The sequence below is a fragment of the Duncaniella freteri genome (genome assembly GCF_004766125.1).
Classification (GTDB): Bacteria; Bacteroidota; Bacteroidia; order Bacteroidales; family Muribaculaceae; genus Duncaniella; species Duncaniella freteri.
In genome coordinates this window covers 2,125,970-2,183,640 of sequence record NZ_SJSA01000001.1, presented here as the reverse complement: position 1 = coordinate 2,183,640, position 57,671 = coordinate 2,125,970, and the positions used below count along the sequence as shown (strand labels likewise).

At 48.6% G+C, this 57,671-nt stretch carries 41 protein-coding genes, 1 tRNA gene and 3 pseudogenes (2 of these 45 running past the window's edge); 20 read left to right on the top strand and 25 right to left on the bottom strand.

Features of this window, described 5'->3' with window-relative positions; all coding sequences use genetic code 11:
* Positions 1-287, top strand: the 3' end of a protein-coding gene (locus EZ315_RS09455; protein WP_135471832.1) for a C40 family peptidase. Its footprint begins 352 nt before the window's first position; 287 of the gene's 639 nt are visible here — the last part of the coding sequence; its start codon lies beyond the left edge, outside the window; its stop codon occupies positions 285-287.
* Between the two features lie 180 nt (positions 288-467).
* A complete protein-coding gene (locus EZ315_RS09450; RefSeq protein WP_135471831.1) occupies positions 468-2,453 on the top strand; it encodes an LTA synthase family protein in 1,986 nt (661 codons plus the stop codon).
* Here the strand turns inward: EZ315_RS09450 and EZ315_RS09445 are convergent.
* A complete protein-coding gene (locus EZ315_RS09445; protein WP_135471830.1) occupies positions 2,432-3,364 on the bottom strand; it encodes a DMT family transporter in 933 nt (310 codons plus the stop codon). The genes EZ315_RS09450 and EZ315_RS09445 overlap by 22 nt on opposite strands.
* A gap of 56 nt (positions 3,365-3,420) precedes the next feature.
* Between EZ315_RS09445 and pgeF the strand changes: the two genes are divergently transcribed.
* Complete coding sequence (pgeF, locus tag EZ315_RS09440) at positions 3,421-4,188, top strand: peptidoglycan editing factor PgeF (RefSeq protein WP_135471829.1); 768 nt, start codon at positions 3,421-3,423, stop codon at positions 4,186-4,188.
* 402 nt (positions 4,189-4,590) lie between these two features.
* The gene (gene dnaA, locus EZ315_RS09435) at positions 4,591-5,982 is read left to right on the top strand and encodes a chromosomal replication initiator protein DnaA (protein WP_135471828.1); all 1,392 of its coding nucleotides are present in this window, start codon (positions 4,591-4,593) and stop codon (positions 5,980-5,982) included.
* 38 nt (positions 5,983-6,020) lie between these two features.
* Here the strand turns inward: dnaA and EZ315_RS09430 are convergent, their stop codons facing one another.
* Entirely contained in the window at positions 6,021-6,497 is a 477-nt protein-coding gene (locus EZ315_RS09430) for a type I restriction enzyme HsdR N-terminal domain-containing protein (protein ID WP_135471827.1), read from the bottom strand.
* A 137-nt stretch (positions 6,498-6,634) separates the two neighbouring features.
* Here EZ315_RS09430 and holA point away from each other — a divergent pair, with 137 nt between their 5' ends.
* From holA to EZ315_RS09410, 4 genes are all read left to right on the top strand, one after another.
* A complete protein-coding gene (holA, locus tag EZ315_RS09425; RefSeq protein WP_135471826.1) occupies positions 6,635-7,693 on the top strand; it encodes a DNA polymerase III subunit delta in 1,059 nt (352 codons plus the stop codon).
* Between the two features lie 78 nt (positions 7,694-7,771).
* Positions 7,772-8,251: a Fur family transcriptional regulator gene (locus EZ315_RS09420; protein ID WP_135471825.1), complete on the top strand. Its 480-nt coding sequence runs from the start codon at positions 7,772-7,774 to the stop codon at positions 8,249-8,251.
* A gap of 8 nt (positions 8,252-8,259) precedes the next feature.
* Positions 8,260-9,534, top strand: a complete 1,275-nt coding sequence (locus EZ315_RS09415) for an adenylosuccinate synthase (protein WP_135471824.1) — start codon at positions 8,260-8,262, stop codon at positions 9,532-9,534.
* A gap of 200 nt (positions 9,535-9,734) precedes the next feature.
* A complete protein-coding gene (locus tag EZ315_RS09410) occupies positions 9,735-10,979 on the top strand; it encodes a DUF1015 domain-containing protein (RefSeq protein WP_135471823.1) in 1,245 nt (414 codons plus the stop codon).
* A 352-nt stretch (positions 10,980-11,331) separates the two neighbouring features.
* On the opposite strand, the gene EZ315_RS09400 is transcribed toward EZ315_RS09410, so the two are convergent.
* Positions 11,332-12,282 (bottom strand): gliding motility protein GldB-related protein, encoded by a 951-nt coding sequence (locus EZ315_RS09400; RefSeq protein WP_135471822.1) that lies wholly within the window; start codon positions 12,280-12,282, stop codon positions 11,332-11,334.
* A 160-nt stretch (positions 12,283-12,442) separates the two neighbouring features.
* Here EZ315_RS09400 and EZ315_RS09395 point away from each other — a divergent pair, with 160 nt between their 5' ends.
* From EZ315_RS09395 to EZ315_RS09385, 3 genes are all read left to right on the top strand, one after another.
* A complete protein-coding gene (locus EZ315_RS09395; RefSeq protein WP_135471821.1) occupies positions 12,443-13,573 on the top strand; it encodes an N-acetylmuramoyl-L-alanine amidase family protein in 1,131 nt (376 codons plus the stop codon).
* Positions 13,574-13,618: 45 nt separating this feature from the next.
* Positions 13,619-14,533: an MlaD family protein gene (locus EZ315_RS09390; protein WP_135471820.1), complete on the top strand. Its 915-nt coding sequence runs from the start codon at positions 13,619-13,621 to the stop codon at positions 14,531-14,533.
* 138 nt (positions 14,534-14,671) lie between these two features.
* Entirely contained in the window at positions 14,672-17,464 is a 2,793-nt protein-coding gene (locus EZ315_RS09385; RefSeq protein ID WP_135471819.1) for a TonB-dependent receptor, read from the top strand.
* A gap of 87 nt (positions 17,465-17,551) precedes the next feature.
* On the opposite strand, the gene EZ315_RS09380 is transcribed toward EZ315_RS09385, so the two are convergent.
* The 7 genes from EZ315_RS09380 to EZ315_RS09350 form a co-directional block, all read right to left on the bottom strand.
* Positions 17,552-18,073 carry a methylated-DNA--[protein]-cysteine S-methyltransferase gene (locus EZ315_RS09380; protein WP_135471818.1) on the bottom strand — a complete coding sequence of 174 codons (522 nt, stop codon included), beginning with the start codon at positions 18,071-18,073 and terminating at the stop codon, positions 17,552-17,554.
* A complete protein-coding gene (gene mutS / locus EZ315_RS09375) occupies positions 18,070-20,688 on the bottom strand; it encodes a DNA mismatch repair protein MutS (RefSeq protein ID WP_135471817.1) in 2,619 nt (872 codons plus the stop codon). The genes EZ315_RS09380 and mutS overlap by 4 nt, the downstream gene beginning before the upstream one ends.
* Before the next feature lie 729 nt (positions 20,689-21,417).
* A complete protein-coding gene (locus tag EZ315_RS09370; protein ID WP_135471816.1) occupies positions 21,418-23,211 on the bottom strand; it encodes an ABC-F family ATP-binding cassette domain-containing protein in 1,794 nt (597 codons plus the stop codon).
* Positions 23,212-23,239: 28 nt separating this feature from the next.
* Positions 23,240-24,508: a GTP-binding protein gene (locus EZ315_RS09365; protein ID WP_370463747.1), complete on the bottom strand. Its 1,269-nt coding sequence runs from the start codon at positions 24,506-24,508 to the stop codon at positions 23,240-23,242.
* Positions 24,509-24,555: 47 nt separating this feature from the next.
* Positions 24,556-24,909, bottom strand: coding sequence for a dihydroneopterin aldolase (gene folB / locus EZ315_RS09360; protein WP_135471814.1), 354 nt, complete (start codon positions 24,907-24,909; stop codon positions 24,556-24,558).
* 18 nt (positions 24,910-24,927) lie between these two features.
* Positions 24,928-26,127: a glycosyltransferase gene (locus EZ315_RS09355; RefSeq protein WP_135471813.1), complete on the bottom strand. Its 1,200-nt coding sequence runs from the start codon at positions 26,125-26,127 to the stop codon at positions 24,928-24,930.
* A gap of 196 nt (positions 26,128-26,323) precedes the next feature.
* Complete coding sequence (locus EZ315_RS09350; RefSeq protein ID WP_135471812.1) at positions 26,324-27,874, bottom strand: Do family serine endopeptidase; 1,551 nt, start codon at positions 27,872-27,874, stop codon at positions 26,324-26,326.
* 197 nt (positions 27,875-28,071) lie between these two features.
* On the opposite strand from EZ315_RS09350, the gene EZ315_RS09345 reads away from it, so the two are divergent.
* Together EZ315_RS09345 and EZ315_RS09340 are read left to right on the top strand one after the other, a co-directional pair.
* Positions 28,072-29,001, top strand: a complete 930-nt coding sequence (locus tag EZ315_RS09345; RefSeq protein WP_170957504.1) for a C40 family peptidase — start codon at positions 28,072-28,074, stop codon at positions 28,999-29,001.
* A gap of 2 nt (positions 29,002-29,003) precedes the next feature.
* Positions 29,004-30,290: a M16 family metallopeptidase gene (locus EZ315_RS09340; protein WP_135471810.1), complete on the top strand. Its 1,287-nt coding sequence runs from the start codon at positions 29,004-29,006 to the stop codon at positions 30,288-30,290.
* 26 nt (positions 30,291-30,316) lie between these two features.
* Here EZ315_RS09340 and EZ315_RS09335 read toward each other — a convergent pair whose 3' ends face one another.
* A complete protein-coding gene (locus EZ315_RS09335) occupies positions 30,317-31,792 on the bottom strand; it encodes a tetratricopeptide repeat protein (RefSeq protein ID WP_135471809.1) in 1,476 nt (491 codons plus the stop codon).
* A gap of 211 nt (positions 31,793-32,003) precedes the next feature.
* Here EZ315_RS09335 and EZ315_RS09330 point away from each other — a divergent pair, with 211 nt between their 5' ends.
* The 4 genes from EZ315_RS09330 (at position 32,004) to istB (ending at position 36,002) form a co-directional block, all read left to right on the top strand.
* Positions 32,004-32,615, top strand: coding sequence for a TetR/AcrR family transcriptional regulator (locus tag EZ315_RS09330; RefSeq protein WP_135471808.1), 612 nt, complete (start codon positions 32,004-32,006; stop codon positions 32,613-32,615).
* 244 nt (positions 32,616-32,859) lie between these two features.
* Entirely contained in the window at positions 32,860-33,447 is a 588-nt protein-coding gene (locus EZ315_RS09325; protein WP_135471807.1) for a YdgH/BhsA/McbA family protein, read from the top strand.
* 245 nt (positions 33,448-33,692) lie between these two features.
* Entirely contained in the window at positions 33,693-35,246 is a 1,554-nt protein-coding gene (gene istA, locus EZ315_RS09320; protein ID WP_135471434.1) for an IS21 family transposase, read from the top strand.
* Positions 35,247-35,279: 33 nt separating this feature from the next.
* A complete protein-coding gene (istB, locus tag EZ315_RS09315; protein ID WP_135471433.1) occupies positions 35,280-36,002 on the top strand; it encodes an IS21-like element helper ATPase IstB in 723 nt (240 codons plus the stop codon).
* A gap of 274 nt (positions 36,003-36,276) precedes the next feature.
* On the opposite strand, the gene EZ315_RS09310 is transcribed toward istB, so the two are convergent.
* The 11 genes and pseudogenes from EZ315_RS09310 to EZ315_RS09260 all read right to left on the bottom strand — a co-directional run bounded on the left by EZ315_RS09310 (position 36,277) and on the right by EZ315_RS09260 (position 49,432).
* Complete coding sequence (locus tag EZ315_RS09310; protein WP_135471806.1) at positions 36,277-37,380, bottom strand: ROK family protein; 1,104 nt, start codon at positions 37,378-37,380, stop codon at positions 36,277-36,279.
* Positions 37,381-37,411: 31 nt separating this feature from the next.
* Complete coding sequence (locus tag EZ315_RS09305; protein ID WP_135471805.1) at positions 37,412-38,389, bottom strand: type I phosphomannose isomerase catalytic subunit; 978 nt, start codon at positions 38,387-38,389, stop codon at positions 37,412-37,414.
* Between the two features lie 145 nt (positions 38,390-38,534).
* Positions 38,535-39,662 (bottom strand): annotated as a pseudogene (locus EZ315_RS09300) (PIG-L family deacetylase); the annotation flags it as partial.
* Between the two features lie 60 nt (positions 39,663-39,722).
* Positions 39,723-40,508 (bottom strand): glucosamine-6-phosphate deaminase, encoded by a 786-nt coding sequence (nagB, locus tag EZ315_RS09295; protein WP_135471803.1) that lies wholly within the window; start codon positions 40,506-40,508, stop codon positions 39,723-39,725.
* A gap of 13 nt (positions 40,509-40,521) precedes the next feature.
* On the bottom strand, positions 40,522-42,750 hold the full coding sequence (locus EZ315_RS09290; protein ID WP_135471802.1) for a GH92 family glycosyl hydrolase: 2,229 nt from the start codon (positions 42,748-42,750) through the stop codon (positions 40,522-40,524).
* Positions 42,744-43,703: a glycoside hydrolase family 130 protein gene (locus tag EZ315_RS09285; RefSeq protein WP_135471801.1), complete on the bottom strand. Its 960-nt coding sequence runs from the start codon at positions 43,701-43,703 to the stop codon at positions 42,744-42,746. Before EZ315_RS09285 ends, EZ315_RS09290 begins: the two co-directional genes overlap by 7 nt.
* Positions 43,704-44,554: 851 nt before the next feature.
* A pseudogene (locus EZ315_RS16665) lies at positions 44,555-45,649 on the bottom strand (GH92 family glycosyl hydrolase); the annotation flags it as partial.
* A gap of 5 nt (positions 45,650-45,654) precedes the next feature.
* Positions 45,655-47,946: a GH92 family glycosyl hydrolase gene (locus EZ315_RS09275; RefSeq protein WP_135471799.1), complete on the bottom strand. Its 2,292-nt coding sequence runs from the start codon at positions 47,944-47,946 to the stop codon at positions 45,655-45,657.
* Between the two features lie 22 nt (positions 47,947-47,968).
* Positions 47,969-48,307 (bottom strand): annotated as a pseudogene (locus EZ315_RS09270) (glycoside hydrolase domain-containing protein); the annotation flags it as partial.
* Between the two features lie 134 nt (positions 48,308-48,441).
* A complete protein-coding gene (locus EZ315_RS09265) occupies positions 48,442-48,798 on the bottom strand; it encodes a FecR domain-containing protein (RefSeq protein WP_135471797.1) in 357 nt (118 codons plus the stop codon).
* A gap of 40 nt (positions 48,799-48,838) precedes the next feature.
* Positions 48,839-49,432: a FecR domain-containing protein gene (locus EZ315_RS09260; RefSeq protein ID WP_135471796.1), complete on the bottom strand. Its 594-nt coding sequence runs from the start codon at positions 49,430-49,432 to the stop codon at positions 48,839-48,841.
* A 390-nt stretch (positions 49,433-49,822) separates the two neighbouring features.
* On the opposite strand from EZ315_RS09260, the gene EZ315_RS09255 reads away from it, so the two are divergent.
* The 3 genes from EZ315_RS09255 (at position 49,823) to EZ315_RS09245 (ending at position 53,744) form a co-directional block, all read left to right on the top strand.
* Complete coding sequence (locus EZ315_RS09255; protein ID WP_135471795.1) at positions 49,823-51,349, top strand: catalase; 1,527 nt, start codon at positions 49,823-49,825, stop codon at positions 51,347-51,349.
* 583 nt (positions 51,350-51,932) lie between these two features.
* Positions 51,933-52,005 (top strand) — tRNA-Lys (locus EZ315_RS09250).
* Positions 52,006-52,505: 500 nt separating this feature from the next.
* A complete protein-coding gene (locus EZ315_RS09245) occupies positions 52,506-53,744 on the top strand; it encodes a site-specific integrase (RefSeq protein ID WP_135471794.1) in 1,239 nt (412 codons plus the stop codon).
* A gap of 59 nt (positions 53,745-53,803) precedes the next feature.
* Here the strand turns inward: EZ315_RS09245 and EZ315_RS09240 are convergent, their stop codons facing one another.
* The 3 genes from EZ315_RS09240 to EZ315_RS09230 form a co-directional block, all read right to left on the bottom strand.
* Complete coding sequence (locus EZ315_RS09240) at positions 53,804-54,094, bottom strand: helix-turn-helix domain-containing protein (protein WP_135471793.1); 291 nt, start codon at positions 54,092-54,094, stop codon at positions 53,804-53,806.
* 414 nt (positions 54,095-54,508) lie between these two features.
* Positions 54,509-56,467, bottom strand: coding sequence for a DNA topoisomerase (locus tag EZ315_RS09235; protein WP_170957502.1), 1,959 nt, complete (start codon positions 56,465-56,467; stop codon positions 54,509-54,511).
* A gap of 193 nt (positions 56,468-56,660) precedes the next feature.
* Positions 56,661-57,671, bottom strand: partial view of a DUF4099 domain-containing protein gene (locus tag EZ315_RS09230; RefSeq protein WP_170957501.1) — the 3' portion only. 438 nt of this gene lie beyond the right edge of the window; 1,011 of the gene's 1,449 nt are visible here — the last part of the coding sequence; the start codon falls outside the window, past its right edge; the stop codon is at positions 56,661-56,663.

Below are 57,671 nucleotides of genomic sequence, written 5' to 3'. Positions count from 1 at the left end.
TCGGTTTCAACCTTAACCGTGATTCCCGCAGCCAATATCTCCAAGGCGAGCATATTGACAAGGGCGAAATCAAACCCGGCGACCTGCTCTTCTTTTCAAGCCGTTCAAGCGGCAAAGGCCGTGTGGGACATGTCGCCATGGTGGTCGATGTCAACAACGACGGGTCATGCAGATTCATACATGCCTCATCATCAAAACGCGGAGTGGTGTATCAGAACTTCCCTGACAACGGATATTACTCACGCCATTTCATCGGAGCAAAAAGAATTATCGGAACTTCAATATAACCAAAAATTTCAGGAATAATCAGGAACAGTTTTAAGACAACATTTAGATCGAGAGAGTTTTGAGCGGTCCCCATCACATGGGACCGCTTTTCATATACATAGAGAACATTATCCGGTCCTAAATTTCAATACACAACACCAATTTTGTAACTTTGCACAATCTTACCACACTGACTGAATATGACTATAAACCAACCCGCGCGTACAGCATCAGGCATCATCTTCAATATCGCAATGGCATATGTGGCTTACAGCGTGTGCCGCCTCGCCTTCCTGCTTGAGAACTGGGATCTGTACTCAGTATCCATGACACTGGAATCATCCATGAAAATATTCCGTGGAGGAATATGGTTTGACACGTCAGCGATATGCTACACCAATATCCTGTACATAGTCCTTGCCATGCTTCCGTTCTCGACCACACAAAGGAAATGGTACAGAAACCTGACACGGATGGCGTACATAATCCCGAATGCCATATGCATACTGCTGAACCTCGGCGACAGCGTGTACTACCCATTCGGACACCACAGGATCACAACCCGCACTTTCAATGAGTTTGGCAACGAGGACAACCTCGGTAGAATCTTCGGCATAGAAATCATCAACCACTGGTATCTCGCCGTTCTCGCCATAGTACTGATATGGGCAATGTGCAGATTCTACCGTCCGTCAACAATGCATTTCACACGCCACACATGGAAGAAATGGATAGCTGACATAGTGGCAATAAGCGTTGTGGTCGTAGTCGCAATATGGGGAATGAGAGGAGCGACATTCTTCACCTCCACACGCCCTATAGCCGTGAGCAATGCCCACCAGTTCGCCAAACGTCCCTCAGAAGCCAACATAGTCCTCAACACACCTTTCTCACTCATCAGGACAATAGGCAAACGCCCGCCGTTGATTCCGGAATATTTCACATCAGCCAAGGATCTTGACGACGTGTACACCCCTCTGCACCGCGCCGCTGCTGACAGCGTGACACAAAAAAAGAAGAATGTGGTCATACTCATCATAGAAAGCTTCGCCACAGAATTTATCGGTTCGCTCAACAACAACCGCGCCCTCGATGATAGCACCTACCGAGGATACACCCCATGGATGGACTCATTCATACCCAAGGCCCTCACATTCGAACACACATTCGCCAACACAGGTGTATCGATCGATGCCATGCCGGCAATCCTGTCCTCAATCCCTAAGATGGGGCACGGATTCTTCCTCTCACCCTACTCACTCAACCACATAACGAGCTTTGCCACCGAACTCAAGAACTGGGACTACCACACAGCATTCTTCCATGGCGGCACAAACGACTCAATGGGATTCCAGGCATTTGCCCGAGGAGCCGGATTCGAAGAATATTACGGAATGGACGAATACTGCCTTGACAGCCGTTTCAACGGCAAAGACGATTTCGATGGGACATGGGCAATATGGGATGAGGAATTCCTACAGTACTACGCCCTTAAGATGAGCGAGATGCCGCAACCATTCGTGACAGGCGTATTCACAGCATCCTCCCATCATCCGTTCGCAATCCCGGAAAAATACAACGACCGTTTCCTTGACGAAGGGATACATCAGCTGCACAAATGCATACGGTACACCGATTACTCCCTCGGGAGATTCTTCGAGACAGCAAGCAAACAGCCATGGTACACCAACACAATCTTCGTACTCACAGCCGACCATTCAAGCAGCAAGACAACCCATCAGGAATACAAGACAGATGCCGGTGACAACCATGTGCCCATAGTCATATTCGACCCATCAGGAGAGATGCCTCGCGGAATGCACTCAGGGATGATGCAGCAGCTCGACATACTGCCAACAGTGCTCGGCTGGCTGGGATACGACCGTGATTACATAGCCTTCGGCAACGACGTGCTCACCACCCGGCCTGAAGAACGATGGTCATTCAACTACAACCTCGTCCCACAGATGTACATAGGAGATTATTTCCTTCAGACCGATGCTGACTGCAACATCACCGGACTATACGACTATGTAAACGACATAATGATGACCACCGACCTAAAGGACAAGCTGCCAGCCAAAGCCTCCGAAATGCAACTCAAAATGAAAGGACTGATGCAAAGCTATTACGAGCGCATGGATGCTGACAGCGTGAAGGTCCGTCAGGCAGGCTTACCGGAATGAGCGCGCACCACATCATGCGGTGCCGCCTTGCTTATAGTGACGAGAAACACTCCCGTGAATATAAGCAACACAGCTACCAGTTTCGGGAAGGTGACAACATCAAGCCCAAGCCATATACCTACGCAGGAAGCCACAATAGGCTGAACATAATTGTACATGCCTACGAGCGTCGGACGCAGATTTTTCTGCCCGATCATCACGCATATATACGACAGGAATGTGGCAAAGAACACAACATAACCAACACCAAACACCTCACGCGAGGTGAAAGCATCCCAGGAAGTCGACATCATAGTCCCTATCGAAACCGGAAGAATCGCAATCGACGCAAAAGTAAACATCCACTTCATGAGCGTCACCACCGAATACTTCTTGATAAAGTTCCTGTAGAAAGTCAGATAAAGCGCGTAACTGATCTGAGCTGTGAGGACAAGGAGATCGCCGAGAGTAGGATTATCACCCTTGGCACCGGACTTCGCAGCACCAAGCACCAATATCAGCGCGCCAGTGGCCCCAAGCACTATTCCGCCAATCTTTTTAAGAGTGATCGGCTCGCCAAGTATCAGAGCGGCAAGCACCATAACCCACAGCGGCATAGTGGTAGTGATTATAGATGCCTCGCCAGGAGAAGTGAACCCGACTCCAAACACGTAGCAGCCCTGATTGAAAAGTATCCCGAGCATAGCCGCCCCGGCCATAAGCAAAAGATCGCGCGGAGGCACTTTCTCGTTGGGCACAAAAAGGGAGGCTGTCCAGAACAGCAACGCAGCTCCGAGAATCCGGAAATTGGTCATAAGCAACGGCGACACTATCCCTGCCGCCATCACCATCTTAGCCACCGGAGCCATAAGCCCCCACATCGTATTCGCACCCAGCATAGCCGCGTGCCCTTTGAGATTAAAATCCTTCATAGATTCCGCGATTTTTGAAAATTGCCGCAAAATTACAAAATATTTGTCAAACACCTATGCGATTAACGACCGACACTCCAATACACGAACTCTTGCGTGACGGTAATGTCACTGCATACTATACCTCACGAGGGAATTACGCCACCACCGAAGAAGCCCGATACAATGGGTTCAACGTGTGTCATTACACCGGCGACTCCTATGAGCACACTGACATATGCCTGAAACAACTTTCCTTGGCTACAGGTGTGAGCCCTGAAAAAATAATCTTCCCGCATCAGGTGCATTCAAACGATGTATCCGTAATAACATCCGTCCCATGGCATAAGGAGTCTTTAGAAAGCACCGATGCCATAGTTACTAACGTCCGAGGGATAATCATCGGTGTCAATACCGCCGACTGCGTGCCTGTGGCATTCTCCGACTCTCGTGCAGGGATAATAGGCATAGCACATGCCGGATGGCGAGGTGCGGCAAACGGCATAACAGAAAACACTCTGACAGCCATGCTCGATTTGGGAGCAAGCCCGGAGAGCATAAAAGTAGCCATGGGTCCATCTATCTGCATGTCATGTTTTGAAGTAGGCACCGAAGTCGCAGACAGGTTTGACAATACATGCGTTGACCGCACATCCTGGGACAAACCTCACGTATCCATCCACCGTCATATCACAAAATCGCTTATCAATCAGGGGATTCCCGAATCAAATATAGCTGGTTTCGACAACAGTCTGTGCACACGTTGCCACCCGGACACATTCTTCTCAGCCAGGAAACTTGGAGTCAACTCCGGAAGAGTTTTCACATTTATATCCATGCAATAGATTTCAATCTATAACTCCGATCATACTATTTAGATGCATTCTAAATAGTATTTTTTACATGCAACACAATCCCTCCACCACAAAACAATCGGTATTCCAGACACTTGCAACTTTGTAACAGAAATGAAACAACAACTATCACTTTAAAAACACCGTTATAACTACGCTTATTTTCAATATGTTGCAATTATAATTCAAAAGTGCTACTTTAACACTAGTCGCCATTTTTATAAAACACTGAAATTCAACACACTGCAATCAACATTAAAAAAACAAGAAAAAAGCGATTTGATTTTAAGAAATATTTTTGAGAAATTTGCACAAGAAATGCGGTTGAAATAACGAGGTCCCCCGCATTGCCTCACATACCAGATCTCTCTTCACAGTACATTTATTAACCACATGCAACACCTAAACTCGCCATTATGGGATAAGTGCCTGGAGATAATCCGCGACACAATTCCCGAGGAACACTATCACTATTGGTTTAGCCCGCTGTCGTTCGAAAGCCTGAAGGACAACGTGCTCACCATTTCGTGTCCTTCGGAATTTTTCGTGGAGCAGCTTGAGGACCGTTATGTCAGAGTGCTCAAGAGCGCGCTTGACCGAGTGTTCGGTAAAGGGATACGCCTTATCTACAACTTCCCGGTTGTGGCAAACGATCCCACATCAAAGGTCAGCATGGATAGCGCACAGCCCAGCGCGGCTGTGAAACCCGGACCCGGCGCATCCGCCAATCCGTTTCAGGACAAATACGTCGAAGAGATCAATTCTCAGCTCAATCCGGAGTACACTTTCGAGAACTACTGTATAAGCGAAAGCAACAAGGTAGCACAGTCAATAGGCGAGGCGATTGCCAACGACCCCAAACTCAAGACATTCAACCCGCTTTTCATATTTGGTCCCTGCGGTGTGGGAAAGACCCATCTCATACAGGCCATAGGCATCCGCATCAAAGAGCGTGACCCTCGCACGCGTGTTCTATATATTACAGCCCGTCTGTTTCAGGACCAGTTCTCTTCAGCCACACTACGAGGAAAGATCAATGAGTTCATCAAGTTCTATCAGAGCATTGACACACTCATAATCGACGACATCCAGGAACTTATCGGGAAAGAAAAGACCCAGCGCACATTCTTCCACATATTCAACCATCTTAAGCAGAACAATAAGCAGCTCATCATGTCGAGCGACTGTGCTCCAGCCGACATGGAGGGTATGGAAGAACGTCTGCTGTCACGATTCAAGAGCGGAATGACAGCCCGCCTCGACAAACCTGACTACGCTCTTCGCCGCGAAGTGCTGCTTCAGAAGTCACGTCGCGACGGCATCAATCTACCCGAGGATGTCGTGGAGTTCATTGTCACCAATGTCACTCAAAGCATCCGAGAGATAGAGGGCGTGATGGTATCGTTGCTGGCATATGCTACAGGACTCAACTGTGAGATAGACATAAATCTCGCTCGTCGTGTCCTTGCCAACTCAGTGAAACTCAACCAGCGCAAGACCAACTTTGAGTCCATAACCAAAGTGGTAAGCGACTACTATAACATCGAACCGGCACAGATATTTGACAAGTCACGCAAACGCGAAGTGTCGGACGCACGCCAGATGGTGATGTATCTTGCAAAGAAACACACCAAAATGCCATTCAAAACCATCGGGGCAAGGCTGCAACGTTCACACGCCACAGTGCTTTACGCTTGCAAGCTCATTGACGAACGACTACCATTGGAAAAGAAACTCCAGGAGGACCTCTCACAGATAGAGAGAGAACTCATGGCAGAACAATAACCGCAACAAATTCTTTCTTACCTAAAACTTTACCTAATTCATGTCAGCTCCTCATATCGCGGTAAGCGTGTGAGGAGCTGGCATTTATTGCCATCGGCATCCACCTTAATGCAATAATGGTGCAATCCGTTGCTCACCACAAGATAAGGCACCTTAAGCACTGTATTGTACCGCATTACCTGATCTATCACCTTCCGATCGATCTTTATGTCCGGAGCCTTATATTCGACTATCATCAAGGGAGATAGAGCTCGGTCAAAAACCACAGTGTCACACCGTCGCGACATTCCGTTAAGCCTGATCCCCAATTCATTGGCTATAAGGCTGCGAGGCACCCCCATATGCGACATCAGAAAATGCACAAAATGCTGACGCACCCATTCCTCAGGGGTCACAAGCAGCCATTTCTGCCTCAGCTCATCATAGACCTCAACCCCCTTGTCGCCGCTGCGCAATGACAGTTCAGCAACCGGAAGATTCAATTGTGGTGGCAGATTCTGTGTCGAAGAAGGCATGATTCAATACATAAGATTTCAATTTGCAAATTTAATGAATGAGAACGAATCTCGAAGAGCACTCATGAAAAACTTTTGCACATACTGGTATTTATTGCTAAATTTACACTCTTATTCGACATCACTAACCGACCATTATGGCTACCACATCAAAGACAGGCACCACATCGACCGATATCACATTCCCTCAGCTAAAGCGTCAGATAGCCAACCGCCAACTTGCACCTGTATACCTGCTCCACGGCGAAGAGGGATACTATATCGATGAGCTTGTAAAGACATTCGAGAGCCTGCTCCCCGAAGAGGAACGCGACTTCAACATGTACACCCTCTACGGACCGGAAACAAACATGGAGACTGTCATGGACGTATGCCAGCGGCTCCCCATGATGGCTGAACACCAGGTAGTGATAGTCAAAGAAGCCCAATCGGTGCGGGCTGATTCACTCAACAAGCTTCATCACTATGCCGAGCGTCCCAACCCGTCCACAATACTCGTAATAGCTTGCCGAGGCGACAAAGCCAAGGGCAAGGAGCTTCTTGCAGCTGTAAAAAAGAACGGAGTCATATTCGAATCAAAGAAAGTAAGCGAACGCAATCTTCTGCCTGTCATATCCGACCTCATCAAAGAAAAAAAGATGACTGTCGACCCAAAAGCTCTGTCAATGCTTAGAGACTACATAGGCACCGATCTGTCACGCCTCTACAATGAGATCGACAAGCTGTCGTTCATTCTCGGAGCAGGAGCAATGATTACGCCCGAAGCCATCGAGCGCAATATAGGGATATCCAAGGATTACAATAACTTCGAGCTTGTGGACGCAATCAACGCGCGCAATGCAGCCAAAGCAATGGCAATAGTCGAATATTTCCGCAACAATCCCAAGAACAACCCCACAGTAATGACCCTGTCGACATTGTTCAACCACTTCTCCAACCTGCTCATATATCACTACACCCATGACAAATCGCAGAGCGGATACATGGATGCGCTTGGGCTCAAATCGCCATGGGCATTACGCAATTACGAGACAGCTGCACGGTCCTACAATGTACGCCAGACCATAGAAATAATCTCGGCACTGCGCGAATGCGACTGCCGCAGCAAAGGCATATCCTCCCGCCAAAACGAATACGACCTCCTCAAAGACCTGATCTTCCGCATCCTCACATCCTCAGGCATAATCAGAATGTAAACATATACATATAAAATAACTGCCGGAAAAATTACAATGTTTTTTTGGAAATCTCGGCGTATGGTTGTAACTTTGTGAATGATGAACGAGGACAAGCGCAAGGGTCTCGCTCGCGAAGCCCTGAGCATATATATTGCAGAACATCACCTACGTAGCACCCCGGAAAGGTTTGCTGTGCTCGACAAAGTACTTGAAATGCCATCACGTTTCACCGTCGACGAGCTCATTACCGCCATGGAAGGGGGAGATTTTCGTGTGAGCAGGGCTACGGTCTACAACTCGGTCGGACTATTTGCCCAAGCCGGAATCGTAAGGAAACTCCATCTCTCAGCCGACACCTGGGAGATTGCCATTGAGCCCCCCGCCATAGTGAGGCTGATATGCGAGAGCTGCGGAAAGGTGAGAGAGGTCAGGGATACACAATTGTTCCGTACCTTAAGTTTCAAGCGTTATTCATCATTTGCTGCAAAGCAGTTTGAAGTCTGCGTCAGCGGGCTATGCTCCCGGTGCCAGAGCAATGGAAAGAAGAAAAGAAATAAAGAAAATACAACTAAGTAACTGACACAATGAAAGTAGACGTGCTACTCGGGCTCCAATGGGGCGACGAAGGAAAAGGCAAAGTAGTTGACGTGCTCACCCCGCGTTACGATGTCGTAGCAAGATTTCAGGGTGGTCCAAACGCCGGTCACACCCTCGAATTTGAAGGCAAGAAATATGTGCTCCGCTCCATTCCATCAGGCATATTCCAGCATGGACAGATCAATATTATAGGCAATGGTGTGGTGCTTGATCCGGTATTGTTCAAACAGGAAGCGGAAGAACTCGAAAAGAGCGGCGTAGAGTTACGTTCCATCCTGCGCATCTCCAAGAAAGTCCACCTTATCGCCCCTACCCACCGGCTCCTCGACGCTGCCAATGAAAAGGCTAAAGGCGGCAAAAAGATTGGCACGACAGGCAAAGGAATCGGACCGACATATACCGACAAGATCTCCCGCAACGGCCTGCGCCTCGGCGATGTGTTCCACAACTTCGACGAGAAATACAACGCCCAGCGCGAAATGCACCTCTCACGCCTCAAATCCCTTGACGCCACTCCCGACCCAGAACTCCTTGCTTCGCTTGAAGACACTTGGATGGATGCTATCGAATACCTCAAAGGCTTTGATATCGTCGATTCGGAATTCCTTATCAATTCATTGCTCAAGGAAGGGAAAAGCGTGCTGTGCGAAGGAGCTCAGGGCACACTGCTTGACGTCGACTTCGGTTCCTACCCCTTCGTGACCTCATCCAACACTATATGCTCCGGAGCATGTTCCGGACTGGGGGTCGCACCTAACAGGATCGGAGAAGTTTTCGGAATCTTCAAAGCCTACTGCACACGCGTAGGAAGCGGACCATTCCCCACCGAACTCTTCGATGCCACAGGCCAGCGCATCCGCGACCTCGGTCACGAGTATGGAGCTGTCACCGGTCGCGAGCGTCGCTGCGGATGGATCGACCTCGTAGCACTCAAATACGCCATCATGATCAACGGTGTCACACAGCTCATAATGATGAAAAGCGACGTGCTCGACGGATTTGACGAAATCAAGGCATGCACAGCCTACAAGATCGGCGGCAATCTTACCACACAGTTCCCCTACTCAATTGAAGAGGACATCGAACCGGTCTACACTACCCTGCCCGGATGGAAGACTGACATGACAGGAATGCAGAGCGAAGAGGAATTCCCTACCCAGTTCAAAGACTACATCGAATTCCTTGAAAAAGAGCTTGAGACTCCTATCACCATAGTCTCAATAGGACCCGACCGAAAGCAGACCATCGAAAGAAAGAAATAATCCACCTATCGGCCCCATAAAAGGCATCAGTGAGGAGATGTGCCAGAACTCATACATAAGTATTTTGGCACACTCCTCCTGAAACAGCCCGAACACCTAAGTACTGCCATCCGCCATAAAACAAAAGGTAACCTTAACCAAATATCCATAAATCATCAACCATGGACTGGGCAAACTCAGTCCAGCAAAAAACACAAATCATGGCAAAAGTCAAACCGTTCCGCGGCGTACGCCCGCCACGCGACCTTGTCACACAGGTAGCCTCGCGCCCCTATGACGTTCTCAACTCAGAAGAAGCACGCAGCGAAGCCGAAGGCAACCCGCGCTCACTCTACCACATCATCAAGCCTGAGATCGACTTTGCCCCGGGCACCGATGAGCACGATCCCAAGGTGTACGACAAAGCTGTAGAAAACTTCAACGCATTCCAGCAAAACGGATGGCTCGTGCAGGACGACAACGAGCACTACTACATATATGCACAGACCATGAACGGCCGCACCCAATACGGCATAGTGATCGCTGCAAATGTAGCCGACTACATGGAAGGACGCATCAAGAAGCATGAGCTCACACGTCGCGACAAAGAAGAGGACCGCATGAAGCATGTCCGCATCAACAATGCCAACGTTGAGCCGGTATTCTTTGCGTTCCCCGACAACACTGTGCTTCAGCAGGTAATCGACGAAGTAACCAAGAACGAACCCGAATACGACTTCACTGCCCCCGACGGCTTCGGCCACCATTTCTGGGTGATCGATACCCCTGAAATGATAGCAACCGTGACAAGCGAGTTCGAACGCATCCCCTATCTTTACATCGCCGACGGACACCACCGCTCAGCTGCTGCCGCACTCGTCGGACACGAGAAGGCCCAGAACAATCCCGCACATAAAGGTGACGAGGAGTACAACTATTTCCTTGCCGTGGCATTCCCCGCATCCCATCTCAACATCATCGACTACAATCGTGTGGTGCGTGATCTCAACGGTCTCACTCCCGAGGAATTCCTCGCACGCATAGCCGAAAACTTCACTGTTGAGGATAAGGGTACAGATGAATACCGTCCCGAAGCCCTACACAACTTCTCGCTTTATCTCGGAGGCCGCTGGTACTCTCTCACCGCCAAGCCCGGCACCTACAACGACAACGATCCCATCGGCATTCTTGACGTGACAATCTCAAGCGACTTGATACTCCGCGACATACTCGGCATCACCGACCTGCGTTCCGACAAGCGTATCGACTTCGTTGGCGGAATCCGCGGTCTCGGCGAACTCAAGCACCGTGTGGATTCCGGGGAGATGGCTATGGCACTTGCTCTCTACCCCGTATCCATGAAGCAACTTATGGATATTGCGGATTCAGGCAATATAATGCCTCCCAAGACCACATGGTTCGAGCCCAAACTCCGTTCCGGTCTCGTAATTCACAAGCTTGACTAAAGCTCTATTTATAGACCAAATAATTGTCTAATTACCCGCAAATTAGAACAAAGACAATAAAATACTTCGGGCAACCCTTGCAAATACGCAAAAAACTCGCTAACTTTGCACCGCTTTAGGCATCATCGGCATGCGATGAAGCTTGAGCATAAGGATTGTCTTATGGTGTAATGGTAGCACTGCAGTTTTTGGTTCTGCCTGTCTTGGTTCGAATCCAGGTAAGACAACACAGATGAAGGGATTAGGCTATTAAAGTTTAATCCCTTCATTCTTTATTGACATTCTTAAACAGGAGTCCCAGTATCTACCTTTGTATCACTGACATCACAGTAGATTCAATCATGCTTAAAGGCTATGGATTATACTTTGCCGAGGAAAGCAAGGAGGGATTTTCATAGAAGCCGGGGGAAAGAAGCGATTCAAGAGACACCGACGGATTTGCCTTAAGATAAGACACTACTAAACGATGCCCTGCATACCTGCCGGCTCTTCCCGGCGATGAGGCACTTATTACGTTGGTGCTCGGACCTACTCCAACGAGTGAACGGATCATGTCTCTGTCCGTATTGAAAAGCATCTGTCGGCTCACGATTGCATCCCATATCTCATGCTCATTGTCATTTAGCCACGAATAATCCTCGTCATTGTATCCGAGAGATTCCTGCTCATCAACATCCGCCATCCGCATCACAGCCTCGGCAACCGCACCCTCATAAGCCATCCTTGCCAAAACCTGAGGATAATCTCCACCGGACTTGAACGGATAGGATGTCCTGATTATAGCCTCTGCAATATCAACAGGGATGCGATCACGCACCTTAAGCCTCCTCACATATTCCGGGAAAGGCTCATACGGAGGATACGCCGTGCCAAGATAGTGGTTAAGACCTAAATAAACTGCTGAATCGGCAACGAAAACCGACTGTGTATAAGGAGATATAACCGTGAACACGCGTGGTATTTCCGCTCCAGGCAGGTCACGGCGCATCCTGCCGAAAAGCTCCCCGAGCGACTTACGCTCACGGCTCATATCGGCAAATTCCCTCTCTACAGCATCGCGATGCTCCCTTATTGAAGACTTGTCGGCATAATCACACACACTCAGGAAATACACCGGGCCATAGCCACATATCTCAAACAGCTTTTCAGCTGCCTTATACATAACCGAATCCTCCGGCACAACACCATGAGAAATCTCCAGGTCAAGACGGTGAATATCAACTTCCTCTCCATGCCTGCCGCACGAGAGCACCGCCATCCACACAACCAGCGTGAAAAGCAATTTGCTGTATATATTATTCATACATCATTAGCATTAAACAGTTTTCATGTGATGAACCATCATCATTTGCTTCTCCAAAAGTAGACAAAATTTCGCAGATATGCCAAAAAATTAGTGTTACAGGCTTCGTTTTGGTTTTCTTTTGCTAATTTTGCAAATTGAATATCAGTCTCAATCCATAATGCATCGCATTTTAAATACAATAGTATACATACTCCTCCTGCTCAGCATCGCTCCGATAGCAGAGGCTAAAGACTTTGTAATAGTCATAGACCCCGGACACGGAGGCAAAGATGCCGGAGCATTGGGAATGCGCACAAATGAAAAGAGCATCAACCTCAATGTGGCACTTAAACTCAAGCGAATGCTTGAAAGAGACATGGACGATGTCAAAGTGCTTATGACCCGCGACAGCGACCGGTTCATACCGCTCCAGAAAAGAGCCGACTTTGCCAACCGCAAGCATGCCGACATATTCATATCCATCCACGCTAACTCCATTTCCTCGAAATCACCTGCACATCGACGCATCAACGGTGCCGCAGTCTATACCCTCGGTCTTGACCGCAGCGACACCAATCTTAGCGTCGCCATGCGAGAGAACGAAGTTATGAAGCTTGAGTCCGACTATTCAACCACCTATGAAGGCTTTGATCCGTCATCCACTGAAAGCTACATAGCCTTCGAGATGATGCAGCACAAAAATATGGACCAGAGCATCGCCCTTGCCGAAGCCGTGCAGAACCAGCTTGTCAGGACTGCCGGACGAAAAAACAACGGCGTGCGGCAAGCCCCTTTTTGGGTACTTGTGCGCACAAGCATGCCATCCATCCTTGTCGAACTCGACTTCATATGCAATCCTGCCATGGAATCATTCATGGCATCGGAAAACGGAAGCACCAAACTCGCTAAAGCCATATGCAACGGCGTAAAACGTTATCATAGCTATTCCTCACACCCCTCTTCAGACACCCCTCGAAATGAGAAAAAAAGAACTGCCGAAGAGAAACCCGAAATAACTGACAGCCTGGAAGAACAGATCCTCGATACGCCTGACACCAAAACCAAAGACACTGATGGGAAAATTATATATAAAATACAATTCCTCACATCACCCCGTGTCCTCCGGTCAGGCGACAAACGTCTTAAAGGGCTTAAACCGGTAGAACACTACAACGACAGAGGTACCGTAAAATACACCTACGGTTCATATCAGTCCATGTCGGAAGCAAACGCCCAACTTAAAACAGTAAAAAAGAAATTCCCTGATGCATTTGTCATCAAAACATGTAACGGCAAACGCATCAAATAATAAAAGTCATAATCCAAAATAAAATAACGCTACAATATAACAATTATGAATAAGCTATTCTCTCGTGAAATCATAATAGGAGCCTCAGTGCTCATCGCCCTGCTCGCACTCGTGTTTGGCATAAACTACCTCAAAGGGGTCAACATATTCAAGGCTGCAAATTATTATTATGCCTCATACACCAATGTTGCAGGACTTGCACAATCCGCCCCGGTAACACTTAACGGCTATAAAGTAGGTCTGGTGCGTGACATAGCATATGAATATGACAACCCTGGACACGTAAAGGTCGAAATAAGTCTCGACCGCCAGCTACTGCTCCCCGAAGGGACAAGCGCAGTAATTGTGACAGACATGCTCGGGACATCAACCATCGAACTCAGGATGGGCACCTCCCCCAACCTACTAGAAGTAGGCTCAAAAATATCAGGCGTAGTAGGGTCCGGACTTATGGATAAAGTATCCACCGAACTCATGCCATCAATAATTCAGATCGCTCCACACATCGACTCTCTTGTAGTGGCACTGACTGCTGTCGCTGCCGATCCGGCTCTCGTGAACTCTGTGAGACGTCTCGATGCAATAATGGCAAACCTTGAAGCAACCACTACACAGCTCAACCGTACTGTGCCTGCTCTCCTGAAAAACGCCAATTCCACTATGGCGAACGTAAGCGATATTTCCGCAAACATCTCGCAAGTATCAAGCGCGCTCGCAGTTCTTTCGGATGATCTGAAACGCATGCCGCTTGACTCGACTCTACGCAACATCAACAGCATCACAGCCAATCTTGATGAGGCTACCTCAAAACTCAATTCAACTAACTCCTCACTCGGTCTTCTGCTCAACGACCCGGGGTTATATCACAATCTCAACAACTCGGCGGCACATGTCGACAGCATTCTTATCGACCTTAAGAAACAGCCCAAACGATATATCCCGAGCATAAAGATATTCTAAAAGACATTTTGCGTATTTTAACACAAAAAGTGTCAATATTGGATTAAACTTTATAATGATACCGGAGTCAAAATAAACGTACAAGGAAATTTATTTATCATTACGTTAACACAACTTGACCCCACGTATCACCCAGTTATGACACGTCTTCACCGCGCACTCACAGCGATTTCACTAATCTTCTTATTCTCCACATCAGCTATGGCTGCCAAAATCACCGGGACGGTGAAGGATGCAGCCACACTCGATCCTCTTATGGAGGCTACAGTGCGACTCCTTGCTGCCAAGGATAGCGCATTCGTAAAAGGAGTAACAACCTCACTCGAAGGCACCTTCAAACTCGAAGGTGTCAAACGAGGCAAATATATCCTATCCGTCTCCTACATAGGCTACAGCGAACACCACCAGAATGTGACAGTTGAAAACTCCAACGTTCGCCTCGGTGTCATCAACATGAAAGAGGCATCACATCTGTTAGGGGAAGTAAGTGTAGTAGCCACAAAGACGCCGATCAAGGTGATGGAGGACACAGTGGAATATAATGCAGACTCCTACCACACCCAGCCCAATGCTGTGGTCGAGGACCTGCTCAAACGTCTCCCGGGTGTGGAAGTCGACAGCGACGGAAAGATTACCGCCCATGGCAAATCCATTAGCAAGATTCTTGTGAACGGCAAAGAATTCTTCAGCGACGACCCTCAGGTAGCATCCAAGAATCTACCTGCCAACATGATTGACAAGCTTCAGGTAGTCGACCGCAAAAGCGACATGGCACGACTCACAGGGGTTGACGACGGCGAGGACGAGACCGTGATAAACCTCACTGTAAGAAAAGGTATGGACAACGGTTGGTTCGGAAATGCCGAAGCTGGCTACGGAACCGACGACCGATATTCGGCATCGTTCAATATCAACCGCTTCTGGAACGGCAACCAGATAACATTTCTCGGAAATCTCAACAACATCAACCGCACCGGTTTCACCGATGGCAACGGCGGACGTTTCCGCGGAGGCATGTTCGGACGCGGAGGCATAACCACCTCACGCAACGTAGGCATAAACTTCAATATAGGCAAGGAAGAGGTGTTCCGCATAGGAGGTGACATAATGTACTCCAATACAGATGTCAGCTCTCGTTCACGACAGGACCGTCAGTACATATTCACTGACTCGACAGCATATTCACATATACGCAACCTGTCACGCGACCGTTCCAACAACGTCAACGGCTCCCTGCGACTACTATGGAAGCCAGACTCGTTCAACACCCTCGAATTCCGCCCCAACTTCTCCATCAACCATCACTGGGGATTCACCAACGACTCTACTGTCAACATCAGCGGACTGATGGAGAAAGTCAGCACCGACTATAACCTCACTCACAACCGAGGGACATCCTACGAACTGGCCGGACGACTCATATACTCCCACAACTTCAAGAACCATCGCGGACGCTCATTCTCTATCAGCTCTCGCTATCAGCTCTCGAATGTTCGTGAATATGAAAACTCCCTATCAGAGATAATGTACCATCTGCTTGAAACAGACGATGTGCTCGACCAATATGCCGACAATCACACCTGGAGCAACCAGATCATGGCACAAGCCACCTGGACCGAACCTCTCGGCAATCCGGCAAAAGGTCACTCTCTTGCTTTCAGCTATCGTATGAACTATCGTTGGAACAACGCCGACCGTCTTACCTACGATATACCCAACGACTATGACCTTGACATTCTTCCCCCTGTAGGTGTGGAACCTAATCCTGACTATTCCAACCAGTTCCGTAACAACTATTTCAATCAGGACATCCGAGTAAGCTACAAGAAAGTAGGCAAAGACCTAAATTATGAGGTAGGACTCGCACTCGTACCTCAGATGACCAAATCGATCGACTACATAAAGTCCGAAAACAATATGGACCGTTGGGTATGGAACTACGCCCCCTTCCTGCGTATGCGCTACAAGTTCAACAAGCGTCGCTCGCTCCAGGCTAATTACCGCGGACGCTCGTCACAGCCTTCTATGAGCCAGATGCAGCCCGTACCTGACATCTCCGATCCTATGAACATCAAGATAGGTAATCCCAACCTTGATCCGTCATTCGCCCACAACATCAATATTCGATTCCAGGACTTCAACATGGACTCCCAGCGTTCGATAATGATCAACGGAGACTTCAGCTACACACAGAACTCCATCATATCAATGACAACGTTCAATCCTGAGACATCAGGACGAGAGACCACCTACAAAAACGTCAACGGCGTATGGAGCTCCCGACTCATGAATATGATGTCAATGCCTCTAAAAAACAAAAAATGGACCATCTCAAACCATATTTTCGGAAACGCTTCACAGAACATCGGTTACAACAACGGAGTGAGAAACCGCGCCCTTGACTTCAACATCTTCGAAAGCCCCGGAATTGCGTTCCGCCCCGATAATTTCGAATTTGAACTGCGTCCGCAATATAGCGTACAGTTCTCCCACAACACCGTTCAGAAGCAGTCCAACCGCACAATCCACCGTTACGGAGGCCGTTTCGACGCCACTTACTACACTCCGTGGGGACTCACAGTCCAAAGCGATGTGAACTACTCCGACACCAAAGGCTATTCTGCCGGATATGACCAGAGGTCAATAATGTGGAACGCCTCACTGTCACAGCAGTTCCTCAAGGACAAAGCGCTCACAGTATCGGTACGTGTCTATGACCTGCTCAACCAGGTAAACAGCGTACGTCGCAGCATCAATGCCAATTACATCGATGACTCCGAAAGCAATGTGCTTACCCGCTATTTCATGTTCTCAGTCTCCTACCGTTTCAACACATTCGGAAAGGGGAATGAACCCAAAGGGAGCGATGAATTCCGTGGCGGACGTCACGGCGGATGGGGAGGTGGTCGCCCCGGCGGTCGCAGATTCTAAATCCGTCAGTCACAAAACAGATCGTAAATAAAATCATAAATGCCACGGAGCGTCAATGTTCCGTGGCATTTATGATTTTCCTGCAATCTAAAAAAGGTCTATACCTTCCAATCTCAACAAGAATGCTTTTATATCAGTGCCCGCACTGTAGCCTGTCAGGGAACCATCAGCACCTATCACACGATGGCACGGCACAATTACACCTATAGGATTCGCACCGTTTGCAGAAGCCACTGCCCTAACCGACTTAGGACAACCGAGACGAGAAGCCTCTTCACCATACGATATTGTAACACCATAAGGTATACGCAGCAGTCCGTTCCATACCATGTTCTGAAATTCGGTCCCGGAAAATACAAGCGGAAGGTCAAACACTTTTCGCTCGCCTGCAAAATACTCATCAAGCTGCTCTGCCGCTATATCGATAACCGGACATGTCCCATGCACGACACAGGCTCCAAAGTGCTTCGTAACTCTCGCCAGGTCCCTTTCATATCCGCTGCGCCCTATCCAACCGCATAGGCATATACTGTCGCCAATCGCTCCGAGCATCATCTCTCCGCACGGCGAACGGTACCGCTGCAATATGACTGACTTCCCAACAATCATTTACCTGTGAGGATAGTCCTTATATCATGGAGCTTATTCAGTGCCGCCATCGGAGTCAGATTATTGATATCAAGACCAAGAATCTGATCACGAAGCTGGGCAAGCACAGGATCATCAAGCTGGAAGAACGACAGCTGCATGCCCTCATGAACATTTGACGGAGAAGCCAACCTTTCAGCAGTAGCCTTATCACTTTCACGATTCACCGATTCAAGATGCCTGAGCACCTCATCGGCCCTCTTGACTATCACCTGAGGCATACCGGCAAGCTTGGCGACATGTATGCCGAAGCTATGCTCGCTGCCGCCACGTGAGAGTTTTCGGAGGAACACCACCTTGCCATCGATCTCTCGCACCGACACATTATAATTCACCACACGCGAGAACGTTTTCTCCATCTCGTTGAGCTCATGGTAATGTGTGGCAAATAGAGTCTTGGGATGCATCTTGCCATGTTCATGTATGTACTCCACAATAGCCCAGGCTATGGAGATACCATCATATGTAGAGGTGCCGCGCCCAAGTTCGTCAAAGAGAATCAGTGAGCGTTCGCTCATATTGTTGAGTATGGACGCAGCCTCATTCATCTCCACCATGAATGTCGATTCGCCAAGCGAGATATTGTCGGAAGCCCCCACTCGGGTAAAAATCTTATCTACCACACCTATATGCGCGCTCTCGGCTGCCACAAACGAGCCAATCTGCGCAAGCAGCACATTGAGGGCAGTCTGTCGCAGAAGAGCCGACTTACCCGACATGTTGGGCCCGGTTATCATCATCACCTGTGTCCCGGAATTGGACAGGTTCACGGTATTGGATATATACGGTTCTCCGGGAGGCAATTCTCTCTCTATCACAGGATGGCGGCCTTCCACTATAGAAATCTCCAAAGAATCATCCACCACCGGACGGTTATACCTGTTCTCAATCGCCACGCGTGTAAACGACCCCAACACATCGAGCTGGGCTATGAGCTGGGCATCAAGAAGAATCGCCGGAATATAATCCGAAAGCTGCGTCACAAGGTCGGTGTATATACGCTGCTCGATGACAGCAATCCTGTCCTGAGCTCCAAGTATCTTCTCTTCATAATCCTTTAGCTCCTGAGTGATGTAACGCTCGGCATTGACAAGTGTCTGCTTGCGTATCCATTCCTGAGGCACCTTGTCACGATGAGTGTTGGTCACCTCTATATAGTATCCGAACACATTGTTATATCCCACCTTTAGCGATGGGATTCCGGTGCGCTGGCTCTCCCGCTGCTGGAGCGACGACAGATAATCCTTCCCTCTGTAAGCAATCTCGCGCAGCTCGTCAAGCTCAGCATCCACGCCTGCCCTGATCACCTCGCCGCGATTGAGTGCGGCAGGCGCATCATCGACTATCTCCCTGCTTATTTTATCGACAATAGTGCTGCAAGGATTCAATTGTTCCCCTATGGAGTTAAGAACAGGAAGATCAGCCGAAGCACACACCCTCTTTATCTCAGGAATGACCCTCAATGCATTTCTCAACTGCACCATCTCGCGAGGGCTTACCCTAAGAGCCGACACCTTGCCTATCAGACGCTCCATATCCCCTATCTGTTCAAGAGCCTCGCGCAGAGAGTCGCGATCGTCCGATGCCCTGAAGAAATGCTCCACAATGTCAAGACGCTTGTTTATCTCTTTGTGGTCCTTCAATGGAAATAGAAGCCAGCGGTGAAGCAGACGGGCACCCATAGGGCTGACAGTACGGTCAATTACATCAAGCAGGCTCTTTCCGTCCTCGCTCATAGCGCGCACCAATTCGAGATTACGCACCGTGAAGCGGTCAAGCCTAACAGCCATTTCCTCCTCGATACGCGACAAGGATGTGATATGCTGGGTATGGGTATGCTGGGTTATATCAAGGTAATACAGAACCGCGCCGGAAGCGATTATAGCTGCCGGCATCTTATCCACACCGAATCCTTTGAGCGATGATGTCTCAAACTGCTTTAGCAGCCTATCCATCGCCGATGAATCGGTAAAAACCCAGTCATCAAGCTCAAATGTATAATAATGCTCTGCAAACGACTCCTCGACCATACGTTTTTTGCCTCTTTCGACAAGCACCTCCTTCGGAGCAAAACCGTTCATAAGTTTCTCGATATAATCAACCGAGCCCTCTGCTGTAAGAAACTCTCCGGTAGATATATCAAGAAAAGCCACCCCGGTCTTTTGCTTGCCAAAGTGAATTGCCGCAAGAAAATTATTCTCGCGATGGTCAAGCACATTGTCATTTATGGCAACACCCGGAGTCACAAGCTCTGTGATACCGCGCTTTACAAGTTTCTTGGTTGCCTTTGGATCTTCGAGCTGTTCGCATATGGCTACACGCTTGCCGGCCCGGACGAGCTTCGGAAGATACGTGTCGAGAGCATGATAAGGAAATCCGGCAAGCTCAACATACTGAGCCGAACCGTTAGCCCTCTTGGTAAGAGTGATGCCAAGAATCTCAGAAGAAGTTATCGCATCCTCTGAAAAAGTCTCGTAAAAGTCCCCCACCCTAAATAGCAATATCGCGTCAGGATGCTTGCCCTTCATCGCAATATACTGTTTCATAAGAGGAGTTTCCACGATTGACTTCGCCATAATTTTCCGGATTTTTTATTACAAAGGTACAAAATTCCGATGAGGCAGTACAAAATTCACCTGAATTTTATTTTTCCTACACTTGAACAGGAATAACCATAGTGTAATATTAAATCATAACTGCTATCTTTGCTCCTGATATTACTCTCCATACCAAAAGAACATTATGCCCTTAAATCTCTACAATCACACAAGGCTTACACTCGTCGCCATATGTTTCTGCCTCTTTGGTAAAATGCAATATACGTCAGCCATGGACAACTGCCTGCATTACAGCACAGGAACAATCTCAATAAGTTTCGATAAATCCATTGCTACAGACAGTATAGATGTCACAGCCATAACTTCGTCAATCTTCAATGATCCATTTGAAGAAGACATCATCCATTTCACTAAAAAAGATAATAACACTTTTACGTGCCAGGTTCCATTGGAGACACAAACATCCCTGATAGGAATTTACGTTGACACTGACAGGCGGCTCTCAATAGGATTAGTGGAAATCCACCCTGATATCCCACTTGTCATGGAAGCCTATTTCGACTCCGACGGATTACTCATGTATAGTAAATCCGATCATAACGGATTCAACCGTTTTGACATGGCACCTACAGAGAACAACAAAAGTGTCATTGTCTCGGATATGCTTATGCGCTTTGCATCATATCATTTGGGGTTATCTGAGTCAGAACCTCAAACAAGTCCGTCGAACCTACCTTTAACCAGCTGTCACTCAAGCTCCGAAAGTTCGAGCCAACGCAGTTCCTTTTCGTCAAGAATATCCTTGACAGAACTGTAACGAGCAGCCTTTTCGGCTATATCAGGTATATTCTCACCGGAATTGAACATGGCTTCAAGATCATTCTTCTCCTGAGTGAGAGCATCTATCTCGGCAGTAAGAGCCTCATACTCCTTACGTTCCTTGAATGACATCCGGCGCGGACGCTGCTTGGCTTCACGGTTTGACGAAGGCGCAGCGGACTGTTGCGACTTTGCTGTCTCCTGAGCCTGTGCTGCCTTAAGTTCTTTCAGATAATTCCGATAATCGGTATAGTTGCCGGGGAAATCCTTTATCACACCGTTCCCTTCCATTACAAAGAGATGGTCTACAATAGAATCAAGGAAGAACCTGTCATGGGATATGACTATCACACACCCCTTGAAATTACGCAGATACTCCTCAAGTATCCCGAGAGTCATTATGTCAAGGTCATTGGTCGGCTCATCAAGTATGAGGAAATTGGGCTGAGTGATAAGCACTGCCGCAAGATTGAGCCTACGCATCTCCCCTCCGCTGAGAGTGGAAATATATTTCTGCTGGTCAGCGGGAGAAAACAGGAACCTGTTGAGAAACTGCATAGGGGTATAATGTGACGTGCCATTGACCACGACATCCTCTGTGATATCGGTTATCGCATCTATCACACGCTTCCCCGCCGGAAGATTCAACCCATCCTGCGAATAATATCCGAAGCGCACAGTCTCACCCACGTTCCACTCTCCGGCATCCTGACTTACAATGCCCTGGAGCATCTTGATGAATGTGGATTTACCCACTCCGTTCTCACCTACGATACCTACCTTCTCATAACGGGCAAAAGTGTAAGTGAAATCATCGAGTATCACTTTTTCGCCAAAACGTTTCGACACACCCTTTGCCTCAAATATCTTTGATCCTATATAGGATGACTTCACCTCGGACGGATCGATGTTACGCTCATCGTAGCGCACCGAGGCACGCTCCTTGAGGTCATAGAATGCATTGATGCGGAAACGAGCCTTGCCTGCCCGGGCCTGAGGCTGACGCCTCATCCATTCCTGCTCTCTGCGCAGAGTGTTTTTCACCTTGGCAAGCTCGCCGGTGAGTGCCTCCAGGCGTTCCTCACGGCGACGCAGATAATAATCAAAGTTGCCATCATAGGTGAATATCTGCTTCATGTCGATCTCTATGATCTTATTGCACACCCGATCAAGAAAATAACGGTCGTGGGTGACCATAAGAAGTGTGATCCTCTGACGTGAGAGATAGTTCTCAAGCCATTCCACAGTCGAGATGTCAAGATGGTTGGTCGGCTCATCGAGAATGAGAAGATCAGGAGCACCGAGAAGCACCCGGGCAAGGGCAGCACGCTTAATCTGACCTCCCGACAGATGATCGACAATCAATTCGGCATCATCAATGCCAAGCTGCGATAACATCTGCCTCACGCGGTCCTCACGGTTCCACTCCTCATGATCATTCTCATGAATGGCAGGCAGGAGATTGCTCATCAGAGTGGTTCCTGGCTCAAATATAGGAGACTGGTCAAGGAAACCTACACGCAAGTCGTTGCGAAATGTGATTGCCCCGCTGTCAGGAGACTCATGACCCGACAAAAGGCGCAGAAGTGTCGACTTCCCGGTACCGTTCTTGGCAATCACTCCTATCTTATCCCCTTCGTTCACACCAAAGGTGATAGAATCGAAGAGCATACGGTCACCATAGCTCTTGGTCAGATCTTCGACTTGCAGATAAGGTTTCATTGAATTGTTTTGATAGGAATTTTAATGATTATTTATCCAGACAGGCATCCAGAGCCTTGATTATAGCCTCACGGTCCATATTGCGGCCTATGAACACGAGTTTTACCATACGGTCACCGTACTCCTCATCCCAGTCCTTTAGTATATTGGGGTCCTGGACTACCAGTTCCCTGAACTCTTCCTCGGGAGCTGTCGCAAACCATAGGCCTGCCTCTTTCAGTGATTTCTGCTTTCCTGCCGATTCAAAGAGATACGACATATCGGTATTGCATGAGAAATAGCATACCCCCTTACAACGTATCACCTCCCTGGGCCATTGTGCAGCCACAAAATGATCAAACCGGTTAAGGTCCAGGGCCGGACGACGATAATATACGAATGTCCCTATGCCATACTCCTCAGCCTCACCCTCTCCATGATGGTGGTGGTGGCAATGACCGCATGAACACCCCTCAGGATGTCCGTCGTGTTCATGGCTATGATTTCCGTGTTCATCATGATCATGATGGTGGTGATTATGGTGGTGATGGCTATGCTCTCGCTCCTCCTCTTCTATCTCATGGTTGTCACGTTCGATATGCTGCACCCAGGCAGCAGAAGTAGCCACATCATCGAAACTGAACATACCAGTGTTGATGATACGTGCAATATCCACATCAGCATAATCACATTCTATGATCTCAGCCGTTGGCTGCAGAGCCCGCACAATAGCTCGGATATGAGACAGTTCCTCGGCTGTGACTTCCGACACCTTGTTGAGCAGGATGATGTTACAGAACTCTATCTGCTGAATTATAAGATTCTCTATATCCTCCTCTTCAAGATTATCCTTTTTCAAGGAGTCACCGCAACCAAACTCATCTTTAAGCCTCAAGGCATCCACAACAGTCACTATACAATCGAGCTTAGGAGTACCGAACACAGTGGCCTGGGCTCCGAGCTGGGATATAGAGCAGATAGTCTGGGCTATAGGTGCGGGTTCGCATATACCGCTCGCCTCGATTACAATGTAATCGAAACGGTTCATAGCCATAATATCCTCTATCTGCTTGATGAGATCCATTTTGAGAGTACAGCATATGCAACCGTTCGAAAGAGCCACAAGGCTGTCATCCTTGCTGTCAACCACTCCGCCTCTCTCTATGAGGCTGGCATCAATGTTTACCTCTCCTATATCATTGACTATCACAGCAAACTTTATGCCGCGCTCATTTGAAAGTATATGATTAACAAGTGTAGTCTTACCGCTACCGAGATATCCGGTGAGAAGCAGTATGGAAGTTGTCTTTTTCATCACATTCAATATATTATCAAATCCGTATGTATTCAGGATTTATTATATGATCACCATTCAATCCTCACCGCCACACCGTCCATCTCCGCAGGGATAGGCGGATTGAGCTTGGTGAGTCTTATCATGCCACCCTCTATATCCGGGAAACGATCAGTCAAGGCACTGTGAAGACGCCACACCACATGCTCAAGCAACTGTGACGGATAGGCCATCACTTCGCGCGCCACCTCAACGACCTCAGCATAATTGAGCGTACCATCAAGGTCATCATTCATCATCCCTTTCTCTATAGGATACACGAGATGGACTGACAGTTCAAACGTATTGCCGTTCACACGCTCCTCTTCGTACACACCGTGGCGTGCAAAAAGTCGCAGACCGTTAACCTCTATGGTCCCTTTCATCACTTATGCTTTTAAGAATCAACCCCACGTGAGATTAGAACCTCGCCTGAACCTGCCCCTCATCCAATAATACAGTGTATACACAGGATGATATGTCATAAACCATGGGAATGTGAGCATTATAGAGCGGGAACCGAGCGAACGCGACACCTTGCGCCAAGCAGCCATAAGCACAATCCATACCGAAAGCATTATGACTCCAGCCACTATCATAGGCACAAATGATGGAAGCCCTACAACTCCCAAGGCAACGGCAGAGCCCAAAAGCGCCCACCATGCCCAGGAACAGGTACTGAAAAACATACGCGCATGGCCACACAGACGTGATGCGGTATAGTCGCGACGTATCTTCTCTGTCCGGTGAATTGACTGAGGGGAATTCTGCACAACCAGGAGCATCGAATCATCCGACAGCTCCACCGCCGTGTTTCCTTTGCGAGCTACCTCACTCACGAACACATCGTCATCACCATACTTGAGGTCAAGCGACCTGGAGAAGCCTTTGTTTCGGAAAAACATCTCGCGACGATAGGCAATATTACACCCGTCGCCACGGTAAGGCCTTCCTGCTATCGCCCACGAAAGCCATTCGACATCACTCCTCACACGGTCAAATGAATGAAGACGCTTCCAAGGCTCATCGACACCGTCGCTCACAGCCGGAATCGCGTATCCAAGCACTATATCGGTCGACGGACTGAAATGGCTTGCCATACGCTTAAGCCACTGTCCGGATGGAATCTGACAATTCCCTGTAGTATGGACCAGCACATTATATTTCGCAGCCTTGATGCCGAGGGTGACAGCAAGCTTCTTGCGCGACAACGAACGTGACTCCTGAGGAGTAAAAGTCATATACAGGTTATAATATCTCTGCTCCAGTCTGGCTATCACATCCTTAGTGGAACTGATGGCACCATCGTTAACCACAATCACCTCGAACGGCGCGGGATAATCCTGTTCAAGTATCTGAGGAAGCAGTATCTCAAGATTGGAAGCATCATCCTCGGAATACACAATTACTGAAACAGGCGGATAACCGGCGGCATCAGTAGTGCTGCCACTGTCAGCATAATTCAGGCTGCGCTCATTGTCAGCGGCAACCTGACGACTCACTGACGACACATAATGACGGAATCCGAATAGCAGATACAATGCCGATATGACCAGCACCGATAGCAGTGTAATTATAATAGGTGTAAGGTATATTTCAAACATCTGGAAACAATGGATAAAATCAAATGCAAATTTACAAAGAATTCTTCAATGAACCGCGAATTTTTCTGACAATAACAATGCAGGGCCGGTCATCACGACCAGCCCTGCACTCTTTGTAATCTATTATTTAACCTTTTCTTTAATTTATCACATTATCAATCAATCATTTATTAAAGTAGGTATATAGCCATATTTATTATTCACCAACGAGATCGAGAGCATAGAGTCCTCGCTTGCCGGTAGGATATACACCGCGCAGTATCATGATGCGGTCGTTTACTTCAGCCTTCATCAGTGCGTGATATATCTTCTCGACATCAGCCGGCGAAGCCACACGCATTTCATTGATGGAGGTGATGATGAAGCCCTGACGGACACCTGCCTCGCGCACGATACCTGCTTTCAGGTCAACCACCTGCACGCCGCCCGAGATGCCGAGCTGCTTGAGGGTTGAAGCATCCACCTTCTTGAATGCACAGCCGAGATCGGTGAAGTCGTTAGCTTTGGTCACATTTGTGGTACCCTGCAGGTTGAGGAGTGTCACAACGACAGTCTTTTTAGAATTGTCGCGTATAAGTTCCACATTTATCTTATCACCGGGACGATGTTTCACCACCTGTTCCTGAAGCTGAGCGACATTGTCGGTGGGCACACCGTTAATAGCGATGATCACATCACCTGCCTCTATGCCACCTTCCCTGGCTGATGAACGGCCTTCGCTGAAGGACTGCACATACACACCCTTGGTCACCGACTTGATACCCTTGTCCTTGGCAAGATCACCAGTCAGATTCTGAATGACTATACCAAGAATTGCACGCTGCACTGCACCATACTGACGGAGATCGCTCACGACCTTCTTTACAATAGATGTCGGCACTGCAAAAGAATACCCTGCATAATTACCGGTCTGGCTATAGATAGCGGTATTTATACCGATAAGGTCGCCATTGAGATTGACCAAGGCACCGCCTGAATTACCGGGATTTACTGCGGCATCTGTCTGTATATACGATTCAATGCCCATAGGTTTCGAGCCTGTAGACCCTCCGATGCTACGCCCTTTTGCCGATACAATGCCGGCTGTGACTGTAGATGTGAAGCCGAATGGATTGCCAACTGCAAGCACCCATTCACCCACTTTAAGGGTCTCGCTGTCCCCCATAGGGATTATAGGGAGATTCTCGGCATCGATCTTTATGAGAGCGATATCGGTGGTGGGGTCCGAGCCGATGACGGTAGCGTCAAACGAACGGTTGTCGTTAAGTGTAACCTGTAATCTTTCGGCCTCATCGATCACATGATTGTTGGTCACGATGTATCCGTCGGCACTTATAATGACACCTGAACCGAGTCCACTGGGCTCCATATCCTGGTCTGGCTCCTGCTGTGGTTGCTGAGGCTGCTGTCGACGGTTCCCTCGCGGTGATCCGAAGAAGTACTCGAACGGATCTATAAAGAAACCTCCTCCATATCCCTGCGAACGCTGACGGGGAGTGATATAACTTTTGATTGAGACAACTCCGTTGATGGAGCTTTCTGCTGCCTGGGTGAAATCAGTTGTTGTAGCAGGAGAGAGACCCACTGTATAGAATCCACCCTGATTGCCGTTAACACCGGCATCAGCAGTAGCCACAGAGAAATCGTCACGAGATGAGAAAGCCTCCTTCATTACTCCGGCAGTCAGTGCCGAACTCAGGATTGCGGTACCTGCCGCAAGGAGGATAATCTTGCCTGATAATTTCATATTATTCTTATGATAGTGGTTGGTAAATATTTCAATTGCTTTACACCCTTAAGACGGCAAAACGCGTGCAAAGTTACATCACATGACATGACTTTAAACAATTTTAATAGCTCCATCCCCAATTTAAGGAATATTTACGACATCATCCGGCCAACACTTATAACAATCCAAAAATAATGCTGTATCTTTGCATTATTATGTTAAAACGGATAGCATCACATATACTCGTTGTGTCAGTCCTTGCCATTTTGACAGCCTGCGGATCATCAAGGACCACCCGCATCCCGGCAAACAATTATACCCCCGACAAAGGGTCGGGCATCAGCAAAGACAATAACGATAATGACACATATATGGCACCTCAGTCAGCTGCTCTCATCAACAAAGCCCGCAGCTGGCTTGGCACACCTTATAGATACGGAGGGAATGACCGAAGAGGCATAGACTGTTCGGGGCTCGTACTTCAGGTATACAAGGACGCCCTCGGGATACAGCTTCCACGCAACTCACGCGAACAGCACGACTACTGCTCATCAGTGTCAAAAGGAGGCATGGTGCCAGGCGACCTTATCTTCTTTGCGACAGGAAAGAACAAAAGGAAAGTATCACATGTAGGCATATTCGTCGGTGGCAATCAGATGATCCACGCATCCACATCGCAAGGTGTGATAATAAGCGACATAAACTCATCCTACTACTCCCGAACCTATGTCGGAGCCGGAATGGTGGACAAATATCACGCAATGATAGGTGACGCATACAATAAAAATAATAAGAACAAGCCCGACAAACATAAAAAAGAAAACGACATCCGACACGAGGAGCCATCTTCACGAGATATTCCAGAGATACATATATCTCAGCTCGAATCCCCTGCCGGATTCACCCTCACCCCGGTAGAAGAGCTACCCCAGCCCAAACAACAGACACCAACCGCAGCGCCCGGAACAGAACAAAAACCGGAAACACAAAAAAACGCTGATCGTAAAACGCCACAATCCCAACCGGAACCAACACAACAGAAGACCGTACAGGTTGCAACCATATCCACTCAACCAGCCGAACAGCCTACAGCCGAAGAGGCCCGTAAATCGGTCCTCAGCTCGCTTAAGGAAAAGGAACTCTGACAATGGAAGAAATTATCGACAGGGCAATTGCCCCCGACATTCATAATATGGGGAGACTATCATTCCCCGAAGCAGAGACAATGACTCTGCCGAATGGTCTGACACTGCATTTCCTGAGCGGAGGAAATGCCGACGTAAGCCGCATAAAGATACTCCTGCCGGGAGGAATCGCTGAATCACCACGCCCCAAGCTGTTAGAAATCGCCAATTCACTGCTTCTGGAGGGAACTGTCAATCATTCCGGAGAACAGCTGTCCGACATTATCGAACACAACGGAGCCTGGACCGGAATCGAGACATCCACCCACCACTCAGCCTTAAGCGTATATTGCCTCAACAGCACATACCGTACTCTACTCCCATTGGTCAACGAGATAGTGCTGTCACCGGCATTCGACCCTGAGGCGACCTCCCATGTGGTGCGCAATGAAGCAGCAAGGCTCGAAGTAGATCATCACAAGGTGCTCTACCGTGCGGGATGCGCCATGAGAAATCTCATATACGGTCCCGAACATCCGCTTTCGGCGGTCCCATCGCCGGAAGAACTCATGGGAATCACACCGGAAATGCTCGCCGAAGCCCACAATGCACGCCTCGACCCATCAGGAATGCATGTGTACATTAGCGGACTGCTGTCGGACAGCATGATCAATGAAGCTGCAGGCATATTCTCTGCCATACCCTCCCACAATCCATACCCTCTGCCACCACTCCGATTCCCTGAACATACATCCGGCGGAAAGACCCACGTCGACATGCCTGATTCATTACAAAGCGGTGTCAAACTTATGATTCCCGCAATAGGCAGAAATCATCCGGACTACGTTCCGCTACGAATAGCGACAGTAGCCCTTGGAGGATATTTCGGAAGCCGTCTGATGCTTAACATACGTGAAGAGAAAGGTCTCACCTACGGCATCACGGCATCACTCATAGGCTACCGTCACAGCGGTTTCATATCCATATCGTCACAGACCGATCCTTCCACAGCCGATCTTCTTATAAGCGAGACAATCGCCGAAATAGAACGGATGAAAAATCCCGACTCATATACAGCCGATGAAGTGAACCGCATCAGCAGGTTTGTGCTTTCCGAACTTGCCGGAGTCCTTGACACTCCATTCTCACGAATGGATTTCCTACAGACACAGGTAACCGCAAGCACACCTGCGGGATACTTTGCCATGCAGGACAATGCCGCACGTCAACTCACGTCTGAAATGCTCGCTTCAATGGCAGAAAAATATTTCGATACAGACAGACTGTTTATTGCCACCGCCGGGAAGTAACAGCCCCGGCATGGCAATATCAAGACTCATCCCATACGGTCACGCTTACGTAACTCCACCATAGGGTCGTTCTGGCAAAATCCTTTCGCATATACCGAGGAATCCATCACACTTCCATCCCCGCACCGGAGAAGATCGTCCATGACAAGAGGATCATTAAGATGCCTCAGGAATCCTGGCCCGTCAAACAAAAGCACATCAATATAGGCTATATCTTTATTGCCCATGGCTCCGCCAAGCAGCAATCCTGGCGTATCACTATTACCAAACATACTCTCGATACGGTCTTCTATGGTATAACGCATATCCATGAATTCTTTTATCCCCCATCCATCAGGGATCGTGATCATCAGGAACATTGCAGATGCCCCCTTCAATGCAAGGTCACGATAACACTGCATATCTCCCTCCATATATTGGCGGTTCAGAAGCATAAAACGTGAGTTCCCGCATATTATCTCCTCTCGCAACTTCTCACTATCCTCCTTCGGCTCACATCTGTAGGTACACCAATTCAGTTCCGGCTCGGTGTGATACTCTTTTCCGTTGTTTTCAAGCATATTCTTCATCCCGGATGAGAGCTCACCTATAGGATACATACCGTCAGTACTGTCTGACTGTCTTACATCATAGACATAGTTGTATACCGCACCTTCACCTATGGCATGCTGAAGTATCACATAAAAAGCATTGATGCTTTTTGCTTCATCAAGTTCTGCAAGCGCAGGATGATGGTAGCAAAGATCGAATGCCGAACTTTCCGCATCATAATCCGCACGCACAAGTATCTCCGTCATAGGTATATCCTTGTCATACATACGGAATGTGAATCCGCTTATGTCGGAAGGATGCTGACATGAATGAACAGTCCATCTGTCTTTAAGCTCCAGAGGCATATTATCAACCAGATAAGGATACAGATAATAGCACTCGGTATTCCCTTCCACACAGAATGTAAGCTCTCGGTCACCACCTATGTTATAATACACATCCTCACCTATTATCGACATGCCTTCAGCCATAAGATCGGACAGACTCCCCCTGCCGTCATTTCTTCCGGCAAGCATTTCTTCTATATCAGCACTGTTTTCGGAGAACCATTTCCAAAAATCAACAACACGCTGCCTGAAAGGCATATTTATATTGCATTGAGCAATAAACCATTTGGTGTCCTCGTCATCAGGCTCGATCTCCAACGCCTGACTGAAATATTTAAGCGACCCCTCATAATCACCAAGAAAATAGAGGGAATATCCCATTCTGAAATTCCAGTTGGCAGTCTCTCTGCCGTAACTCTCCGTCTCAACAAGCAGCGGTAATGCCTTCTCATATTCACCGGTATTGTTATAGGCTCGGGCCAACAGCCCCTTAAGCTCATCAGTAAGCTCCTCTTCTGGAAATGACATAAGATAATCCACCACTTCCGCATCACGGTCGTCAGCTGTCATAGCATTGATACGCTCCAGTATCTCCTCCCGATTGGAATACACATTCATTCCCATATTTGAATCGTATTATTTCGTTAATTATTACTTAGGCAAAGATAGTCCCTTTCAGTCAAAATAATCCTATGCATAGCCATGTTTTTCAACACAATCGTTTTATTAAATTCAAGAGAGGACGAAACCTATAGTGTGGGGTAAATTACAAAAACCGATGACATATTAGAAAATATTTTGTAACTTCGTGTCCTGTAACAAAAGCTTTTTATATATGATTACCAATCGGGAAGAAGTTCTTGAAAATGCCTTGCGCGTATTTGCCAAGATGAATTATGAAAAAGCAAGTCAGACGGAGATCGCAAAAGCCTGCGGGCTCTCGAAAGCAGGCCTCATCTATTACTACCCGCTTAAGCTGGATCTATTTATCGCTGTTATAGATAAATATGTGTTCCACATGCAGTCAACCTCCATCAAATTCAATTTCCAGTCCTGCACTCTGCATGAGTTTATCGAACAATATATTTCCGGTGTAGAACGCACTATGAGCAGACTTATACAAATACTTGACGACGGAAATAATCCTTCAGGATGTAGCTTTAATTTCTATTATTTTCATATACTCATGCAAGTAAGGCTCTACTATCCCAATGCTGACAAGAAGATCATGCAAATATTCGAGCAGGATTATGAGATATGGAAATCGGCAATAAAATCAGCTATTGAACGCAAGGAGATACGCAGCGACATAGATATTGAAAGCGCAGCCCTAATGTTCCGTCAGATATTCTTAGGTCTGTCATTCGAACAATCATTCCTTGGAGGACTTGACACAAAGTTTCTTGCTCAGAAATTACGTTTCGCATATTCTCTACTGAAAGCCTGAAAATTACGGTATCCAATACGACCTAAATTATGGCAACATAAGAGTAGACCTCTTTTAATTATGAAGCCATAAAACCTATTTTCATATCAGCACTGCAAATATCAATCTCTGATTATCAATGATTTGATAATTAAATTTATCAGGATATCGAAGCTGGGCAGACTTTTTCGCAAAAAACAGACCAATTGGTTTGTTTTTCCAAATTCTTTCACTAATTTTGCGGTGAAAAAATCAATCAAGCAATATGAAAAAGTTTTTTAGATCCGTATTAGCAGTGTCAACACTCTCAATGCTGATGACATCCTGCAGCTTTCTGAATCCAGGACCTGTACCTGAGGACATAATTGGAGACCAGCCAGGAGAACTACAGGCCAAAATAAACGAACTTCTTGATCAAGCAGGCACGGATTCCACCAAGGTGGAATTTGCCGAGATCTCTTCATCATTCCTCTACAGTCCAGGCGACAACACTGCTAATGTGCATGTGCAGATCATCTCCCCTGATGATAAAAACAAGATGGTACAATACAGCTGGAGTGACATGAAGGACCGCAGAAACATGTGTGAGAAATTTGATCTGACAGTCTCCACATTCCTCGACAATGATGTGGTCGATTCTTACGACGGATATAAGGAAATGCTGTTCACTTACGATGATGCCCGAAAATATCTCAATAATCTTCCTACATATTGCAAGGAAGCACTTGAAGCCTCAGGCTACAAGGACAATGGATACATCGACAATTTCACCATGTCCAACAAACAGTGGAGAGACCGGAGCATGCTGGGACAGCATGGGAGGCATAAAACAGTGCCGAAATCTGCATTTTAGAGCCGGAAGGCAGGATTGATTATCAGCTAATTGCGTCCTGAGTTCGGGGTCGACAGGCGTAAAAACCGGAGCATGCTGGGACAAATGGCCGAAAGCACGCCGCGCCGCGCAGAAAACCGGAGCATGCTGGGACAGTCGCTCTGACGCAAGTCTCTGGCTGTCGGGCGCCTGGCGCAAAAAACCGGAGCATGCTGGGACACTTTTGATGATTTTCAGCTATATTCCCATAAATAAGGAATATAGCCATGGCAACACAACCGATAAGCATGAATATCATCAAGCAGGTGCTGATACGCCTGTCGCAAAAGGAATCGATCCGTTCAATTGCTTCAGCGCTCCATATCAGCAAGAACACAGTCAGCCGCTACAAGTCGATAGCTGAGGCGGACCCTCTTACGACACGCGAACTTATAGCGCTGGAGGACACGGTTCTGAACCACCGTTTCAACGGGGGCAGCCCGGCGTATTGCGATGAGCGGATGGAAGTTCTGAAGGAACTTCTGCCCGCTTTGGAGAAAGAACTGAAAAAACCGCATGTCACATCGCAGCTGTTATGGGAGGAATACCGCAGAGATCACCCCGACGGCTACAGCCTGTCGCAGTTCCGCTATCACATATCCCAGCATATGAAAGCGGTCACTCCCTCGACGTTACTTCGCGACCTGTATCAGCCGGGACAGAAGATGCTGATTGACTTTGCCGGGGACCGTCTGTCGTATATTGACACTGACACAGGGGAGGAGGTGTTTGTGGAGACGTATGTGGCCATAATGCCGTACTCGGGCATGACTTTTGTCATGTGCGTGCGGTCACAGGGGATAGAGCAGTTTCTGATGGCCACGGTCAGGGCTCTGGAGTTTTTCGGAGGTGTCCCGAAGATACTGGTGCCTGACAATCTGAAATCGGCGGTCAAGAAGGCCGATTCCTACGAACCTGACCTGACTACAGGCATGAACGACCTTGCCAACCACTATCTGTGTGTGGCACAGCCCGCGAGAGTTCGCAAGCCCAAGGACAAGGCTCTGGTCGAGGATGCCGTCAACAAGGCCTACCGTCATATCTACGCCCCGCTGCGCAACCGCATCTTCCACTCTCTGGAAGAACTAAACGAGGCAGTCGCTGAGCTTGTCGACCGCTATAACCAGAAGCGGCTGACCGGCTGCGATTACTCGCGGCGTGAGTGCTTCCTGGCCTCCGAGAAACCGATGCTGGCTCCGCTACCGCAGGCTCCGTTCGAGTTCAAACGCCGCGCCACACTGAAGGTGGCCCCGAACAGCTTCATCACCTTCGGGGCGAACCGCAACTCATACTCCGTGCCTTACCGTCTGATCGGGCAGCAGGTGGATGTCACCTTCACAGCCACGCAGGTACGCGTATATCACTCGGGAGAATGCGTGGCCACACACATGCGCTCATACCGCCGCAACGACTACACCTATGTCGAGGAGCACCTTCCTCCAAAATCAAGGGAATACCGCGCATACAGCGCCGAGTACTTCATATCCAAAGCCGAACGCATCAGCCCCGAGTTCAAGACAATAATAGAGGCCATATTCGCCGGAGGACAGCCCGAACAGGTATACTTCCGCACTGCCCAGGGCTTCTTCAGTCTCCAACGCGACAGCGACCCGGCCCTGTTCCGTCAGGCATGTACCATAGCCGTCTGCCACGGCAATCTGCGCTACAGGTTCGTCAAGGCTCTCATCAAGACACAATGCGAGGGCTTCCGTGAGAACGCCGATGAACTGACGCCTCCCGGAAATCACTCCAACATCCGCGGAAAAGCGGCTTTCGCATAATAATCCACCATTTACATAAAAACAACACAATCAATGGAAAGAATCCTTTCTGAACTCCGACAGATGCGCCTTCCGGGAATGGCGCAGACATGGCAGAGCCTGATGGAAACACGTCAGGCAACTTCACTCAACATCGTGGACGGACTCCGTCTTCTCCTTCAGGGAGAACACGACATGCGCCGGGCAAACCGGAATGCCCGGCTTCTCAAAAACGCCCGGTTCCGCTATCAGGTGTCAGTCGACGAACTCGCATACGACTCTGCGCGTGGTCTTGACAAAGCATACATCACCCAGATGTGTGCCGGCGAATACATCAGGCGCGGCATTCCTGTGATCATAACCGGAGCCACCGGCACGGGCAAAAGCTGGCTCGCATCGGCCCTCGGACATCATGCCTGCATATCCGGCTTCAAGACCCGCTACTGGAGCATCCTCAAACTCATGGAAGACCTCGCCATGGCAAGAGTCGAGCGTCAGACCAAGAGGCTCTTCGAGAAGATAGCCTCTTACGACCTGATCATAATCGACGACTTCGGAATCAAGAAACTCAACAACGAGCAGATACTCGACCTTATGGAGATCATCGAGGACCGCCACGGCCGCAAGGCGACAATCATAGCCTCGCAAATCCCCGTCTCCGACTGGTACGACTGTCTGGAGACAAACACCACCGCCGCCGACGCCATACTCGACCGGATGGTGCACTCAGCGATACGTTTTGAGCTAAAAGGCGACAGTCTCAGAAAAAATCATTAACTTTGCAGCATCAAAAGTGTCCCAGTCTGCTCCGGCGCACTGTCCCAGTCTGCTCCGGTTTTTCCAAAACAGATAATCATAAGTGTAAAACATAAGGACGGTGGTTTCCATAAGACCTATAATATTTCCAAGGACGGCGAACATATCGTAATTCCTGAATAAATACAAGCCTAAATATATTTAACTGCACCTTAAAAGTCAGGGACTTTCAAGGTGCAGTTAAAGTTTTTACGATACGGTCTCTAATTTATTTCTATGAGCTTTTTCTGAATTTTCACTTGGCATTATCTATCTGAGACAGAGCATAGTTGTAAGCTCCTATAGAAATTGCCTTTGACGCGCCGATTCTGCTGACTGCGACACCTGTACGTTTCATTGGGTCGTATATGACAGTCCTGTCGGACCCCGGGATACGAAGCTCACGAGAATCGCCCACAGCAAATACCTCAACATCATTATCGTCATCAAGATCAAGAACCTGCATAGGCAGACGGTTCACAGAGTCTCCACATACAGTGTCGATTGTAGAACGCATCTCCTTAAGAAGAGCAGGCTTAATGTACTTCATTGCTCCTGTAACGCCTCCGCCCACAACAACTATAGCATCCGACAGCAATACGGCAGTAGCGAACACATCTCCGGCAATCTCTCCAAAACGAGCAAAAGATTCTTTTGCTGCCTCCTGATCCCCATCCTTAGTGCCCTCAGCAATCTTAAAGATATCATAAGGGGTAAGATCCTCTTCATGATTTCCTGACAGGTTGCGGTATTCACGGATCACCGCACGGATCGACACTCCATCCTCGGCTATGATTCGCGGATTGGACTTGTTTCTCAAGAAGCAAGCCTCCACACAGGAATTGTTACCCAAATTGAGTTGACCGTTTATTACCTGACCTATGCCAAGACCTGTACCAAAAGTGAATCCGATCAGATTCCGGTACACTTTATGTCCTCCAAGATCGGCAACACGTTTATTTATCTCAGGAAGAATACCTCCTGTAGCCTCACCGAAAGCATACAGGTCACCATCATTGTTGATGAAAACAGGTACTCCGAATTTCTCTTCAAGGAATGGACCGAGGGCTACTCCGTCGCGGAATGATGGGAAATTAAGAAGATACCCTCCTATTATTCCTGACGGATAATCTGCCGGACCAGGAAATGCAAAACTGATTGCCACAGGCTTATCGCCAAGCCGTGAAAATATCTCAGTGAATCCATCCACTATGGTTTGCAGGCATAGTTCAAGATCATCTGCACGTGATGGGAGAGTGAGAGGTTCTGTAATATATTCGCAACCGCGCATAGCACCGAATACAAGATTCGTGCCACCTGCATCAAGGGTCGCGACAATACGATTATCTGATCTGTACATGGTATTGATCAAGTTAGTTATAACAATTATTTTACTTTATGTAGGCTGTGATTACCTTGCAGTTGCCACGTATGGTCACCCCTGGCATCGAAGCCGGAATAAGAGCAGTGCTACCTTCAGGAAGCATTGTGACAGTGCCATCAGAATCAATCAATGGAGCATAGCCGTCAATGGCAACAATTATGGTAAACGAATCCCTGTCCTCAAGATCAAGGACATACTGATCCTTGACTTCAATTGACGAGACTGTGAAATGAGCGCAGTCAGCTATGATATGCTGAACATTCTCGCCGTGCGGAATCTTGGTGGGTGCGGCACCTTCGATATCATTGAAGTCCACAGCATCAACCGACTCCTCAATATGCAGCTGCCGTGGATTACCCTGAGCATCACGGCGGTCATAGTCATATATACGATAAGTGATATCGGATGTCTCCTGGATCTCAAGCACAAAATTTCCCTTGCCTATGCTGTGCACCCTACCGGCAGGCAGAAAGAACACATCATCCTTTTCGGGATAATATTTGCCAAGGCACTCGGTGATAGTATTGTCGGCGATGCGTCGGCGATACTCGTCGGGAGTGAGCACACGGTTCAAACCGGAATACAGATATGCACCATCCTCCGGAGCTATACTTATCCACATCTCAGTCTTTCCGGGACAATTGTGACGCTTGCCCGCAAGCTCATCATCGGGATGCACCTGCACAGAAAGGTCATCGGCGGAATCAATGAGCTTTACCAGAAGAGGGAACTCGTCACCGAAACGCTCTGTAAGCCTCTCTCCCATGATTTCACGTGAATGCTCAACAAGGAGTTCGTGAAGATTCTTTCCCTTGAACAAGCCTTCTGACACTACCGACTCGTTACCGGGCACTCCGGAAAGCTCCCAGCTCTCACCAATATTGTCACCCTGTGATGGCAGACCTTTGAACTCGGCTATACGCTTGCCACCCCATATCACACTTTTGAAACGGGGTTCAAACATTAGTATCGGAAATGTTGCCATTTTGTATATGATAATAGTTCGGTAAAATTTGCATATTCAATTGAATATCAATAAGATGCAACAACAATTCAATATCAATGCAAACTATTGTGTATCAGTGCGATACAGCTATGCCTGCTCAAAAATTACCGAACTGTTGATATGATTATAACGGTTTATATTCTACGAAAGCCTCGATCGCCTCATAATCGGCAAACCCGAGATCATGATACAGTTTTGCGGTCGCGCGGTTGCGGTCCTCGGCACGCTGCCAGAACAAGCGGCTGTCATTTCCGAGAAACGGTGCAAACTCCATCTGTGACGAATGCTTCAATATGGCATTGCGTTTCATGCGCAACTCCTCAGGGCTGATAGGCACAGCCATCTCTATATTCTCTATATCCCATTCGGCCCATGCTCCACGATACATCCATATGCGGCATTCGTTGAGCCACTCATCACCCCGCGACTTAGCCACATCGATTGCGGCGAGCACCGCATCTGTACATTTACGGTGTGTGCCGTGAGGATCGGCAAGGTCGCCAGCCACATATATCTGGTGAGGCTTGACCTCACAAAGCAGGTCATACACGATATTTACATCAACCTCCCCCATAGGCAGTTTCTCAACCTTGCCGCTCTCATAGAACGGAAGGTCAAGGAAGTGTATACGCTCCTTGGGGATATGATTGTATGCGCAAGCAGTCCGTGCCTCTCCACGACGTATAAGCCCCTTGATTGTGAGCACATCGCGAGTGTCGAGATCACCCTCCTTCTTATTGCTTAGGAAATTTTTCACTTCCTTGTATTTCCGGGAGATCTCTTCGGTGGCATCATCAAGAAAAAGACTCTTGAACCCATTGATGAAATGCATGAAGCGGGTGACTTCCTCATCATTGACAGCAATATTGCCGGATGTCTGATAAGCTATATGGATGTCATGATGCTGACGCACAAGCCTGCTTATGGTTCCTCCCATAGAGATGACGTCATCATCGGGATGAGGCGAGAACACTATGATACGTTTGGGATAAGGAAATGCCCTTTCCGGACGATCGGTATCATCGGCATTCGGCTTACCTCCCGGCCAACCTGTGATAGTGTGCTGCAAATCATTGAACACCCTTATGTTCACATCATACGCCGAACCATAGATTCTCAGCAGCTGATCGAGTCCGTTCTCACTGTAATCCTTGTCGGTGAGTTTCAGAAGTGATTTTCCGGTCTTTTCCGAAAGCCAGGCAAGTGCTGACCTGAGCAATCTGGGAGTCCATTCAATGTCACCTTTAAGCCATGCATTTTCACCATGCACAGGCTGTATGTCTATTTGTGAAGAAAGATTGAGTCGCATATGTCACAGATTTTCAATGTCCTTGAAATAGCGGTAAGTGCTTACCTTTAATTCATCAGTAGCATTCTCATCACATACGATCACCCCGCGTGGATGGTTCTGCAACGCACTTATTGTCCATGCCTGGCATATAGGACCTTCAACCGCTGCATACAACGCTCTTGCCTTGTTATGACCGTTGCACAGAATCAGGACCTCTCTTGCATCCATCACTGTGGCGACACCTACAGTAAGCGCACACTGAGGTACGTCGTCAGGATTGCCGCCGAAGAAGCGGGAATTGGCTATACGCGTATCCTTGGTAAGAGTCTTTATACGCGTTCTGGAAGAGAAAGAGGAGTATGGCTCGTTGAAGGCTATATGACCGTCAGGACCTATGCCTCCGACAAACAGATCTATTCCGCCGTAGCTCTCGATAGCTTTTTCATAGTCGGCACACTCTTTCATGAGGTCATCGGCATTGCCGTTGAGTATGTGTATATTCTCTTTCGGGCAGTCGATATGATCAAACAGATGCCTGTGCATGAAAGAATGATAGCTCTCAGAATGTTCTTCGGGAAGCCCGACATACTCATCCATATTGAATGTCACTACATTTCTGAATGACACACGTCCCTCTGACACAGCTTTTACAAGCTCACGGTACATACCTATAGGTGATGAACCGGTAGGAAGCCCGAGAACAAACGGCCTATCGTATCTTTTGTTATGCTCATTGATACGGTTTATCACATAGTCGGCCGCATATACCGACATACGATCATAATCCGGTTTTATTAAAAGTCTCATACTGATGTATTAGTTATTCGTTAACATGAAATTGAAGTCTGCCGGATTGCATAAGCTCCGAATGAGTTATCCGATGCCTGGCTGGTTTTCCATCCAGCATTATACTGTTCTTACCGTCACTCACCTTGGATATCTCAAGGGGGTGATCACCGAGATTGATGGTCACTTTATCGAAAACCGGTGTTGTCAGTGTGTACTCAGGCACTCCTGGCACATCGGGATACAGTCCCATCATAGAAAATACAGCCCATGCCGACATTGTGCCGGTATCATCATTGCCGGGCAGGCCGTCGGGCTTGGTTGTGAAATGCTTTGCAAGTAGCTCTCCGACAAGCTTAGATGTACGCCACTCCTCGCCTTTAAAACGGCTGAAAAGATAGGGATAAGCTATGTCCGGCTCATTGGCGGGGTCATAAAGCCCTTCATCAAATACTTTTTGCAGCTTATCGACAAACTGACGCTTGCCGCCCATCACTTTCGACAGTCCGTCAATATCGTGAGGCACATAGAATGTATAATTCCATGCGCTGCCCTCGTGAAAACCGGGCACAGGCTCAAAGTTCTCACCCTGACGCGGATCGAACGGTGTCAGGAAACTGCCGTCGGCATTGATAGGCCGCAGTGTACCGCTCTCCTTGGAATAATAGTTCCTCCATCCAGCCGCACGCTTGCGCAGCTCTTTAGCGAAATCCTTCTCTCCACGCTCCTCGGCGAGCCATGCGAGAGCATTGTCAGCCACATAATACTCCAGGGCATGACTTACGGAGTTGTCACCGGAATTGTCACCGGCAAAATATCCGAGAGGGATATAGCCCTTTTCGATATAAGGATCATTATCGGGACGCATGGGATTGTCCTTGCCTTGTGTCGTGGCCGATTTCTTCATTGCAGCATAAGCCGCATCCATATCAAAGTCGGTGAGCCCCTTGCGCCAGGTGTCAATGATGACAGGAATAGCCGGATCGCCCTCCATCGTGAAAGTCTCACGTCCGAAAAGTTCCCATTTAGGGAGCCAGCCCCATTCCTTTGACATATCCACCATGGAACGCACCATGTCAAGCTGACGTTCGGGATACACAAGAGTCATGAGCTGATGGAGGTTGCGGTAAGTGTCCCATAGGGAGAATACGGTGTAACGGTTGCCGTCGGTGCTCATCACCGCATTGCTCTCCATCGCAGGATATCTTCCATCGACATCCTGAAGAATGTTAGGATGCAGGAGTGTATGGTAGAGAGCTGTATAGAAGACTGTCTTCTGATCGTCAGTCCCGCCCTCAACAATTATACGGCTCAGATCGTCGTTCCAACGCTTGCGGACATCGGCATATATTTTATCAAAAGTTATGTCACGAGGCTGCTCGGTGTTGAGATTCAGCATCGCATTCTCCTCGCTGACAAACGATACGCCTACCGACACTTCGATAATCTCACCAGGCTTGGTATCGTAAGTGTACCATACACCTATGTCGTCACCGGATATCGTCTTGCCGAAATCGGGATAAAGCTTGTACTTGGCATCATCGACATCCCATTCGGCCTCAACTCCTTTTTTGGGTCGCTGAAACTTCCAGAAGCCCTGCTTGGCGGGCTTTCTGTCGACTCTCATTGCAAAATACAGAGGGAACACTGCCTGAGGATTGTAGCAGAAAGTGCCCATAAGCTTGCACCCTACCACTTCGGTATCTGACACGCGCCTTACGGTAGCTCCGCTTTCGTTGGTCAGTCCTTCGCCAAGATTAAGAAGAATGTTACCCTTGCCTTCCGGGAATGTGAACCGGATTCTTCCTGTTCGGGTTGTGGCCGTAGCCTCTGCTTTTATGCCATACTTGTCAAGTGTCAAGCCATACAACCCCGGAGTGGCATGCTCATCGGAATATGACGAACCATAGTTACGGTAATCAACATCAAGCTTCCCAGCAGTCGCCATCACAAGGAGCGATCCCAGTTCAGGGCATCCAACACCGCTGAGATTGACGTGAGAAAAACCTGTGAAATATGAATTTGTGTTGTCGTAGGGCGTTGACCACCACCTGCTGTCCTTGTCAAATTGATTGAGGTCCGAACCCATCACATTGAAAGGAGCCACCGACATAAGTCCGTTAGGTGTGACAGCCCCCGGATTCGTGGTGCCGAAATTAGTGGTCCCTATGAACGGATTGACCCAATCCACAGGTTCCTTCGCTTGTATGGACAAAACCGTCAGCACTGCGGCAACGCCCCACGACAACATTTTTCTCATAATGAATTATTCTTTATGAATTCTATTATTTCAGATATATAGCCGAAAGCCATGCACACCGATGTGTCGGCAGCTCCGTAATATACAGCTACGCGGTCTCCGTCAGTAAGGGCCGCACAGGGGAACACCACGTTGGGCACATCTCCTGCCAGTTCATAAGGAGCGGCAGGTGCGAGCAGATAAGGCTTGGAGCGGTATATCACCTTCGAAGGGTCCTCCCTGTCAAGAAGAGCCGCACCCATTGAGTAGCGGAAACCATTGCAGGTGGTGATCACTCCGTGGAAAAACATCAGCCAGCCCTGCTCGGTAAGAATTGGCACCGAACCTGCTCCTACCTTGGTGCACTGCCACGCGCTTTGGTCGAAAGGCGCAGGGCTCATCACATGGCGGTGCTCACCCCAGTACTTCATGTCGGGGCTATAGCTTAGCCAGATGTCACCGAAAGGTGTATGACCATTGTCGCTCGGACGGCTCAGCATCGCATATTTGCCATTGATTTTTTCAGGGAAAAGTACACCGTTGCGGTTGAACGGCAGGAAAGCGTTCTCACACTGGAAGAACTCTTTGAAATCAAAAGTATATCCTATGCCGATTGTCGGACCATGGTAACCGTTGCACCATGTGATCCAGTAACGGTCACCTATGAAAGTGACACGCGGATCATACTTATAGTCCGAGTCGATCATATCCGTGTTGCCGGCATTGAATCTTATAGGCTCATGCTCTATCTCCCAGTTGACACCATCCTTGCTGAATCCTGCAAAGATGTTCATCTGCACGGCACGGTTATCGCAACGGAACACTCCGGCATAACCGTCACCAAAGGGAACGACAGCACTATTGAATATACTGTTGGATACAGGTATCTGATAACGGTCGATGATAGGGTTATGGCTGAATCTCCACATGACATCCCGGCAACCTTCAGGTCGTCCTTCCCATGGTAAATTTTTCATATGGAAAAAATCTGTTTTTGTTTTCAATTTCTTATTTTTTAAGATCACTCTGTCCCTTCACCTTGGGTGAGAGCCCCATCCACCGCCGGAGCGATCAGCGAGCCATCATCATTATACTTGAACGGAACAAAATATGTGACAAGAGGCGGGACTATCGTAAGTATAGTCACTACTATAAAGAACAACGTGTAGCCACCCAGCATATTGCACACCCATCCGCTGAGCATACCGGGAAGCATCACCCCGAAATTCATTATTCCGGAAGCAAAAGCATAGTGAGCCATCTGATGCTTTCCGGGAGCCACCTGTTGCATCATGAACAGGGTAAGACCGACAAATCCGAATCCGTATCCGAAATACTCAAGAATGATGCCCGCCGATATTATTACTCCGCCGGTAGGCTGGAAATAAGCAAGTACAGCATAGACCACAAACGGTATATTGAATGTCAGACAATACCATATATGTTTCTTTCGGAAGAACTCGCCAAGCACAGTGGTAAGCTCGCGCGCAACGTCGCTTGCCGAACGCTCCTTGCGGCAATCCTTCGTCCCACCCGATGGTAGCACAAATATATGGTACACACCGATAATAAGCATGATAGCTCCCACAAGAGCCATGACCCAGCTCCATCCTATACGGTTGGCATTGCGGACAGTCTCAGGCAATGCTCCGGAGGCGTCACCGCCGGCATAGCGGATGATGACACCGGCAAGATACACCAGAAGCCCTGTGCCGACAATCTTGGCGATATTGTAGAATCCTCCCTGCCAGCCTATGTACTTTGACTGCTCGGAATTGGAAAGTTCACTCATATACACACCGTCACAGGCGATATCGTGAGTGGCACTGCGGAACGTATCCCACAGACCTGTATCAGTGTACATGTATCCAGGTTTCACCTCGCCGTTATAGGGGCTGTAGTGCACCACCTTGCTGGAGGCATCTATCTCATAGAATTTTCTCGGGAAAAGAAGCGAGCGGTAAAGGCATGAATAGAAGTTGCGCAGACGGTCGTTATTGGAGTCATCCTCGATCTCAACACGTCCGAGCACATCGTTCCACGCCTGTCTGTTATCGGATACAAGCTTGTCAAAATCACGGTCCGCCAGCTCCTTAAGATTCAGTTCAGCCTGTTCGGGACTTATGAACGACGATGCCACGCGAGCATGCACCCTCTCACCCTTTCCGGTCCTGAACCCTATCAGCGCACCTGTATGGAAATTCTCCTGCTCAAGCACCCCGGGCTTCAATGATATGCCGGCAGTACCGTCAGGCTTGGAGGGCACGGTGTCGTTGGAGAATGTGGCGCAATAAGTGAACGGCTTGTCGAACTCCACCACAAAATAATTCCTGAAATTTTCAGGGACTCCCCCACTGTTGCGGGTGGTGTATCCCACTATCCTGTTCTTCTCGGGGATTATCCTGATTGCCGACCCGCGGTCATAGGCATCGACCACAACGAACGATGAGTCATTCTCAGGGAATGTGAAACGAAACATTGCAGCACGGTCGGTGGGTGTCATTTCCGCCACCACATCATGATCTGCGAGATATTCTTTATAGTAATAGGGACGAGCCTCCTCTGCCTTGTGGGAGAACCAGCTCGCGCGATCATCCTCATTGAATTTGGCACTGCCGGTCACAGGCATTATGGCAAACTGACCGTAATCATTTATCCAAGGGCTCGGCTGATGGGTCTGCTCGAAACCACGTATCTTGTAGGCGTCATATGTGTACTGCCAGCCATCACCCATTTTTCCGGTAACAGGGGTCCAGAAGTTCATGCCCCACGGACGTGCTATCACAGGATAAGTGTTGCCGGTCGACAGTTCGAATGACGACTGGGTACCCATGAGCGGATTGACGTACTGGGTGTAATCCGCAGTCTCGGCTGAAACATTCAGAGCCGATATGAGACCTAAAAATATGACTGTTTTTTTCATGGCAATTATTTTTTTACGCCCCAGCGGGTCGGTTTATCACTCATCACATAATGGAATTTCGCACCGTTCCTTATCTGATCGTGTGTAAAGAACGGACTGTCAAGCGGCTCTCCGTCGAGAGTTACCGACTCGATATATTTGTTCTCCTTTGAGAAATTCTCCACACTTATTTCGATGTTCTTGCCGTTAGGCATGTTGACCGACGCTTCACGGAACCATGGGCGTCCGATAGAATAGACCGGCTTGCCCGGAGCCACCTGATAGAAACCGAGAGAATTGAGCACATACCACGACGACATCTGACCGCAGTCCTCATTGCCCGACAATCCGTCGACATCGTTGCGGTACTGCTCCTTCATCACCTGGTCCACAAGCTCCTGGGTTTTCCAAGGCTCGCCTGCATAATTATAGAGATGGAGTATATGGTGGGAAGGCTCATTGCCGTGAGCATACTGACCTATCAGCCCGGATATGTCAGCCGACACGAGGTCGCCCTCAAGCGATGAATCGGCTGTGAAGAGCGAATCGAGCTTCTCGACAAACTTCTCGTTTCCACCCATCAGACCTATCAGCCCCTCCACATCATGAGGCACATACCAGGTCCACTGCCATGCAGTGCCCTCGCAATAGTCATCCTCGCGATGGTTGGACGAACGCGGATTGAACGGCAGATGCCAGTTGCCCTTCTCGTCCCTGCCGCGCATAAAGCGTGTCACAGGATCGAAATAATGACGGTAAGCCTGCCCCTTAGCCTTGTATTCCTCCACTCCGGCACTGTCGCCGGCAGCCTCGGCAAGAAGTGATATACACCAGTCATCATAGGCATATTCAAGCCCCTTGGCAACCGACTCATGCTCCTTGTCCCAGGGTATGAAGCCGAGAGTGTTCTTGTACTCCTTTGATTTAGGCATGAGGGCCTTCTTCACAAGCTCCGGAGTCACTATTCCGGTAGTGTCCCACACCGCAGATCGCACAGCAGCCTTATAGGCGAGTTCCGGATCAAAATTGCTTATGCCTTTCGACAGAGCATCAGCCATTACCGACACGGCATGATACCCGGTCATTGTGGCAGTGTAATTTCCGGCAAGCTCCCACATCGGCAGGAGTCCGCCCTCCTGATACTTGGTGAGGAGGCTATTGATATAATCGTTGTTTCTGTCGGTGTCAATGATTGTCATGAGCGGATGGAATGCCCTGTAGGTGTCCCAAAGAGAGAATATGGTATATATCGGATGCTCCGGGTCACCCTGATGAGGCTTACGGTCCATGCCGAGATAGCGGCCGTCGACATCCGTGAACAGATTGGGGCTTATGCCTGTATGATACATGGCAGTGTAGAACACCGCGAGATCGTCGGCATCGTCGCTCGACACATCTATCTTGCCGAGATACTCGTTCCACGCCTTGCGCGAGGCTGCCTTTATGCCGTCAAAATCCCATTCGGGAATCTCTGCCTCAAGATTCTTGCGCGCACCGTCCCAATCGACAGCCGATATGCCTATCTTCACATACACCTGCTCATCCTTTGCTGTAGGAGCAAGTTTCACCAGAGCCTTGCAGCGGGCAAGCGACTGCCCTTTTGTGCTCATTATAGTGTCGGTGACGGTCTCTACAGTGAAAGGCTTGGAAAATTTAGCATAGAATGACAGCTGCTGGTCAAAAGCCCAGTATTTGCTCATCTTATATCCTCGTATCTCGGTGTCGCTCACCACCTCAAGCTTCATGTCGAGATTGGTCTGGTTCTGAATCGAGTAGTCAAGATCGATAATGAATCCGGCATCCTCCGCCTCAGGAAAAGTGAAGCGGTAGAGAGCCGCACGCTGGGTGGATGTGATCTCGGCCTTCACTCCGTAACGGTCAAGGAAAGTGGTGTAGTAGCCGGGCTCAGCCATCTCGTTTGCCTTGGAGAATCCCGAGGCATAAGGGCGGTTCTGCAGAGTGTCGACCTGCTCGTCGATCACCTGCTCTCCCACAGTGGGTATTATGAGAAAATCGCCATAGTCGGCACATCCGGTTCCGCTCAGGTGAGTCTGGGTGAATCCGTTGAGCAATGAATCCGAATAATAATATCCCGAGCATGCATCCCATCCGTCAATGCGGGTGTCAGGGCTCGGCTGTATCATGCCGTGGGGCATGATTGCACCTGGGAAGGTGTGACCATGGCCTCCGGTGCCTATGAACGGATTTACATACGATGCATAGTCAACAGCATCAGACTTCGCTCCACCGCAGCCCGAAAGCACAGTCAGCCCAGTGACAGATATGGCTGCCGTGATGACTATAATTAGTTTTTTCATGATTTGCTTCATAAGATTTTTTCTATTCGTACCAGGGTGATTGCGGAGTCGACGCCATCTCAAGTTCTACGGTAGCTCCGTCAAGGATCTGACGATGCGTGATATGGCTCTTATGGTAAGGTTTGCCGTCAACTTTAACCGACTTGACAAAGATACAATCTTTTGTCAGATTATTAGCTATAAGTGTAAATTTCTTGTTCTTACCTACACTGATTTCCACCCTCGGGAAAAGCGGGGTGCCTATCTCATACACCCCTCCTACAGGATTGACAGGATAGAAACCCATAGCCGAGAACACATACCATGCCGACATCTGCCCGCAGTCCTCATTGCCGGGAAGTCCCTCGGGGGTGTTGCTGTACTCAGTCCGGATACCTGCAAGCATGGAGAAATAACTCCTCCGGAGGCTGATACTTTTCTTCATTTTTGTTTTAGATGGCTATTATTTATTAAGGTTAATATTTTTTATATCTAATTCTATAATACATTAATTGTCTAACTGTTTTTCACGCGGCACACAGCCCCATTGATGGAGAACGCTATGTTGCCGGCCACATCCCTCACCACCTCCATCACTTCATGCAGAGATGCTTCGTTACGGAAACGGAACGTGTACCGGTCATTACGGAATGCACCGGGAGCATACACAAACTCATAATCATATCTCCGTTCCAGCACTTTCAGTATGTCGGGGACAGTCATCTTGCTGAACACCAGCTCTCCACGCTGCCAGGCTGTCACATCCTCCATGTCAGGATGCCTCAGAGTGCACTCATGGTTCAGACGATTGTAGGCAAGCTCCTGTTCGGGCTTGAGGATTGACTTCGATGTCATATGATCGCTCTCAATCATCACCTTGCCTTCAAGCAGCGTGGCTGTGATCTCTTCATTCTCAGGATAAGCGTTTACATTGAATTCTGTGCCGAGTGCTGTGATCTGTAGATCTCCGCTGGTTCACAATAAAGGGATGCTCCTTGTCAGGCTTCACCTTGAAGCAAGCCTCCCCTACCAGAAATACCGAACGTGTTCCGCCTTCGAATTTTGCGGGATAAAGAAGGAGGCTCCTGGAGTTGAGCTGCACCTCAGTGCCGTCAGGCAACATAATGGACGTGGTGGCGGCTACAGGCGCGTAACTCTGCACCATCTCGGATGAGACTTCGTCATCATTCCCGAGGATAAGACCTACAGCCACAAAGAATCCTATTATGAACACAGCCGCAACACCCTGCCATATACGGAGCATGCGCAGACGCACCTTCCTTGGATCATTAGCGAGCGTATTATTTAATGTATTATTATAAGGTATACCGTTCTTGCGGCAGAATACGCCCCACGCGTCATTCACATCTTCGCCGCCGTGGCTGAGCGACGCTTCCTCCCACAATTCTTCCAGAGCGGCATCCTTGACATCACGCCCCTCATCATCTACGAGCCATCGCTCCACCGCATCATTGGTTGATGCAGTGAAGTCGCCGGATGCAAACATCGTTATAACTCGTCGAGTGTTATGTATTTCGGTTATTATCCATAAATATGATTTGTCGCTCTAAATATGTATTCTCAAAATCAATGATAAATACTTAGGTAACTATTCAGCGAATAAGTAAAACAAATAATACTAATAATCAATGACTTATAAAATATGTTATTTTTGAGACCAACAAAAATAACATCCGTTTTCTGTGATTTATGAAATTGGCGCATTGGTAAGCGTCTGAAAATCAAGAAAGGATTTCGCTGAATAGTTACAAGCCAGTTTATACTTAGTTAAAAATAGTTAATACAACAAACCGCTTAATAATCCGAACATTTGAGAATCCTGAACAAACCATTTTCAGAGATGTTTTAGATACAGAACCATTTATAAATGCCACATATGGATAAAAAGAGACTTACCGCCGAAAACGGCAGGCCGATTGCCGACAATCAAAACATACAGACAGCAGGTCCCCGGGGACCTGTGCTGCTCCAGGACCCATGGTATTCGGAAAAGATCGCCCACTTCGACCGCGAAGTGATACCAGAAAGGCGAATGCATGCAAAAGGGTCAGGCGCATTCGGCACATTCACCGTGACTGACGACATCACCGAGTTCACGCGAGCATCAATATTTTCAAAAGTCGGAAAACAGACACCGTGCCTCGTGCGGTTCTCAACAGTTGCAGGCGAACGCGGAGCCGCCGACGCCGAAAGAGACATACGAGGATTCGCAATGAAATTCTATACTGATGAAGGCAACTGGGATCTTGTGGGCAACAACACCCCGGTGTTCTTCCTTCGTGACCCCCTGAAATTCCCCGACCTCAATCATGCTATCAAACGTGACTCCAGGACTGGAATGCGCAGCCCCACAAACAACTGGGATTTCTGGACACTGCTCCCCGAAGCTCTCCATCAGGTGACAATCACAATGTCGCCAAGAGGAATCCCCGCATCATTCCGCCATATGCACGGATTCGGAAGCCACACTTACAGCTTCTATAATAAGGAAAACAAACGCATATGGGTGAAATTCCACCTGAGGACCCTGCAAGGCATCAAGAATCTCACTGACGAAGAAGCTGAGAAAGTGATTGCGAAGGACCGTGAATCCAACCAGCGTGACCTCTTCGAAGCCATCGAACGTGGCGACTATCCGCGCTGGCTCATGCAGGTACAGCTCATGACAGAAGATGAAGCAAAGAAATATCACATCAACCCCTTCGACCTCACAAAAGTGTGGTATCACAAGGACTTCCCCCTCCGCGATGTGGGAATCCTGGAGCTCAACCGCAACCCCGAGAATTTCTTTGCCGAAATCGAACAGGCGGCATTCAACCCTATGAACATCGTGGAAGGCATCGGATTCTCCCCCGACAAAATGCTTCAGGGAAGACTGTTCTCCTACGGCGACGCCCAGCGTTACCGACTCGGAGTAAACCACAACCTGATTCCGGTCAACCAACCGAAATGTCCGTTCCATTCCTACCACCGTGACGGAAAAATGCGCACCGACGACAACTACGGCCGCACCCTCTCCTACGAGCCTAACAGCTTCGGAGAATGGCAGGACAACCCCCACCTGAAAGAACCGCCACTCGAACTGCATGGAGCAGCATTCAACTACGATGAGCGGGAATATGATGATGACTACTACACCCAGCCCGGCAGACTGTGGCGTCTGATGCCTCCTGAGGAACAGAAAGCCACTTGCGAGAATACAGCCAGAGCAATGGAAGGCGTGCCGCTGTTCATAAAGCAACGTCATGTCAGAGCATGCCACAATGCCGATCCCAGCTACGGCTCAAAACTGGCTGACGCACTCGGCATCAGCCTCGAAGAAGCCCTCGTAGCAGAGGACCCCGCCCATCCAAAATGGGACAAACGAAATCTCTCATCAAAAAATAAGATATCTGACATATAAACGAAACACGGCGGAGCAATCTGAAGTGACAAAAAAATTAGGCTGTGTCAAAACTCCCTTTTTGAATAAATTACCCTTGCCACAGGTAGCTGTAGCAGGGGTAAATCTTTATAATTGTGCATTATGACACACCATCATTTGAGAAAGAGCTCAGCATTTCCCCGCCGCAATATTTTCACCATCCCACCGATCACACACTCGCAACATCTACCCCCCCACATATCCATCCACATAATATTTTACATCTAAACAAAAGAAATCTTTATTAGAGAACTCAACACATATTCGTATCACCTACTGTAAATACTCTTCAGCAACCTACACCACTTGCCATTTGAATCTGCACGGTTGACTCTACACCTCGCAAAAAATTCAACTTTTCTTCACCCAAAGTCAAGGTCTTCAAACTTATTCGCTAATTTTGCACTTGCTTGTTGACTCTAAAGTTGCCAGTTGAGAGTAGGGAGAGTCGATTGAGAGTCGACAGTTTAAAATTTTTCACAAAAGATTTGGCAGATAAAAAAAAAAATCCTAACTTTGCACCGTTTTTAAGGCGAACATCAAATTTCGCCACCAAAAATGGGATTCGCTAGCTCAGCTGGTAGAGCACAACACTTTTAATGTTGGGGTCCTGGGTTCGAGCCCCAGGCGGATCACGAAAGGGTTCGGAAGAACACCGCAAAGCACTGAAATCAGTTGATTTTCAGTGCTTTTTCTTTTTGGTGAAATTGCAGGATAACGCAGAATATTACCTACAGGCGTGTACAAAACGTGTACATCGTGTTTCGTGTACAAAAATGTACACGGTTACACGGAAAGGCCCGCAACAGGCTGATGACTGCGGATTTGCAGAAATTCAACTTTGAAAAAGTGGGGTTCTGCGGGCGGGAACGCGACCCTCGACCCACAATTCGGGTGTGGCATGGCGAATTTTAACTTTATTTAAGATTTAGTCTTGTCCGATGATTTTGTCTGTCGTCCCTGCTGTGGTCTTCCCCATTCTGCCGTGTGAAATTCGTGTACAATGTTAAATCTCGCCGAAAAATCGGCCGGATGTACACGGTTACGCCACCGCCGGAGTATCATGTTCCGAAGCGCATTTGGAATCCGGGTTAAAAATGAGTATCTTTAAGTAACCATTAAACCCGTAAGTAACATGACAAACAACCCTTATTTCACCCTGACCTTCTTCACAAGGAAGCCAAGGTCGGAAGGCTACACCGACCACAAGGTGTATGTCAGAATTTCAGTGGCAGGTCAGCAGACTGACCTCGCCATAGGCCGCTCGGTCAATCCTGAGAACTGGGACCAGAAACGCAAACTATCAAAAGGTCGCTCCCGGCGCGATCTGGAGCTGAACAAGTACCTCGATGAGATACGGGCCAGATTCTGCGAGATTCATACCAATCTCGTCCGTGAGAAGAAACTCGTCAACCCTATTGTTATGCGCGATCTGTTTCTCGGCAAGGTTGAGAAACCCAAAATGCTCTGTGAGATTTTCACTGAATCCAACGCCAAGAGAAAAGAGGAAATGGAACGTGGCGATATGGTCAATGCGACCTACCTGCGTTGGGAACGTTGCGTGACCTACCTCGGCGAGTTCATGCGTCTGACTATGAATGTCGATGATATTCCGGTAAGGGATGTCACGGCAGGAATGATAGATGATTTCGAGCATTTCCTGCGTGTCAGCAAGAACTGCGCCAACAACACGGCTGTGAAGTACCTCCGCTATCTCAAGAACACTATCCAGTATGCCATCGCGCATAAATGGATAACAGAAGACCCGTTCATCGGCAGGAAGTTCCACCGCACTCAGGCGAAACGACAATTTCTGACTGAGGCTGAAATTATGGAGATTCTCAAACTCGACTTCTCCATCATGCCGCGTCTGGAACTTGTCAGGGACACATTCGTGTTCTGCTGCTTCACCGGACTTGCATTCTGCGATATAAAATCGCTTCAATGGAGCGACATAGAGAAAGACCGCGACGGCAATATGTGGATACGCAAGTCCCGTGAGAAAACCGGCGAGTTGAGTATCATACCGATGTTGGAGGTGCCGCGTCAGATAGCCGACAAATATGTCAACCACCCCGTTGCAGTATCTACCGGAGTAGTGCTTCCCGTATGCTCCAATCAGAAAATGAACGCTTATCTCAAAGAGATTGCGGATCTCGCAAAGATAACCAAGCCTCTTACCACCCACATCGCGCGACACACTTTCGCGTCTCTGTCGCTCAACAACCATGTCCCTCTCGAATCAATCCAGAAGATGCTCGGACACAGCGACATCAAGACAACGCAGATCTACGCGAAGATTCAAGACCAGACCGTCTATGAGGATATGCAGACCATGCGCAACCGATTTGACAGACTGAGCATCAACAGATGACATCAACATCAGACAACTGAAAAAGGGAGAGCTACCGGTCGATTCGGTAACTCTCCCTTTTAATATTTGGGTATGTAGATTGAGGACAGATATTCCTCTATATCCTTTTCTTCATAAAGTATCTTTCCGTCAAGACGATAGAACGGAATAATACCTCTGTCGCGGAAGTCCTGCAATGTTCGGCGCGAAATGCCGAGTCTTTCAGATAACTGGGCATCGGTCATAAAGCGTTTGCCCATCAGGAAAGGTTTATATTCCAACGCTATTTCCTCCAGCATCTCAATATTTCGCCTTCCCATCGAGAGGAATTTTCTTATAACGTCATGTTCTTTGTCATATATTTCTTTCACTCTTGCCTTTGTTTATTTTTGAATATACGTCCTCTGACTTGTAAAAACATTTCCGTCCATGTTTTACATAGCCGATTTGTCCGAGCGTTTTCATAGTTCTCACTTTCCGGGTTGAAACACATAGCAGTTCCGCGACGGTCTCAGTTGGAATCCATTTGCCGGATTGGATTGAGCGGCACTTTTCATACATCGCCGCAATCAAAAGGGACTGATACTCCATTATCTCGAACATTGCATCCAGTGCCTCTTTGTCGATTCTTACGTATTCCAATGTTTAGCGGTTTCAAATGTGACCGAGTGAAAAAAGAAGGCGGAGTCCCCTCCGCCTTCAACCACTAAATCCGCAAGTCGTATGTTACATAGACTGCGATTCGATTGCGAATTTAGTGAATTATTTTCAAACGGCGGTTATTTTCAGTATAATTTGGCTTCAATCGGGGCGAATGACAGCCCTTTGCCCTTGCCGCGCACAACGATGTCGTAGAACTCATGGCCGTGGCGGTTGGTGAACATTATCTGCGATGTGTAGCCGTGGGTCAGAAGGCTGGCGACCTCCTTGTCGGTGAACTTGTGGCCCATGAACTGCAAAGGCATGGTGAATCCGCAGACATGGCATTTCGCAACGCGGGGATAGCGGATAACCGAGTGTCGGCCGCATATCGGGCAGACATGGGTATCTACCTTAGCCGGGAACAGACGGTGGTCGGTGATGAGCTGTTCGGTCTTGGCATAGATCCATTTACCATACTCATTCATGAGCTGCGCTCCGCCGACACTGTTCTTGCGGTCGCCGTAGAGCCGTTCAACCTCTACCTGATATGCCATAAGGTGACCGAGGGCATAAGTTGCGTTGAAGGTTTCAAGCAGGAGATTTCCCTCGCCGGTGATTGCCGGTTCACCGCATACGTCCAGAAGAAGGCGGTTGTCGCGGAGACGGTCGAATGCGTCCGCCACATCATGGTGTGCCAATGTGAAAGGCATACCGGGATTGTATTTGTCCGATAGTGAACGGAGCAACATTGAGATTGCGCAGAGAAGATCGTTCATTTTGGGCGCTGTGGGAGCCACTGAGGTGTGGGAGAATTGGGATTTACCGGTGAGTTTCACTTCCACGGCCTTAGGCACCTTGATGTCGGGGGTGTAAGGGATAGTTCCATAGAACGGTTCGCCGTTGATTTCCACCTCGATAACCAGCTCGTTAACTGCGGTAGGCCCGGCAAGGTTGGCGTAGAAGCGTGAACGGATAAGGTCATATACGCGCTGTTCATCACTGTCGAGAAACAGAGGCTTGTTGCCTGAGATTATGATTCCGTGATTGCCGGAGATTGTACCGTCGGCGACAAAGGAATACTTCCTGCACCATTTGTAGCGGCGGAGTTCATCGCGCAACGATTCGGGCAGTTTTGCGCATGATGTCAGGGGCGACGAGATAAAACCACGCTCATAGAGGCTGACGGCGATGTCGCGGGTTGTGGAGAAATTGAGGTTCAGTTTTTCCCATGCCTCGCTCTGGAGCGTGGTGAGAGTGAAGAGTGCCGGAGACGGACTCATCTCAGTGTCGAGCATAACATCGGAAGCCTCGACTGTTGCCGGCACACACAGATTCTTGTATGCCTCCGCCGCCTCCTCTTTGGTGGAGTATGTCGAACAAGGATAGAATTTGACATCCTTGCCGAGTGCCACGCCGCTCACCATTACGGAATGGGTGTTGACGGGAACGTGTTGGCCACGGGCTTCTGCGTCGGATTCAAGATAGTTCCTGACGGCGGCAAGTACAAGCACGTCCTGACGGCAGATAGGCGACTTCATTTCCTTGAACAGTGAACGGTATGCTTCCGAAACATTGTACTTGAAAGCCTCGTCCATCGCCATGCCCACAAGTCCTGTCTGGGCGAGATTATGGAACTTACGTCCCCACTGACGGATCTTGAACGCCGACTTGATTGCCTTGCGCTCCAGACGGGTCAGGAACATACGGCTTGTGGGTGCGCCGACTTTGAAGAAACGGCAGATGTTGGCGAAACGTCCCTGAGCGTCGGCTCCGCCGTCGGACGCGAAGATTACCTCATCGCCGCCACGGATAAGTTTACCAATATAGTCGGCATAGGTCTTGTCCTCGGTCGAGATTCCGTAACGGCCGTTTTCATCAGGAGTATGTCGGATACCGTAGGTGTAGCGTTCCGGTACGATGGGGAGAGCGTCCTTGCCGGGAAGCACTCCGAGTCCGAAGGGACGGATGAAGTCAGGAGTGACGGTGATGACAGCGATGTCATTGTTGTAGATTACGCCGGGGACGGCTACATTGGTGGTTACGTTAAGGGCGCGGGCGATGGCTGAAGCCACGGGAGCGGCCTCGGTAATTATGACTTTCATGTCTGAAAATTTTTTAGAGTTTGTAAATTGGGTTTGTTGAAGGCTGACACTCTCAGCCGGGAGGTTTGGAGAGAATGACACGGGGAGTTCGCGACCTCCCCATGTCGGCGGAAGGATTGCCATATCATCGCTTGCGCACGCGAGGGAATGGCGGTCTGCTCAATTCAGAGCTTGCGGATAAAGTGGTTGAAGGTCAGAGTTTGGGGCCTTTTGGCTTTTGCTGTTTCTTCTGCTCTTCGTTTTTGGGTTCGGTCTGCCCCCTTTGGAGCGGTTCCTTAACCCCTTTTGTGGGTTCGTTGGTCTTACCCTCATTGTTGACAGCATATTGCGTCTTGCTCTCGCTGGCTATGCCGACAACCTTCTCTTTGTCGGGATAGACATAGGTCTGCTTCGGACGCTGCTTCTCAGGGTCAAACTGGAGATAGACCGTGCAGGGATTCCCGTTTCGGTCAGGGATTTCTCCTACCATAATCTGTTTGCCGGCACGATAGTCAGCTTGGGCGGTTTCGGAGAGCGGCACACCTTTCCATTTGGTGAGGTTCTTGATGTTGCCCTCCTTGTCGAGCCATGAGTTGTACTGCTGTCCACCCTGTTCCTGAGATTGCTCCCGCTTCTGGCGGTATTGTTCCGAGTTGACGAAAACCACATCGCGCTTGTCGGCATTGTACTGAAGGTCGGCGGTAAACTTCCGTCCGTTGGGCAGCTCGATATGCTGCTCTCTGATTATGCCTCCGTCTTTGAGGATGCCGATCTGCTTCATGTCAAGTTCGATGTTGGCGACCTTGTTCTTGATGTAGATTTTATCCACGGGGATACTTTCAATCTCATTGGTGAGACGGTCGATGCTGACGAGCGACTTCTTGACCTCCCCGGTTTTCGGGTCAGTAAGGTCAACAGATCTGCCCAGATTTCCTGTCTTGCGGAGCTGAGCCTTATCCTCGTCCGTGAAGGTATAGCCTTTATAAGTTTTGTCGAGTTGAGGCTCGTGCTTCACAAAATGAGGCGTGAGGGTAAAACTGCCGTCAGGATTGGACTTGAACGAGAGCCGGGCCTGTGCCTCGAATTTCTCGCCGCCGATTTCCGGTCTCAGGGTGAAAAGCTGCGGAGACTTGTGGTTATATACCATCTGCTGCATTGCTCCGGACTTTTCGAGGTCATCTCTCTTGATGCCCCATTGTTTTTCGATGGTGTCCCAGTCAACTTT

Bases quoted from the DNA above. Each gene is read 5' to 3' on its own strand.
- EZ315_RS09450 (WP_135471831.1), top strand. From the start codon at position 468: ATGACTATAAACCAACCCGCGCGTACAGCATCAGGCATCATCTTCAAT.
- EZ315_RS09445 (WP_135471830.1), bottom strand. From the start codon at position 3,364: ATGAAGGATTTTAATCTCAAAGGGCACGCGGCTATGCTGGGTGCGAAT.
- pgeF (WP_135471829.1), top strand. From the start codon at position 3,421: ATGCGATTAACGACCGACACTCCAATACACGAACTCTTGCGTGACGGT.
- dnaA (WP_135471828.1), top strand. From the start codon at position 4,591: ATGCAACACCTAAACTCGCCATTATGGGATAAGTGCCTGGAGATAATC.
- EZ315_RS09430 (WP_135471827.1), bottom strand. From the start codon at position 6,497: ATGCCTTCTTCGACACAGAATCTGCCACCACAATTGAATCTTCCGGTT.
- holA (WP_135471826.1), top strand. From the start codon at position 6,635: ATGGCTACCACATCAAAGACAGGCACCACATCGACCGATATCACATTC.
- EZ315_RS09420 (WP_135471825.1), top strand. From the start codon at position 7,772: ATGATGAACGAGGACAAGCGCAAGGGTCTCGCTCGCGAAGCCCTGAGC.
- EZ315_RS09415 (WP_135471824.1), top strand. From the start codon at position 8,260: ATGAAAGTAGACGTGCTACTCGGGCTCCAATGGGGCGACGAAGGAAAA.
- EZ315_RS09410 (WP_135471823.1), top strand. From the start codon at position 9,735: ATGGCAAAAGTCAAACCGTTCCGCGGCGTACGCCCGCCACGCGACCTT.
- EZ315_RS09400 (WP_135471822.1), bottom strand. From the start codon at position 12,282: ATGAATAATATATACAGCAAATTGCTTTTCACGCTGGTTGTGTGGATG.
- EZ315_RS09395 (WP_135471821.1), top strand. From the start codon at position 12,443: ATGCATCGCATTTTAAATACAATAGTATACATACTCCTCCTGCTCAGC.
- EZ315_RS09390 (WP_135471820.1), top strand. From the start codon at position 13,619: ATGAATAAGCTATTCTCTCGTGAAATCATAATAGGAGCCTCAGTGCTC.
- EZ315_RS09385 (WP_135471819.1), top strand. From the start codon at position 14,672: ATGACACGTCTTCACCGCGCACTCACAGCGATTTCACTAATCTTCTTA.
- EZ315_RS09380 (WP_135471818.1), bottom strand. From the start codon at position 18,073: ATGATTGTTGGGAAGTCAGTCATATTGCAGCGGTACCGTTCGCCGTGC.
- mutS (WP_135471817.1), bottom strand. From the start codon at position 20,688: ATGGCGAAGTCAATCGTGGAAACTCCTCTTATGAAACAGTATATTGCG.
- EZ315_RS09370 (WP_135471816.1), bottom strand. From the start codon at position 23,211: ATGAAACCTTATCTGCAAGTCGAAGATCTGACCAAGAGCTATGGTGAC.
- folB (WP_135471814.1), bottom strand. From the start codon at position 24,909: ATGAAAGGGACCATAGAGGTTAACGGTCTGCGACTTTTTGCACGCCAC.
- EZ315_RS09355 (WP_135471813.1), bottom strand. From the start codon at position 26,127: ATGTTTGAAATATACCTTACACCTATTATAATTACACTGCTATCGGTG.
- EZ315_RS09350 (WP_135471812.1), bottom strand. From the start codon at position 27,874: ATGAAATTATCAGGCAAGATTATCCTCCTTGCGGCAGGTACCGCAATC.
- EZ315_RS09345 (WP_170957504.1), top strand. From the start codon at position 28,072: ATGTTAAAACGGATAGCATCACATATACTCGTTGTGTCAGTCCTTGCC.
- EZ315_RS09340 (WP_135471810.1), top strand. From the start codon at position 29,004: ATGGAAGAAATTATCGACAGGGCAATTGCCCCCGACATTCATAATATG.
- EZ315_RS09335 (WP_135471809.1), bottom strand. From the start codon at position 31,792: ATGGGAATGAATGTGTATTCCAATCGGGAGGAGATACTGGAGCGTATC.
- EZ315_RS09330 (WP_135471808.1), top strand. From the start codon at position 32,004: ATGATTACCAATCGGGAAGAAGTTCTTGAAAATGCCTTGCGCGTATTT.
- EZ315_RS09325 (WP_135471807.1), top strand. From the start codon at position 32,860: ATGAAAAAGTTTTTTAGATCCGTATTAGCAGTGTCAACACTCTCAATG.
- istA (WP_135471434.1), top strand. From the start codon at position 33,693: ATGGCAACACAACCGATAAGCATGAATATCATCAAGCAGGTGCTGATA.
- istB (WP_135471433.1), top strand. From the start codon at position 35,280: ATGGAAAGAATCCTTTCTGAACTCCGACAGATGCGCCTTCCGGGAATG.
- EZ315_RS09310 (WP_135471806.1), bottom strand. From the start codon at position 37,380: ATGTACAGATCAGATAATCGTATTGTCGCGACCCTTGATGCAGGTGGC.
- EZ315_RS09305 (WP_135471805.1), bottom strand. From the start codon at position 38,389: ATGGCAACATTTCCGATACTAATGTTTGAACCCCGTTTCAAAAGTGTG.
- nagB (WP_135471803.1), bottom strand. From the start codon at position 40,508: ATGAGACTTTTAATAAAACCGGATTATGATCGTATGTCGGTATATGCG.
- EZ315_RS09285 (WP_135471801.1), bottom strand. From the start codon at position 43,703: ATGAAAAATTTACCATGGGAAGGACGACCTGAAGGTTGCCGGGATGTC.
- EZ315_RS09275 (WP_135471799.1), bottom strand. From the start codon at position 47,946: ATGAAAAAACTAATTATAGTCATCACGGCAGCCATATCTGTCACTGGG.
- EZ315_RS09265 (WP_135471797.1), bottom strand. From the start codon at position 48,798: ATGATTGAGAGCGATCATATGACATCGAAGTCAATCCTCAAGCCCGAA.
- EZ315_RS09260 (WP_135471796.1), bottom strand. From the start codon at position 49,432: ATGTTTGCATCCGGCGACTTCACTGCATCAACCAATGATGCGGTGGAG.
- EZ315_RS09255 (WP_135471795.1), top strand. From the start codon at position 49,823: ATGGATAAAAAGAGACTTACCGCCGAAAACGGCAGGCCGATTGCCGAC.
- EZ315_RS09245 (WP_135471794.1), top strand. From the start codon at position 52,506: ATGACAAACAACCCTTATTTCACCCTGACCTTCTTCACAAGGAAGCCA.
- EZ315_RS09235 (WP_170957502.1), bottom strand. From the start codon at position 56,467: ATGAAAGTCATAATTACCGAGGCCGCTCCCGTGGCTTCAGCCATCGCC.